Below are 55,632 nucleotides of genomic sequence, written 5' to 3' on the forward strand. Positions count from 1 at the left end.
TGCCGATGGCCACCAGCGTGAGCCCGATCACCGTGTCGGAGACGCCCAGCACGGTGGCGATGCGCACCGAGCTGTCGACCAACAGATCGGCGCCCAGCGGCAGGCCGACGAGGCCCAGCACGGTGAAGACCCCGATCTTCCACCAGGGCATCGACGGGTCGGCACCTTCGAGCTCTTCCGCGTCGTCGGCGCCGTAATCCTGGCTCGCGGTCGTGCGGCGGTGGCTGCGGGCGGTGCGGATCGCATCCCAGAGCACGCCCGAGAGGGCCGCCACGAGGACCAGCCCGTGCCACCAGCGGATCGGGCCGAAGAAGCAGGCGGCGATGAACAGCAGGGTGGCCGCGATCATGAAGACGAAGCTGCGGCGGGTGTCGTGATCCCTTGTGGCCAGCACCCGCATGAGCGCCGGAACGCCGAGCACCAGCAGCACGTTGGCGATGTTCGAGCCCACCACGTTGCCCAGCGCCAGCCCGCCGGCGTTGTCGCGCACCGCCTTGACCGAGATCAGCAGCTCGGGCGCGGAGGTGCCGAAGGCCACGATCGTCAGGGAGACGATCAGCGCCGGGATGCCCAGGCGCAGCGCGATGTTCACCGCGCCCCGCACCAGCGCGTCACCGGCAAGCAGCAGGATGACGAGCCCGAGGCCCGCGATCAGGAGATCAACGGTCATGGCTCAGCTCTTTCCGCAGGCACAATCGCCCGTCCCGATCCGGAAGGCGCCGCATTTGGGGCATTTCCTGGCGGTCTCGACCCGCTTGGCCGGGGGTTTGCGCCTGGTGACCTTCTTCTTGCCGAAGATGGCCAGCACGCCCATGGCGGCAAGAAAGAAGATGACGGCCTTCAGCAGCATCTAGAGCCCGAACCTCGCCCACATGGCCCGCTCTTCGGCGGCGCCGACGGCCCCGGTCACCGCTTCGGCGCCGAGGCGGCGCAGCAGGCTGCGGCGCGGGCCGTGCACGATGAAACGGGTCTTGTCGCCGAAGCGGGCCTTCATGGTGGGCACGAGGTGGCCGACTGCATCGGCCAGCCCGACCTCGACAGCCTGCGGGCCGACCCAGATGTCACCGGTGAACAGGTCTGCACCCTCGGCCAGCCGGGGGCCGCGGCGCGATTTAACCTGGTCGATGAAGTTGCCGTGGATGACCTTCTGGAGGGCCTTCAGCCTGGCCACGTCCTCGGGTTTCTCGGGGCGGAACGGGTCCATGAAGCTCTTGCTCTCGCCCGCGGTATGCACCCGCCGCTCGATGCCGTGCTTCTGGATGAACTCGGTCAGCCCGAAGCTCGCCGAGATCACACCGATGGAGCCGGTGATGGAGTTGGCGTCGACGATGATCTCGTCGGCCGCCGTGGCCAGCCAGTAGCCGCCCGAGGCCGCGACATCCTCGACGAAGGCAAAGACCGGAACGCCCTTTTCCTCCGACAGGCGGCGGATGCGGGCGGCGATCAGGGCGCTCTGGGTGGGCGACCCGCCGGGGCTGTTGATCTGGAGCGCCACCGCGGCAGGCTTACCCTTGCGAAAGGCGCGCTCGATCGGCGCGGCCATGGCGGCATCGTTCATGCCGCGCGCGCCCATGCCAATCGCGCCCTGAAGGCGGATCACCGACACCAGCGGCGGGCGCGGGGCAAAGGGAATGGGCAGGCGCATGGGGCTTCATGTAAGGGCGCGCAGATGCCGGAGCAAGGCCGGGTGACGAAACGTTCACATGTGCAGGGACGGCGCGGCCCCTAGCGGTCTTCGCGGGCAAAGAGCCGCCAGGTCTGCATCAAGGCCCGGTCGGCGCGGGACCGGATCTCGGCGCGGGACGGGGGCGGGGCGGCGTGGATGGCGCGGCGGATTTGGCTGTCGCCCAGCAGGAGCGCGAGATAGGTTTCGCAGATCGTCGCCGCGTCGCCGCCCTTCAGTGCGCGCTCGTCGAGCGCCTTCTGGCAGAGCGCCTCGATCATCGGTTGCACGCGGCTCCGGCCCGCCTCGGCGAGTGCGGCCCCGAGGCTCCCGGTCGGGTCGCCAGCGGCGGCGCGGGCCAGGGCCACGGCGCGGGGGGCGGTGAGGAGGTCGAGCAGCACGGGGCCGAGGCCATCGAGCGCCTCGAGCGGCGAGGCGTCCTCGGCCAGCGCCGCCTCCAGCCGCGCCACCAGCGCCTCGCCGTTGCGTGCGGCCATGGCGCGGAACAGGCCGAGCTTGTCGCCGTACCAGTTGTAGAGCGTCTCGTTGCTGGCCTTCGCCGCCTTGGCCACGGCCAGCATCGACATGCCTGCCGCGCCCTTCTGCTCCAGCAGCACATAGGCCGCCTCGATGATCTCGGCTTCCCGCTTCGCCCGGGTTTCGTCGCGCATCCGCCATCCCCTGTTGACAGCCTACCGTATACATGGTTACGGATTAGGCGCAAGCGTAACTTACTGTACGGATATCTCGATGACCCAAGCCTTCCGCCTCACCGCTCTTCTGGGGCTTCTGCTCAACGGAGCGCTCTTCGGTTTCTTTTATGCCTGGGTCTGTTCGACCATGTGGGGGCTCGACGCCGCAGCGCCGGAGGTTGCCATCCGGGCCATGCAGGCCATGAACGCCTCTGTCCGCAATGCGGTGTTCGCCCCAGCGTTCTTTGCCACCGGGCCGGTGCTGCTGGTCGCCGCCCTGCTGGCCTGGCGAAGCGGCCAGCGCGCCCTGGTCGCGGTGTTGCTGGCGCTGGCCGGTCTTGTGGTTCTTTGCGGCGGCACGGGTCTCACCATGGTGGTCAACGTGCCGATGAACGAGGCGCTGGCCCTCGTGACCGAGGCGCAGATCGAGAGCGGTGCAGCGGCGATCTGGGCCGAGTATTCCGCCCCCTGGCAGGTCTGGAACCAGATCCGCACCGCGCTCACCGGCCTCGGGCTCGCGCTCACCGGCGCGGCCCTGCTGGCGGCGCGGCAGGCCGGAGCCTAGGCCCCGGTGATCTCGGCCATCGCGGCGAGGAAGGCGGCCACCTCGCCCTCGGTGTTGTAGTGGCACATCGAGACCCGCAGGCAGCCGTCGTATCCGAGCGGGGTCAGCACGTTGCCCGAGTAGTGGTCGGCCTTGCGGGCATGGGTGCGGATGCCGCGCTCGCGCAGGGCCGAGACCAGCTCCTCCGCGCTCTGCCCCTCGACCACCAGCGAGACAAGCCCCTCCCGCGCCGGGTTGTCGGCCCCGCCGAGCACGGTGACGCCGGGCAGCTCGGTGAGCCCCTTCTGGTTGCCGGTGCCGCGCAGCATGGCTTCGGTCAAATCCCACTCATGGGCGTGGATCGCCCGCGCGGCCGCCTCGATTCTGGCCCGCTGGTCGCCGGTCTCGCCCAGGGCTTCGCCAAGCCACGTGAAATAGTCGATCACGTCGGAGAAGGCGGCATAGGCGCCGGTGTCGCGCGTGCCCATCTCCCAGGAGCCGCCGCCCTGAAGCGTGTCATGCGGGCAGGCGGCGAGCCGGTCGGAGAGCCAGGCCAGGCCGAAGCCGTGGCGCGAGAACATCTTGTAGGGCGAGACGACGTAGCCATCGACGCCCGCGGCCGCCACGTCGACATGGCCATGGGCAGCGTGCTGGATGCCGTCGACGATGATGGTGCACTCGGGCGAGACGGCGCGGATCGCCGCGGCAATCGCCGCCACGTCCATGCCCATGCCGGTGACCGGCGAGGCGTGGACGATGGTGGCCACCCGCACGTCGGGTGTCATTGCCGTTGCATAGGCCTCGGGGCCGACGGTGCCGCTGGCGTCGTCATGGAGCACCACGACATGCTCCAGCCCGGCGGCCTCGGCGCCCAGGGCCGCCGCCGAACGGCTGGCCGGGTGCTCCATCGTCGAGCTGATGACCTTGCCGCCTTTCCCGCGCCACGCGTTGCAGGCAGCGCGCGCCAGGCGGAACAGCAGCTCGGTGCCGCTCTCGCCCACGATCACCTGCCCGCCCCGGGCGTTGAGAAAGCAGGCTGCGTCAGCCTTGGCCTTGGCGATGACCGCAACGAGATGCGCCGAGGTCGGGTTGTCGCGGCCCTGGTTGTCGGGGATCGCGGCATAGGTGGCGGAGGTCTCGACCACGCTCTTCAGCGTCAGCGCGCCGCCCGCGTTCTCGAAAAAGATCCGCTCGCCGGTAAACGGGTCGGTCCCGACATGGGCGAACCGCGCCCGAACCTCTTCGATCAACTCAGCCTTGTTGCCCAGCATATGCGCCTCCTTGCCTGCCCCCGATCTATGCCCTGCGCCGGTGCGTCACAAGCGACACTTGCTTTTGATCAATCGTTTGATCAATACTCGAACATGGACAACACCCCGACTCGCGACGCCCTCCTCCATGCCGGCCTGCGGCTCTTCGGGGCACAGGGCTATGCCGCCGCCTCCACCCGCGCCATCGCGGCGCAGGCAGGCACCAACGTGGCCTCCATCGCCTATCACTTCGGCGGCAAGGCCGGGCTGCACGAGGCCTGCCTCGACGAGGTCGCCCGCCGGATGGGGCAGCTCTCGGAGCCGCCCGTCGCGGCGGCCGCCTCGCCGCAGACCGCGCGTGACGCGCTGGAGGCGCTGCTGCGCCGGGCGGTCTCCTTCATGTTCACCGCCGACGCCGCGGGCGAGATCGTGCCCTTCGTGCTGCGGGTGCTGACCGAGGGCGGCGCGGCCTCCGAGGTGCTCTATGACCGTCTGTTCCTGCCGCGCCACCGGATGCTCTGCCATCTCTGGTCGGTCGCTACTGGCCAGCCCGCCGAGAGCGAGGCCACCCGGCTGGCGGTGTTTTCCTTTATCGGGCAGATCGTCTATTTCCGCATCAACCGGGCCTTCGTGCTGCGCCGCATGGACTGGGGCGCCGCCGGGCCTTCAGAGGCGGAGGCAATAGCCGACACGCTGGCCGAGCATCTCCATGCCGCCCTCGAAAGGAGCCGGCCATGAGCTTCGTCTGCGCCATCCCCGTGGTCTCCGCCCTCTTTGCCAGCTGCGCCCCGCCGCTGCCCTTTGCCACCGGCTATGTCGAGGGCGAATACACGCTGGTGGCCCCCATCGCCTCGGCGCAGGTTCGCGGCGTTGCCGTGGCGCGCGGCGACCGCGTCATGCCCGGCGACCTGCTGGTCGAGATGGAAAGCCGCGATGCCGAGATCGCCCTGGCCCAGGCCGAGGCGGCGCTGGCACAGGCGCAAAACCAGCTTGCCAACCTGACCGAGGGCAAGCGCCCGGAAGAGATGAAGGTGCTCGAAGCCGCCTTTGCCTCGGCCCGCGCCCGCGAGGCCGAGGCCGAGCGCGAGGCGGGCCGCATGGCGCAACTGGCCGAGCGCGGCGCGGCCACCTCCGCCCAGCGCGACGATGCGGCGACGGCGGCAGAGGTCGCCCGCGCCGCCGTGGCCGAGGCCGAGGCCCAGCTCGCCGTCGCCCGCCTGCCCGCCCGTGCGCAAGAGATCGCCGCGGCGCAGGCGCAGGTCGAGGGGGCGAAGGCCGCCCGCGACCAGGCCGAGTGGGCGCTGTCGCAACGGCGCCTCACTGCGCCGGTCGCCGGCCAGATCACCGACATCATCCGCATCGCGGGTGAAAACGCCGGCCCCTCCGCCCCCGTGCTCTCGCTGCTGGGCGACGGCGCGGTGAAGCTCCGGCTCTACGTGCCCGAAACCTCGGTGTCGCAGATTGCCCCCGGCTCCCGGCTTACCGTCAATTGCGACGGCTGCGGCACGGGGCTGACCGCCACGGTCAACTACGTGGCCGACGGCCCCGAGTTCACGCCGCCGGTGATCTACTCGCTGGAGAACCGGCAGAAGCTCGTCTACCTCGTCGAGGCCCGGCCCGACGGCGAGGCACGGCTGAAGCCGGGCCAGATCGTTGATGTCGACCTGCCTGGCGAGGGCACCGAGTGAGCGCCGAGCCCGCCATATCGGTGAGGGGGCTGACCAAGCGCTTCGGCGACAAGACGGTGGTCAACGACGTGTCGCTCACCGTGGAGCGCGGCGAGATCGCGGGCTTTCTCGGCCCGAACGGCTCGGGCAAGACCACGACGATCCGGCTGATGTGCGGGCTGCTGACCCCCGACAGGGGCGAAGGCCGGGTGCTGGGGCACGACATTCTCACCGAGGGCCGCAAGATCAAGCTGAAGGTGGGGTACATGACCCAGCGGTTCAGCTTTTACGAAGACCTCACGATCGAGGAGAACCTGCGGTTCGTGGCCGGGCTCTATCGCCTGCCCCGCAAGCGGCAGGTGGTGGAGGACACGCTGAAGGACCTCGGGCTGCACTCGCGCCGCACCCAGCTGGCGGGCGCTCTTTCGGGCGGATGGAAGCAGCGGCTCGCGCTGGCCGCCTGCATCATGCACAAACCCGACCTTCTGCTGCTCGACGAGCCCACCGCCGGGGTGGACCCGAAGGCGCGGCGCGAGTTCTGGGACGAGATCCATGCGCTTGCCGCCAAGGGGCTGACGGTGCTGGTGAGCACGCATTACATGGACGAGGCCGAGCGCTGCCACCGGATCAACTACATTGCCTATGGCACCCTGGTGGCCCGCGGCACCGTGGAGGAGGTGGTGAGGGAGGCCGGTCTCACGACCCTGCATCTGACCGGCACCGCGATCCAGACGGCGGAGGCGGGGGCCGCTCTCAAGGGCGCGAAGGGCGTGGAGCAGGTGGCCCATTTCGGCGCCGACCTCCATGTTGTCGGGCGTGACGGCAAGGCGCTCAGCGCCTCCGCCGAGCGGGTGGCCCGCGAGACCGGCTGCACCCTGACCGCCTCCGAGACCTCGCTGGAGGATGTGTTCATCCGCCTGATGAGCGAGAGCACGGACAACATGGCATGATCACACGGGTCCTCTCCCTTGCGCGCCTCGGCACGCTGATCGCCAAGGAAGGCATCCAGATGCGGCGCGACAGGCTGACCTTCGGGATGATGCTTGGCGTGCCCCTGCTGCAGCTGGTGCTCTTCGGCTTCGCCATCAACACCGACCCCAAGGAGCTGCCCGCCGCCCTCGTCGCCCCCACCCAGGACCGCTACACCCGGGCGATGATCACAGCGCTTGAGCTGACCGACTATTACCGTTTCATCGCGCCCAATGCCTCGGCGGCGGAGGCCGAGCGGATGATCGCGCGGGGCGAGGTGTCTTTCGTGGTCACCGTGCCGTCGGACTTCGGGCGCCGGGTCGAGCGCGGCGATGCGCCGACGATCCTGATCGAGGCCGACGCCTCCGACCCCGCCGTTGCCTCGGGCGCCATCTCCACCCTGAGCCAGGTTGCCGCCGATGCGCTGCTGCGCGAAACCGGGCAGGAGGCCGAGGCCGCTGCACGCACCGCCAGCCAGCTGCAGGTGGTGGTTCACCGGCGCTACAACCCCGAGGGCATCACCCAGTACAACATCGTGCCCGGCCTGCTCGGCGTGATCCTGCAGCTCACCATGGTGATGATGACCTCGATGGCGCTGACCCGCGAAACCGAGCGCGGCACGATGGAGAACCTGCTCTCCATGCCCGCCACGCCGCTCGAGATCATGCTGGGCAAGATCGTGCCCTACCTCGTGGTCGGCGCGGTGCAGGTGGCGGTGGTGCTCATCGCCGCCCGCGCCATGTTTTCGATCCCCTTCGTCGGCGACCTCGGGCTGCTGCTCTTCGGGGTCTTCGTCTTTGTCCTGTCGCTGGTGATCCTGGGCTACCTCATCTCCACCGTCTCGCGGACCCAGATGCAGGCGATGCAGATGACCTTCTTCTTCTTCCTGCCGTCGCTGCTGATCTCGGGGTTCATGTTTCCCTACCGGGGGATGCCGCTCTGGGCGCAATACCTGGGCGAGATCTTTCCGCTGACGCATTTCTTGCGGCTCGTGCGCGGGGTGATGCTGAAGGGCGCCGGGCTGGCAGATGTGGCGGCGCCGCTCGCCGCGCTGGCGCTCTTCACCGGCGTGCTGACGCTCGCCACCCTCGTCCGGTTCCGCCGCACGCTGGACTGAGCCCGCGCCTCCGCCCGCGGGGTCCGGCGATCGCGCCGGTGGAACGCCCTGTCAGACGAACCCCGCCACCGCCCGCACCCGCGCCGCGTTGTCCGCGGCGAGCGAGCCATCCTCGTGCAGCAGGGAGTTCTCGAAGCCGACCCGCATCTTGCCGCCCGCTGCCCTCGCCGCGCGCAGGCAGGCGCTCTCGCCCTGCCCGAAGGCGCAGACCGCCCAATCCGCCGCCCGGCCGCCCAGCCAGCGCAGGAAGGGCTCCAGCATCGCGGGCTCCGAGACCTGTCCCGCCACGTATCGGCCCAGCACGAAGATCAGCTGCGTTTCCGGCTGCACGCCGCCCGGCAGCACGCGCTCGAGGTGCATGGCATCCTCCGGGTCGTAGAGGATGTGCTGCACCGCGATCCCCCGCGCCTCTGCCTCGGCGTAGAGCCGCGCCGCCAGCCCCTCGCCATCCCGGCAGATCTCCCGAACCGAGACCGAGACCATCTCGGCGCCCGAGTGCAGCGCCACATGGGCCTGGTGCGCCGGAAGGTAGCGCCCGCCCGCCTCTGTCGTCACCTGCACCGCCAGCCCCGGCAGCGCGCGCGCCAGTTCGGCCAGCGCCTCGCGGTAGGCGCCCGAGTCGAGCAGGTGCCCGCCCTCGTCGTCGCGCAGGTGCAGGTGCAGCCCGTCGGCGCCCGCCGCCATGCACTCGCGGGCGCAGCGCACCACCTCCCAGAGGGTCAGCGGAACGCGCGGGTGGTCGTCGTGGGTCTTGCTGGCGCCGTTGGGGGCCACCATCAGGCGGGGCAGGGGCATGGCCGGTCTCCTCCCGGCCAAAGTCCCGCCCGGCGGGCGCGAGGTCAAGCGCCGAGCGGCTCCCGGCGGATCAGATGAAAGCGCCCGTCCTCGGCCTCGCCGAACAGGCAGAGGCTTCCGATCCGGAACGGGCGCGGCAGCAGCCCGTCGAGCCGCGCGGCAAGCTCCGCCTCGGCGCGTGCGGCCTCCGGCTCTTCGAGCTTGCCGCTCAGGGTGAGATGAAAGCGGAACTCCTCCTGCACATAGGGGTAGCCCCAGCGCAGCAGCAGCGCGTCCTGCCGCGCGGTCAGCCCCGCGCCGCGCCGCCGCGCCAGCTCCTCCGCCCCGGCAGGGGCGCGAAACCCGTCGAGCTCTGCCACCACCCGCGCGGCAAGTTCCGCCAGCGGCCCGGCATCGCCCTCGGGCACCAGCGCGAGAAACCGCCCGATCCGCGCCAGCCGAAGCCCCGCCAGCACCACCGGCGCCGCGGTGGCGCAAAGCGCGCCCAGCGCCGCGGCCAGCGCCTCGGCACCCTGCCCCTCCACCAGCCGGAACGGCGGCTTGATGGTGCCATGAAACCCGTATTTGCGCGGCGCCGCGGTAAGCGCGGCCATGTCGAGCCCTGCCACCCGCGGCTGCGCCACCGCGCGGCCCGCCACCGCATCCCAGCCGAGCCAGGCCGCGCCGAATGCCGCCAGCGGGCCCTCGGGCGGGGCGTAATACACCGCGTATCGGCTGTAACCTGCCATCCGCCGAACCCTCGTTCACCCTTGCGACACCCATGTGACGCACGCCCGCAAACTGCGGCGAGATTTAGAGAAAGAGAAGGCCGAACGGCCACAGGAGGCAACCGAATGTTAACAACGCCGCAGCTAACCTGCCTCGCATCAGCTTGCCAAAAGGATGCAGGAGGACACCATGTCAACTCAGCCAATCCCCTTTCCGGCGCCCACGCTCGCAACGGCGACGGCGGTCTCCACCCGCCTGCGCGCGCTGGTGCTCGACGATGACGATATCGACCATCTCCGCCTCCAGCGGATCTGCGAGCGCGCCGGCCTCGACCTCGACATCACCGAGGCCTACACCATCGCCGAAATGCGCGAGAAGCTCGACACGCCGTTCGATGTTGCCTTCATCGACTACAACCTCGGCATGGAAACCGGGCTCGACGCGCTGAAGGTGCTGCTCGGCCACGAGGAACAGACCCAGGTGATCCCGATCATGCTCACCTCCGTCACCCGCCGCGCCATCGCCGTGGAGGCCATGCGCCGCGGCTGCGCCGACTACCTGGTGAAGGAGGAGCTCTCGGTCGACAACCTGCGCAAGTCGATGGTCTCCGCCTTCGAGCGCCGCATGTTCTATGCCTCCATCGCCGATGCCCGCGCCTTCCAGGCCCGGATGCGGCACATGATCCAGCAGTTTCTCACCTCCTGCGGGCCGGAGATGCGCGAAATCCTCTCCAACACCCTCGCCCACATCCGCAAGGTGCGGGCCGCCGAGGGCGGCACCTCGGGCGATGCCCATGTGACCCTGCTCGAGCGCGGCTGCAAGGATCTCGTGGTGTTTCTCGATGACCTGATGTCCATCGTCGAGCAGAGCAAGCTGGAGACCGCGCGCAACATCAAGCTCGTGAACAGCACGCATTGACCCGGAGCAGGCTGGCCCGATGACCCGCAATCCCCAGGCAGAGAGCCCATCGACCAAGGTGCTGTCGCGCCGACTCACGCTGATCGCCGTGGGGGTCGTGCTGACGGTGAGCCTGCTCTACGGCTCCTACCACGTGTTCACCATGCGGGCCGCCGCCCTGCAGGCCAGGGAGGCCGCGCTCCAGCAGCGGGCCAGCTTCTATGCCGGGCAGATCTCCTGGGTGTTCCGCGAAATGCAGGATCAGGCCGCCACCCTGGCACGCCACCCCCCCGTGGCCGGGATCATCCGCGCCAGCGCCGACCCGCATGCGATCGACCCCGCCGACGGCTCGTCGCTCGAGCAGTGGAAGGACCGGCTGGCCGTGATCATGGCCAACAAGATGGAGGTGCATCCGCATTTCACCAACATGCGGCTTATCACCGCCGCGGACGGCTGGCGCGAGTTCGTCCGCGTCGACCGGGGCGACGGGGGCCCGTTGCGCGTGGCGGAAGAGGCGCTTCAGATCAAGGGCGCCGAGCCCTACCTGGCCCGGCTCAAGGCCAGCCCCTCCACCCTGCCCTATTTCTCCGAGATCACCTACAACCGCGAACATGGCAAACCCGATGGCGGACCAGTCACGATCCGCTTCATCCAGCCGATCCGCGGCCCCGCCGGAGGCCTGTTCGGCGCGCTCGTCTTCAACGCCGATTACGAGTTGCTGCTGCAGACCGCACGGCCCGAAGTGCTGCGCAACCAGCGGGTCGCGGTGGTCAACAGCGCGGGCGACTACCTGATCTTCGAGCCGGAAGGCAGGACATCGCGCTTGCACCACAACACCGACCCGGGCTTCCGGCCCCTGCCCGAGGTGGAGGCCCTGGGCAACAGGCTGGGAGAGCACGCATTTGCCAACCTCGACGAGGAGATGGTTTATCTGTCCTCCGTGCCGATCCGCAACACGCTGCACTTCCCGGTGAAACTGGGCGTGATGACCTTCGGCAAGCGCGACGCGCTCGATGGCCCCATTGCGGGCGTCGTGCTCCGCCACGCCCTGCTCACCGTCGTTCTCGTGGGCTTCGCCGGGGCGATCACCCACCTGATGGCCGCAGAGGTGGGAGCCCGCTTCGAAAATCTGACCCATGCGGTGCACCAAAGCCACGCCCGCCTCGGCTGGACCCTGCGCAACATGGCCGACGGGCTCATCACCATCTCCGGCGAGGGCCGGATCGAGGAGATCAACCCGGCCGCCGAGGCGATGTTTGGCTACGCGGCGGAGGAGGTGGCAGGCCAACCCCTGACCATGCTGATGTTTCCCGATGATGCCGATGGCCACCAGGGCCACGTGGGGCGATCGCAGGTCGGCCCGCAGCGCACCAAGATGGCCGGCAACCGCGAGATCTACGGACGCCACAAGTCGGGCCGCCGCGTGCCGATCGAGATCTCGGTCAGCCGCGCCGAGCTGAACGGCGAGACCAAGTTCATCGGGATGGTCCGCGACATCACCGAGCGCCATGCCGCCGAGCGCCGCCTTTCGGAGCTGGTCACCCAGCTGCGGCGCTCCAACGAGGATCTCGACCAGTTCGCCTATGTCGCCAGCCACGACCTGAAGGCACCGCTCCGGGTGATCCAGAACGCCTCGCAATGGCTGGCCGAGGATCTCGACCCGCACCTGACCGACGACACCCGCGAGAGCCTCGCCCTTCTCCAGGGTCGGGCCCGCCGGATGGAGCGCCTGCTGAACGACCTGCTCGAGCACTCCCGCATCGGCCGCACCAACCAGCCCGACGAGGCCGTGACCGGCCCGGATTTCGTTGCCAGCCTCACGGACCTGCTGAACATCCCCGCCGGCATGCATTTCGAGACCGAGGGGTTTGACAGGGTCACCCTGCCGCTGATGCCGCTCCAGGTGGTGCTGCTCAATCTTGTCTCCAACGCGATCAAGCACCACGACCGGCCCGACGGCAGCGTCTTGCTCTCGCTTACCGAACGGTCGGAGGCCTGGCACTTTACCGTTGCCGACGACGGCCCCGGCATTGCGCCCGCGTTCCACGAGCGGGTGTTCAAGATCTTCCAGACCCTGCGCCCGCGGGACGAGGTCGAGGGTTCGGGCATGGGCCTCGCCATCGTGCGCAAGCATGTCGAGGTCGCCGGCGGCCGCATCGAGCTCATCTCGGACGGCACGCGGGGCACCGTCTTCCACCTCACCTGGCCGCGCCGCGCGGGCACCGCCGTTGAAGGCCTGGCCGCATGAACGCCCATGTGCCGACCCCCACCGCGCAGAACGTGCTGAACATCATCCTCATCGAGGATGACGACGGCGATGCAAAGGCAGTGCTGCGGGCGCTGTCCCAGTCCCGCATCGCCAACCCGGTGCACCGGATGCGCGACGGCATCGAGGCGCTGGCCTTCCTGCGCGGCGAGGGCGCCACCCGGCCGCCCGAGCATTACGTTGTCCTGCTCGACATCAACATGCCCCGGATGAACGGCCACGAGTTCATGGCCGAGCTGCGCAACGACCCCCGGCTCAACCGCGCCGTGGTCTTCATGCTCTCCACCTCCCGGGACGAGACCGACATCGCCCGCGCCTACGACAAGAACGTCGCGGGCTACGTGCTCAAGGGCAACGCGGGCATGGATTTTCTGAGGCTGATCAACGGCGTCGAGCATTTCTGGCGCATCGTCGTCCTGCCCGACATGACCCAGCCCGGACAGCCGCGCGGAGGATGACATGGCGCTGCGTGTCCTGGTGATCGACGATGACGCGGGCGACCGCAAGCTGGTGCGCCGGCTGATCGGCCAGCGCGACGGCGATACCGAGGTGCAGGAGGCCGCCAGCGGGGCCGAGGCCACCGCCTCCGACATGCCCGAGCCCGACATGATCTTTCTCGATTACCTGCTGCCCGACGGAAAGGGCGTGGAGTTCATCGCGCCGCTGGCGCAGCGCTGGCCCCGGGCCGCCATCTGCATGATGACCGGCCAGGGCGACGAGGAGATCGCCAAGGAGAGCATCCGGCGCGGCGCGATCGACTACCTGCCAAAGCGCAACATCTCTGCCCCCGCGCTCGGCCGGGTGATCGAAACCGGCTGCAAGCTGGCGCGGATGCGCTGGCAGATCGACGAGCAGCGCGACGACCTCTCGGTGTTCTCCGAGGTGCTGGTGCACGACCTGAAGGCCCCGATCCGCTCCATGCGCTTTCTGGTCGACAAGCTGAACGAGGATCTCGCCGAGGGCCGCGACACCGATGTGCAGCGCGACGTGCAGCTGATCGGCAAATCCGCCGACCGGCTGAACGACCTGGTCATCAGCCTCGCCGGCCATGTGCACTTCGACCGCGAGTGCGTGGCCGAGGAGATCACCGCCGCCGTGCTGATCGAAGATGCCAGCCAGTCGCTGCTGGCCGAGATCGAGCGGACCGGGGCGCGCATCTGCGCGCAGGGCGACGCGCGGCTCACCTGCCACGCGCCGCAGATCGTGCAGCTGTTGCAGAACCTGATCGGCAACGCGATCAAATACGCCGGGGCCAACCCGCCCCGGGTGACCATCCGCTGCACCGAGGAGGCCGAGGCGGTGCAGCTTTCGGTCGCGGACAGGGGAATCGGCGTGCCGCCCGAGTACCGGCAAACCATCTTCGAGCCGTTCAAGCGCCTGCCCGTCGCGGCGGCGATCCCCGGCACCGGCCTAGGCCTCGCCACTTGCCGCAAGATCGTCGAGCGGCACGGCGGGCGCATCTGGTGCGATGACTCGGTGACCGAGGGCACGATCATCCATGTTCGCCTGCCGCGCCGGACGCAGGGCCTCGCCCGCTCCGCCTGACCTGGCGCAACCCCCGTTGCAGCCCCGCGTCGATGCTCTACCATCCGGTCAGCCCGATCCCAGCCGCAGGAGCCCCCCGGTGACCAAGCACGACACCCCGACCGCCCCCCATGCCATCTATGGTGTTCACCGCTGGGGCCGCGGCCTTGTGGAGGTGATGGACAGTGGCGAGATCGGGCTGGTGAACCCGCTCGCCCCCGGCGCCAAGCCGGTGAGCCTGCCCGGCGTCATGACGGCGCTTTCGGAGCGCGGCATCCAGACCCCGGTGCTGCTGCGGATCACCCAGTTCCTCGAATACGGGCTCACCCGGGTGACCGGCAGCTTTGCCGAGGCGATCGAACGGGCGGGATACAAGGGCAGCTATCGCGGCGTGTTTCCGATCAAGGTGAACCAGCAGGAACAGGTGGTGCGGCGCCTGGTCGAATACGGCGCACCGATGGGCTACGGGCTGGAGGCGGGCTCCAAGCCCGAGCTGGTCATCGCGCTCGGCCAGCCGCTTGCCCGCAATGCGCTCATCGTCTGCAACGGCACCAAGGACGAGGAGTTCGTTCGCCTCGCCACGCTCTCGCGCCGCGCCGGGTTCAACACCTACATCGTGCTGGAGAGCCTGAACGAGGTGGAAATCGCGATCCGCGTCGCCAAGGAGCTCGGCATCGACCCGCTGCTCGGCGTGCGGATCAAGCTGACCAACCAGATCGGCGGGGCCTGGGCGGCAAGCTCGGGCGACCGCTCGGCCTTTGGCCTCAATTCCGAACAGCTGGTTACGGCTGTGGAAAAGCTGAAGGCCGCCGGCCTTCTTCATTGCCTCACGCTCCAGCACTCGCACCTCGGCTCCCAGATCCCCGACGTGAACGACGTGCGCCGTGCCGCCACCGAGGCTTGCCGCTACTTCACCGAGTTGCTGGCCGAAGGCGTGCCGCTCACCCACCTCGACCTCGGCGGCGGGCTCGGCATCGACTACACCGGCGAGGCCCGCGCCACGGAATCCTCGGTCAACTACTCGGTGGCCGAATACTCCTCGTCGATCGTGGAAACGGTAAAATACGCGATGGACGAGGCGGGGGCGCCGCATCCGACGCTGGTGACCGAGAGCGGCCGCGCCGTGGTGGCGCTTTCGGCCGCGCTCATCTTCGACGTGCTGGAAACCACCCGCTACGACGTGGAGAGCGCGCCCGAGCCGGAGCCGGGCGACCACCACCTCGTGTCGGACCTGGCGGGCATCGCGCGCTACCTCGAGCCGCGCAGGCTTCAGGAGTGCATCAACGACGCAAACTTCTATCGCACCGAGTTGCGGGCCATGTTCCGCCGCGGGGTGATCGGGCTGCGCGAGGTGGCGCGGGGCGAGCGGATCTACCTGTGGCTGATGTCGCGCATCCATGACCTTGCCGAGGCGCCCGGCGGGCCAACGGAAATTCTCGACCAGCTCGATACCACCGCCGACATTCTGCACTGCAATTTCTCGCTCTTCCAATCGCTCCCCGATGTCTGGGCGATCGACCAGCTGCACCCGCTGGTGCCGCTGCAACGGCTGAATGAGGCGCCAGACCGCCGCGCGATTCTGGCCGACATCACCTGCGACAGCGATGGCAAGATCGACCGCTTCATCCTCGACGGCGGCACTGCCTCCACCCTGCCCGTACATTCGGTGGCCGAAGGCGAGCGCTATCACTTCGGCACCTTCTTCGTCGGTGCCTACCAGGAGACCCTGGGCGATCTGCACAACCTCTTCGGCGATACCAATGTGGTCACCATCAGCCTGCGCGACGATGGCGGCTTCGACCTGGTGGAGGAGCTGGAGGGCGACACCATCAGCGAGGTGTTGAGCTACGTCGAATACACCCCGCGCGACATCTCGGACGCCTTCCGCAAGCGGGTGGATGCCGCGATCTCGGAGGGCGGGATCGACGCGAAGGAAGGCCGCGAGCTGATCGAGGCCTTCCGCAACAGCATGAACGGCTACACCTACTTCGAGTGAGGCTCAGGCAGATTTCTTCGGCCACTGCACGAAGATCGAGAGCAGCGCCAGCAGCCCCGAGCCCAGCATCAGCACCACCGATGTGGCGTTGAGCACCGGCGTGCTGCCCGCCTTCACCATGCGATCGTACATGGTGATGGTCAGCGGTGAGTCGGAGCCCACGAGGAACAGCGTGGTGTTGAAGTTCTCGAAGGAGACCAGGAAGGCCACCACGAAGGCCGAGAACATCGCCGGAAAGAGGAACGGCAGGGTTACGGTCAGCAGGGTGCGCGCCCGCGACGCGCCGAGGTTCAGTGCCGCCTCTTCGAGCGAGATGTCGAACTTCTCAAGCCGCGCGATGATGACCAGCGAGGTGATCGTGACGAGGAACGAGAACTGCCCCATCACCACCAGCGGGATGCCGGGGCGCAGCGAGGTGAGGAACACGCCGAACCACTGGTCGGCCAGCCCGGCGATGGTGGAGGCCAGCACCAGGATCGAGATGCCCAGGATCACCCCCGGTATCACCAGGGGCACCACCATCAGAACGTAGAGCGCGCTCTTGAACCTGAAGTCCTTGCGCACGAAGAGAAAGGCGTTGCAGGTGCCCACCGCCACCGAGAGCGCCGCCACGATGACGCCGATATAGAGCGAGTTGCCCATGCCCTGCAGCAGCCGGTCGTCGTGGAAGAGGCCCAGTTTCGGCTCGCTGGGCGAAAAGAACCAATCCCAGGTGAAGCCGTTCCACGGCAGCGACGGAAACATCGAATCGTTGAAGGCAAAGACCCCCGCCGCCACCAGTGGCGCGACGAGGTAGAGAAAGAAGGCCACCACGTAGCCCCGGTAGATCCACATCAGCCCGGCGGAACCCTGCATCGCGCTCACTCCTTGGCCACGGTGGTGGCCAGGCTTTGCCCGGTCAGCCGCAACCCGGCCCAGACCACGAAGGAGGTGAAGATCAGCAGGCTGACCCCGAAGGCCGAGCCGCTCTCCCAGTTATACCGGGTGATGAACTGGTTGTAGATCTGCTCGGTGAACCAGCTCGAGTTCTTGCCGCCCAGCAGGATCGGGGTGAGGTAGCTGCCCGCGGTCAGCATGAAGGTGATGATGCAGCCCGCCACGATGCCCGGCATGGCATAGGGCACGATGATCCGGCGAAACACGGTGAGCCGCGAGCCGCCGAGGTTGTAGCCCGCCTCCAGCAGCGCGTCGTCCATGCCCTGCAGGGTGCTCACCAGCGGCACGATCATGAACAGGATCACGGTGTAAACGAGGCCAATGATGACCGTCATGTCGTTGTAGAGCATCTCGACGGGTTGCGAGATGATCCCCCATTTCACCAGCGTCATCGAGATCACCCCGGTCTCGCGCAGGAGCACGATCCAGCCATAGGCGCGCACCAGGTCGGAGACCCAGAGCGGGATCAGGCACATCAGGAACAGGGCGGCGCGCGAGCGTTCGCGGGCGATCTTGGCGATGTACCAGGCGATCGGAAAGCCGATCACCAGCGCCAGCGCGGTGACCAGGATGCTCATCCAGGCGGTGCGCAGGAGCGTGTTGCGGTAGACCGGCTCGGTGATGAAGTCGATGTAGTTCTTGAAGCCGTACTCATACTGGTTGATCCCCACCTTCTCGCGGATCGACACGTAGCCGATGCCGAGTTGCGGCAGGATGATGAGAAGCGCGATCCAGAGCGCGAAGGGCGTGAACAGCAGGATCAGCGAAAGCTTGCCGGCATCGCGGCTCATTGGCCGGACCTCCGGCTGAAGATGCGGGCGCGCTCCGGGGTCCAGCTCACGTTGACCGCCTCGCCTTCGGTCGCGCCGGCGCGTTGCTCGGGGTCGGCCACCTCGATCAGCTGCCCGTCCGAGCGCACCAGGATGCGGCTGGAGGCCCCGTTGAAGAGCAGGCTGTCGACCGTGCCGGAGAGCGTGCAGCCCTCGGCCCCCGCGCCGAGCTTCAGCGCCTCGGGCCGCAGGAACACCTCCACCGCATCGCCGCTCTTGGCAGAGTCGGAGACGGTGCCCACCACCTCGCCGCCGCCTTTCAGGATCACCCGGCCTTGGCCGCCCTTCACCTCGCCCAGCTTGCCCTCGAGCACCGTCGCATCGCCGACGAAACCGGCCACAAAGCCCGAGGCGGGCGCGTCATAGAGCGCCTTGGGCGCCCCGATCTGCTCGAAGCGGCCGGCGTTCATGACGGCGACGTTGTCGGACATCACCAGCGCCTCCGACTGGTCGTGGGTGATGTAGAGAAAGGTGGTTTCGAACTGGTGCTGCAACTGCTTCAGCTCGATCTTCATGTGCTCGCGGAGCTTCAGGTCGAGCGCGCCGAGCGGCTCGTCCAGCAGCAGCACATCGGGCTCCAGCACCATGCAGCGGGCGATGGCGATGCGCTGCTTCTGGCCGCCGGAGAGCTGGTCGATCTTCTTGTCCTCGTTGCCCGGCAGGCCCACCCGCTCCAGCACGCGGGCCACCTTGGGGCCGATCTCGTGCCGGGGCTCCCTGCGGCAGCGCAGCCCATAGGCGATGTTCTCGCCCACCGTCATCATCGGAAACAGCGCGAGGTGCTGGAACACCATCTTCACGTTGCGCTTGTTGGGCGGCAATTTCACCACGCTCTCGCCCTTGATCTTGATGTCGCCCTCGCTTGGGCTTTCGAAGCCCGCGATCATCCGCATCAGCGTGGTCTTGCCGCAGCCCGATGGCCCGAGGATCGAGAAGAAGGAGCCAGAAGGGATGTCGAGCGACACGTCGGAAACGGCGGTGAATGTGCCGAACCGCTTGGTGACGTTCTGGCAGCTCAGGTCATGCATGGGCGGGTCTTTCTTCTTGGTCTTCCGCTGCGGTGGCGCCGGGCGGCGCCGACCCGCGGGGTGGCGCTGCTACGGTGGAGCGGGGCACTTCATGGTGCAATAGTCATCTTCCCTCCGAGGGGAGCGCTGACGTCACCGAAGCGCCGCCCCGGGGGGCGGGTCGGCGCTGCCCGGCGCCTTCGGCGCGCATCGGGCATGGGACACGCTCGACCCGGTCGAAAAAGGGCCGGAGCGCGAACGCCCCGGCCCGTTCATGCTCAGTTGGCAGCCTTGATGCGCTCCAGCGCCAGGCCTTCCATGTCCTCGATCCCCGGCGGGATGTTGGCGAAGAACTTGAGGTTATCGAGATCCGACTGGTCGAAGGCCACCGAGATCGCCTCGCGCTTGTCGTCGGGCATCAGCTCGATGCCGTTCGGCACCGCGGCGATGGCGCCGGTGGAGGCCGACATCATCTTGGTGATCTCGGGCCGCAGCACGAAGTTGATCCACTTGTAGGCCGCATCGTCGGCCTCGCCGCCGCGCGGGATGGTGAAGGTGTCGATCCAGGCCAAGGCACCGGTTTCCGGCGGCACGAACTGGATGTCCTTGTTCTCGCCGTAGAGCTTGAAGGCGGTCGAATCCCAGCTTTCCGAGGCCACCACCTCGCCCGAGAGCATCAGCGCGGAGAGGTCGTCGCCGCCGGTCCAGTAGGTCTTGATGACCGACTTGCACTCGATCAGCTTCTCGGTCACCTCGTCGAGCATCTGCTGATAGGCCGCCGGATCGGAATAGAGCGCGAAGGGATCCTTGCCCATGCCGAATGCGGTGGCGAGCAGGATGGTGCGGCGCAGGCGCATCGAGGTGCGGCCCTGGTATTGCGCGTCGCAGAGGTCGTTCCAGCTCTTCACGTCAGGCGCCTCGGCCACGTTCACCATCATGCCGGTGGTGCCCCACTGGTGCGGCACCGAGTAGACCTCGCCCTCGATGGTGGTGTTGGCCTTCACGCCTTCGAGCAGGTTCGGGGTCATCTTGTCGGTGTCGATCTTCGACAGGTCGAGCGGCTTGTAGATGTTGTACTCGACCTGCGCGGCATAGACCCGGTCATGGCTCGGCTGGGCCAGGTCAAAGCCGGTGCCGCCGGTGGCGCGCAGCTTGGCGATCATCTCTTCATTGTTCGAGAGCGTCACCTCGACGTCGATGTCGGGATACTCGGCCTCGAAGGCGGCGATCACGTCTTCGGGGGCGTAGCCGCCCCATGTCAGCAGGCGCAGGGTCTCTGCGCTGGCGGTGCCCCCGGCCAGAACCATCGCGGTTCCGGCGAGCAGGGCGCGGAAGGTGGGTTTCATGTCATGTCCTCCGGTTGGGATCGTTGTTGGGTCGTCTGCCCGTCTGACGCGGGCCTTTGGTGAGTGAAGCCCAGAATGGTTTGGTCCGAAAGGTCCATTTCGCGCATCCTGGCAAACCGATACATTGCCGTTACAAACCAAGGCGGTCGAGCATCCGGTAGGTTGCAACCGCCGCGGGCAGAAACCACGGGTCGCCCGAGTAGAGCGGCCGTGACGGGAAGGCGGGCCGCATCATCGCGGTCTCTCCGGCCGGGTCCCCCAGCACCCTGAGCCCTGCCTTCATCCCGAGGTAGGAGGCCATACCGATCCCCGAACCGCAATAGCCCATGGCATGATGCACCCGCCCGCGTGCGCCGGTATGGGCCAGCTTGTCGAAGGTGAAGGCCACGAATCCCATCCAGCTGTGGGTGATCGCCACGCTCTCCAGCTCGGGGAAGAGCCGCACCATCTCGGCCCGCAGCCGCCGCGCCGCCGTGGTCGCGCCCGCCTCGCCCGCCGCCGCGCGCCCGCCGAAGAGCACGCGCCTGCGATCCGGCGAGGCGCGGTAGTAGTAGATCACCCGGCGGCTGTCGCAATGCATCCGGTCCTGCGGAAACAGCCGGTCGATCACCTCCCGGGGCAGCTCCTCCGTGGCGATGATGTAGCTGCCGATCGGAATGACCCGCTCGCGGTGCCAGGGCGCGGCTTCGGGCGTGTAGCCGTTGGTGCCGAGCACGACATCCCGCGCCATGATCGCCCCGTGCGGCGTGCACAACAGAACCCCGTCCTCGCCCTCGTCCATGGTTTCAACCGGGCTCTCTGGCAGCACGACGACCCCGGCCTGAAGCGCGGCCCGCAAGAGCCCGGCATGGTACTTGCCGGGGTCCAGCGCGCCGTAGTTCCGGTGCACGATGCCGCCGTGATACCAGTCGCTGCCGATCTCCTCGCGCTGCCTGTCCCTGGGCACGGCGATGATATCGTGGCCATCGGCCTGCTGGCGCATCTCGACCCAGGCCCGCGCGGTGGCGGCCCCATCGAACCGGCCGCACAGGCGGTAGTCGCAGTCGATCTGCTCGGAAGTGATGAAATCGCCCAGAAAGGCGAGCGAGGCGGGCCCCTCGGCGCGGATCGCGGCGGCCACCTCGGCCCCGTGTTTCGCCGTCAGCGCGCGCAGGCCGGGCTTGATCGAGTAGCTGAGCTGCCCGCCGTTGCGGGTGGAGCAGCCCTGGCCGATGCGGCCCTTTTCCAGCACCACCACCGAGCGCCCCTTGCGGGCGATCTGCAGGGCGGCATGCAGCCCGGTGTAGCCCGACCCGATCACCACCGCGTCCGCCCGGGCCGGCAGGTCGCCCCGCTCGATCCGGGAGAGTGGCGTGGCATCCCACCAGTAGGGCGTTGTCTTCAGCTCCATGTTCCGATCCTGCATCCGCCCCGTGCCCCGTTCAATCGGCTTCGCTCACCGCGTGGCTGGCCGCCTCGAGCCACTCCGGCGCGATCTCCACGCCCCAGCCCGGCGCCTCCGTCACCTCGACCTTGCCGCCCTCCACCCTGTAGGGATTGTTGCGGTAGAGCCCGTATTGCCAGGGGTAGTAGTCGGCCTCCTCGATGGAGAGCTCCAGGTAGGGCCCGGCATTGGGAATCGCGCGCAGCAGGTGCATGGTGAAGAGCGTCACCAGCCCGAGGTTGGCGGCGTGGGGCGTGACCGGCAGACCCGCCGCCTCCGCCATGCGGGCGATCCGCAGGGTGCGCCCGATCCCGCCGGCGTAGAGAATGTCGGGCTGGGCCACGTTCACCGCCCTCAGCTCGAACATCCGCCGCCAGGTGGGCAGCCAGCAATCCTGCTCGCCGCCGGTCACGTCGATGTCGAGCGCCGCCGTCACCTCCGCCGTCTGCTCCAGCTCCCAATAGGGGCAGGGCTCCTCGTAATGCACGATCCCATTGTCTTGCAGAATCTTGCCGTAGTGAATTGCCCGGTCGGGAGAGTAGCTGGAGTTGGCATCCACCAGCAGCGCGGCGCCCTCGCCCACGGCGCGGGCAATCGTCGGGATGATCTCCTCGGTGCGCCCCTCCCATTCGTCCCTGTTGCGGCCCACTTCGGCGCCGATGCGGAACTTGAAGGCATCGAAGCCGAACTCGCCCCTGAGCCGCCTGAACCGCTCGGCCTCCTCGGCCGGGGTGATGTCGCGCTTCATGGAGGAGGCATAGGCCCGGACAGTGCCGGCAGTTCCGCCCAGCAACTCGGCCACGGGCTTGCCCGCCACCTTGCCGCGCAAGTCCCACAGCGCGGTTTCCACCCCGCCGATCGCGCGGCACATGTAGGAGCCGGGGAACTTGTGCTCCTTCTCCCAGGCCCGGTCAAAAAGGTCGTCCTGGGCTGAAACAGGGTCGAATTCAACGCCGAGCACATGGGGCGCCACCTGGCGGTGCAGCACCTGGGCCGTGATGTCGCTCTGGTAGGTCGAAACCTGCCCCCAGCCCTCGTTGCCGGCCTCGTCGGTGACACGGACAAAACCGATCTCCGGAATTGAAAAGGTCTCGATCCGCGTCAGTCTCATTGTATTCGGCTCCCTTTGCATGGCGATAAGACTTGCCAAGCGGTCTGGCGATAAGGTCCACTCTTCACTGGCTGGCAGACCATTATGGAGCCGTGATGACAAAATACGCAGGCGGCGTGCTCATTCCCGGCCTCGCCGTGGACCGGTCCGATGCGGCCTCTCTCTCGATGCAGCTCGCCACCCGCCTGCGCGACATGATCCTCTCGGGTGAGCTGGCGCCCGGCACGCGGCTGCCGGCAACCCGCGTTCTGGCCCGCGATCACGGGGTGAGTCGCACCACCGCCGTCACCGTCTACGAGCAGTTGGCCTCCGAGGGCATGGTCACCAGCCACGTGGGCGCGGGCACCTATGTGTCGCAGGAGGTTCGCCCGCACGCCCCGGCCACGCCCCAGCCGCAGAGTCTGCCCCGCGTGGCGGGGGGGCATTCGGCGCAGTTCTTCCCCCGGCTCGAGCACCCGAGGAGCCCGCGGCCCTTCGTTACCGGCATGCCCGCCTTCGATGCCTTCCCGATGGCGCAATGGGCGCGGATGCAGGCGAAATACTGGCGCAGCCCCCGCGCCAGCATCATGAGCTACCCCGAGGCCGCCGGCCTGCCCGCGCTGCGCGAGGCCATCTGTCGCCACCTCCGCGCCAACCGGGGCCTGACCTGCGCGCCCGGTGAGGTGTTCGTCTTTGCCGGGGCGCAGGATGCCTTCCTGCAGATCGCCCAGATCCTGCTGGAGCCGGGAGATCCTGTCTGGATCGAGAACCCCGGCGCCATCGGTGCCCGCAACGCCTTTCTGGCCCGGGGCGCGCGGCTGGTGCCGGTGCCGGTCGACGCCCAGGGGCTCGACGTGGCCGCGGGCCGCGCCGCCGAGCCGCAGTTTCGGGCCGCCTTCACCACGCCCGCGCACCAGCACCCGCTGGGCATGCCCATGTCGCGCGACCGCCGGTTCGAGCTGCTCGAGGAGGCCGAGCGTGCCGGGGCCTGGGTGATCGAGGATGACTACGTGGGCGAGTTCCACTACGGCCGCGCGCCGCTGCCACCGCTGAAGGCACTCGATGCCGGGGGCCGGGTGATCTATGTCGGCACCTTCTCCAAGGCGCTGTTTCCGGCGATCCGGCTGGGCTATGCCGTTGTCCCGCCCGGCCTGACGGAGGTGTTTACCCGCACCCTGGAGGCCGCCGCGCACGGCGTGTCGCACTCGGTGCAGGCGGTGGTGGCGAGCTTCATCGAGGAGGGCCGGTTTTCGGCCCATATCCGCCGGATGAGAGACCTTTACCGCGACCGCCGCGATGCGCTGATGGAGGCGGCCGAGAGGCATCTGGCGGGCCTGCTCGCCGTGCAGCCCACCGAGACCGGCTTTCACACCGTGGGCCTCTTTCCCGAGCGGAGCTGCGAGAAGGCCGCCGCCGAGGCCGCCCGGGCCGAAGCCCTGGCCACCACGCCCCTCTCCCGCTTCGCGCTGGCGCCGATTGCCCGGCAGGGGCTGACCCTCGGCTTCTCGGCCGTGCCGCGCATCGAGCTGCAGCGCGGGGTCGAGCGCCTCGCCCGTGCGCTCAGAGCCGGGCCGCGATGAGGTCGCTGGCCTTTTCGCCGATCATCAGCGCCGGCGCGTTCAGGTTGCCCGAGGTGATCTGCGGAATCACCGAGGCATCGGCCACGGTCAGCCCCTCGATCCCGCGCAGGCGCAGGTCGGGAGTAACCACAGCGCTCTCCTCCGGCCCCATCGCGCAGGTGCCGCAGGGGTGGAAGATCGAGCCCGTTCCGGCCCGAACGTACTCTGTCAGCGCCTCGCGCTCGGTCACCGCGGGGCCCGGCTTCAGCTCGGCCCGGGTGATCCCGGCCAGGGGCGCCTGCGCCGCGATCTGCCGCATGATCGGGATGGAGGCCAGCATCTCGTCCATGTCTTCGGGCGCGCTGAAGTAGTTGGGCCGGATCAGCGGGGCCTCTGCCGGGTCGGCGGAGCCGATGTGCAGCTCGCCCCGGCTCTTGGGGTGGCAGTTGGAAATGCCGATCATGAACCCTTCAAAGGCATCGGGCTTCATGAGCCGCCGCTTGCCCGGCACCGCCTTGGTGTAGCTCATCGGCGAGAAGTAGAGTTGCAGGTTGGGCCTGTCGCGCCCGGCGTCGGAGCGGATGAACCCGCCCGCCTGGTTGACGCTGAGCGAGAGCGGCCCGCTTCGGGTCATGACGTAGTGGAGACCGGCCCCCATCCGGCCCCCCCAGCGCCCCAGCGTGGCGTTCAGCGTGGGCACCGTGGCCTCGTAGACAAGCTCGAAACCGATGTGGTCCTGAAGGTTCTGCCCCACCATGGGAGAGGCGTGAACAGTCTCTATTCCAAGCGAACTCAGCCTCTCCGGGTCGCCGAACCCCGACAGCTGGAGGATCTGCGGCGAGCCGATGGCGCCCGCCGAGAGCACCACCTGCCGCGTTGCCCGCACCCGGTAGCGCGAGTCTCCGCGGGTGAACTCCACCCCGGTGCACCGCCGCCCGTCGAAGGTGAGCCGGGTCACGTGGGCGCCGGTCTCCAGCCGCAGCGCCCGCCGGCGCAGCGCCGGTCGCAGGTAGCCCGCCGCCGCCGAGCAGCGGAAGCCGCCGCGCGTGGTGATCTGGTAAAACCCCACGCCCTCCTGCGTCGCCCCGTTGAAATCGGGGTTCACCGCATGGCCGGCCGCCTGTGCCGCGGTGACAAAGCTGTGCGAGAGCGGGTGCAGCTCGGCGGAGGTTTCCTTGACTCCGATCGGGCCGCCAGTGGCACGCCAGGCGTCGGCGCCTGCCACGTTGTCCTCGAGCCGCTTGAAGTAGGGCAGCACATCCTCGTAGCCCCAGCCGTCGCAGCCCGCGGCCGCCCAGCGGTCGTAGTCCTCGGCCTGCCCCCGGATGAAGACCATCGCGTTGATCGAGCTCGACCCGCCGATCACCTTGCCGCGGGGCCAATAGGCCTTGCGCCCGCCCAGGCCCTCTTCGGGCTCGGTGTAATAGCGCCAGTTCAGGCGCGGGTGATAGAAGGCGCCGCCGTAGCCGATGGGCATGCGCACCCAAGGGCTCAGGTCGCGCCCGCCGGCCTCCAGCACGCAGACCCGCAGGCCAGCGCGCTCGGCCAGCCGTGCCGCCACCACGCAGCCCGACGAGCCCGCGCCCGCCACCACCACGTCACAGTCGATCGTTTCCACCTGGTCATCCCTCCGGGCCTCTCAGCCCGCGACCCTAGCGCCCCACCGGTCTGCCGTCACGGGGCCATTCCGCGCAATCCGGCAGTCCAATCGGCGCCGCGCTACTCGGCCACGCAATCGGCAAAGTAATGCGTCAGCCCGTCCTCGCCCTTCTCGGCCACCAGCCCGTGAATATCGTTCTCGAAGCCGGGGCACTCGCGCGAGAAGGCGCGGTTGAACTGGAGGAACTTCACGATGCTGTCGTTGAACACCTCGCCGGGGATCAGCAGCGGAATACCGGGCGGATAGGGGGTGACGAGGCTGGTCGTGATCCGCCCCTCGAGGTCGTCGATCGCCACCCGTTCGGTCTTGCGGCGCGCGATATGCGAGAAGGCCTCGGTCGGCGTCATCGCCGGGTGATGCCCGGAGAGGTAGATCTCGGTCGAGAGCCGCGCCACGTCGTACTTGGCATAGAGCGCGTGGACGTGCTGGCTGAGGTCGTTCAGCCCCATCTTCTCGTAGCGCGGCTGGGCGGCGCAGAACTCGGGCATGACCCGCCACAGCGGCTGGTTGCGGTCGTAATCGTCCTTGAACTGCTGGAGCGCGGCCAGAAGCGTGTTCCACCGTCCCTTGGTGATGCCGATGGTGAACATGATGAAGAAGGAGTAGAGTCCGGTCTTCTCGACCACCACGCCGTGCTCGGCGAGATATTTCGACACGATCGACGCGGGGATGCCGGTGTCGGCGAAGAAGCCGTCGATGTTGAGGCCCGGCGTGATGATGGTGGCCTTGATCGGGTCGAGCATGTTGAAGTCGCGGGCCATGTCGCCGAAGCCGTGCCACGCATCCTCGCCCGAGCTTTCGACACCCTCGCTGTCGGTCTTCTTCAGCTCCCAACTGCGCGCCCGGCCGATGCCCTCCTCGGCCAGCTCCTCGGGGCCCCAGACCTGGAACCACCAGTCGTTGCCGTATTCCTCGTCGACCTTGCGCATCGCGCGGCGGAAATCGAGCGCCTCCTCGAGGCTCTCCTCCACCAGCGCGGTGCCGCCCGGCGGCTCCATCATTGCCGCCGCCACGTCGCAGGAGGCGATGATCGAATACTGCGGCGAGGTCGAGGTGTGCATCAGGTAGCTCTCGTTGAAGAGATGCCTGTCGAGCTTGGTATCCTCAGCGTCCTGCACCAGCACGTGGCTGGCCTGGCTGATGCCCGCGAGCAGCTTGTGCACCGACTGGGTCGAATAGGTCACGGAGTGGCGGGTGCGGTCCCGCTTCTTTCCCATCGCGTGGTAGGTGCCGTAGAACGGGTGAAAGGCGGCATGGGGCAGCCAGGCCTCGTCGAAGTGCAGGTTGTCGACATAGCCGTCCAGCAGGCCCTTCACCACTTCGGTGTTGTAGAGCACCCCGTCGTAGGTGGACTGGGTCAGCGTCATGATCCGCGGCTTCACCTCGTCGGCGTCGTAATCGGCCAGCAGCGGGTTGGCCCGGATCTTGGCCTTGATCGCCTCCGGCTCGAACTCCGACTTCTGGATCGGCCCGATGATGCCCCAGTGGTTGCGCGTGGGCTTCAGGAAGACCGGGATCGCCCCGGTCATGATGATCGAATGCAGGATCGACTTGTGGCAGTTGCGGTCCACCACCACCACGTCGCCCGGCGCAACCGTGTGGTGCCAGACCATCTTGTTGGAGGTCGAGGTGCCGTTGGTCACGAAGAAGCAGTGATCGGCGTTGAAGATCCGCGCCGCGTTCTTCTCCGACTCGCCGATGGCGCCGTTGTGATCGAGCAACTGGCCCAGCTCCTCCACCGAGTTGCAGACATCGGCGCGCAGCATGTTCTCGCCGTAGAACTGGTGATACATCTGCCCGATCGGCGATTTCAGAAAGGCCACGCCGCCGGAATGGCCGGGGCAGTGCCAGGAGTAGGAGCCGTCCTCTGCATAGTCGAGCAGCGCCTTGAAGAACGGCGGCTGGATATACTCGAGGTAGCTGCGGGCCTCGCGGATCACATGCTTGGCCACGAACTCGGGCGTATCCTCGAACATGTGGATGAAGCCGTGCAGCTCGCGCAGGATGTCGTTGGGCAGGTGCCGCGAGGTCTTGGTTTCGCCGTAGACGTAGATCGGCACGTCGGCGTTCTTCCAGCGCACCTCCTCGATGAAGTTGCGCAGGTTCAGCACCGCGGGGTCGAGGTCCGGCCCGGGGCTGAACTCCTCGTCGTCGATCGAGAGCACGAAGGCCGAGGCCCGGCTTTGCTGCTGGGCGAACTGCGACAGGTCGCCGTAGCTGGTCACCCCCAGCACCTCGAAGCCCTCGGCCTCGATGGCCTGGGCCAGCGCGCGGATCCCCAGCCCCGAGGTGTTCTCCGAGCGGAAATCTTCGTCAATGATGACAATGGGAAAGCGGAATCGCATGGTGGTCTGCCCTCGAGGTCGCACTGGCCCCCCTTGTTTCGACCGCGCCTCGCACAGTCAAGCGCCTGCGGTCAAACGTGATGCGCCGGGGCCCGCGCGGAGCGGCCAATCGCCACCCGCCTGCCCGGTGCATCCCGATGTTCTGGAGTTTCAGTGGTGAGCCGTGCAGGATTCGAACCTGCGACCCACTGATTAAAAGTCAGTTGCTCTACCAACTGAGCTAACGGCCCACTTGAGGCCCGCTCTCTAGGGAATCCCCCAAGGGGGGTCAAGCGGGAATCTTTCACCCCGGACTGGAAAGCTCACCAGACGCGCTGTATATGCCCGCCCATGCTGCGACAAACGCCCCCCAACGGCCTGCCGTTCATGAAAATGCACGGGCTTGGCAATGACTTCGTGGTGCTCGACCACCGCGAGGGCGGGGTTGCCGTGACTCCGGAGCTGGCCACCCGCATCGCCGACCGGCACCGGGGCGTGGGCTTCGACCAGCTCGCCGTGATCGAGGCGGCGGGCAATGCCGATGCACGGCTCACCTTCTACAACGCCGATGGCTCGCTTTCGGCGGCCTGCGGCAACGCCACCCGCTGCATCGCCCGCTACCTGATGGAGGAGAGCGGCACCCAGGGCCTCACCCTGCTCACCGACCGCGGCGCCCTGCCCTGCGTCGATGCGGGCGAGGGCCTCACCTCCGTCAACATGGGCGCCCCCCTGACCGGCTGGCAGGAGATCCCGCTCGCCCGCGAGGCCGACACGCTGCACCTGCCGCTCGAGGGCGACCCGGTGGGCACCTCCATGGGCAACCCGCATTGCACCTTCTTCGTCGAGGATGCCGAGGCCATCGACCTGGCCACCCTTGGCCCCGCCACCGAGCACGACCCGCTCTTCCCCGAGCGCACCAACGTGCAGTTCGCCCACCTCATCGGGCCGGACCACCTGCGGATGCGGGTGTGGGAGCGCGGCACCGGCATCACCTTGGCCTCCGGCTCCTCCTCCTGCGCCGTGGCCACTGCCGCCCACCGGCGCGGCCTGACCGGGCGCAAGGTCACCATCGAGCTCGACGGCGGCCCCATTCTCGTCGACTGGCGCGAGGATGGCGTCTGGATGACCGGGCCGACCGCCCATGTCTTCACCGGCACCTGGCATGGCTGAAGCCCCGATCTTCTCCACCCACGGCTGCCGCCTCAACGCCTACGAGACCGAGGCGATGCGCGAGCTGGCCGAGAGCGCGGGCCTCCAGGGCGCGGTGATCGTGAACACCTGCGCCGTCACCGCCGAGGCCGTGCGCAAGGCCCGGCAGGACATCCGCAAGCTGCGGCGCGACAACCCGGGCGCCAAGCTCATCGTCACCGGCTGCGCCGCCCAGACCGCGCCCGAGAGTTTTGCCGAGATGCCCGAGGTCGACCATGTGATCGGCAACACCGAGAAGATGCAGCCCCAAACCTGGGCCAGCCTCGCCCCCGATTTCATCGGCGAGACCGAGCGGGTCCAGGTGAATGACATCATGTCGGTCACCGAGACCGCCGGCCACCTGATCGACGGCTTCGGCCGCCACCGCGCCTATGTGCAGGTGCAAAACGGCTGCGACCACCGCTGCACCTTCTGCATCATCCCCTTCGGCCGGGGCAACTCGCGCTCCGTGCCTGCGGGCGTCGTCGTCGAGCAGATCAAGCGGCTGGTGGACAAGGGCTTCAACGAGGTGGTGCTCACCGGGGTCGATCTCACCTCCTGGGGCGCCGACCTGCCCGCGCAGCCGCGCCTCGGCGACCTGGTCATGCGCATCCTCAAGCTGGTGCCAGACCTGCCGCGCCTGCGCATTTCCTCGATCGATTCGATCGAGGTGGACGACAACCTCATGCAGGCCATCGCCACCGAGCCCCGGCTGATGCCCCACCTGCACCTCTCGCTGCAGCACGGCGCCGACCTGATCCTGAAGCGGATGAAGCGCCGCCACCTGCGCGATGATGCCATCCGCTTCACCGAAGAGGCGCTGAAGCTGCGCCCCGAGATGACCTTCGGCGCCGATATCATCGCGGGCTTCCCGACCGAGACAGAGGCCCATTTCGAGGATTCGCTGAAGCTGGTGGAAGATTGCCGGCTCACCTGGCTTCACGTCTTTCCCTACTCGCCCCGCCCCGGCACCCCGGCGGCCAGGATGCCCGCCGTGCCCGGCCCCGCGATAAAGGCCCGCGCCGCCCGCCTGCGCGCCGCCGGAGAGGCCGCCGTGGCGCGCCACCTCGCCGCGCAGCAGGGCCGCAGCCTGACCGTGCTCACCGAGAGCCCCCGCATGGGCCGCACCGAGCAGTTCGCCGAGGTGCACTTTGCCTCCCACCAGCCCGAGGGTGCCCTCGTCACCACCACCATTACCGGCACCAGCGGCGCCCACCTCACCGCCGCCTGATCCGAGACGCAGATGCACCCCAACCCGATCTACCGCGACGCCCCCACCGCCCAGAGCCTCGCCTTTGCCGCCGAGCGCGGCTTCGGCACGCTGTGCGCCAACGGCGAGGCCCTCCCGCTCACGGCCCACGTTCCCTTTGCGCTCGATGAGGCCACCGGCGAGGCCACGCTGCACCTGATGCGCTCCAACCCGCTCGCCCGCGCCTGCACGGCGCCGCTGCCCGCCCGGCTCTCGGTCATGGGCCCCGACAGCTACATCTCGCCGGACTGGTACGAGATGGACCACCAGGTGCCGACCTGGAACTACGTCGCCGTCCAGCTCGACGGCACGCTCCACCCGATGCCCGACGACGCGCTGAGGGGCGTGCTCGACACGCTCTCCGAGACTTTCGAGCAACGCCTGCTGCCCAAGGCCCCCTGGACCGCCGACAAGATGCCGCCCGACACTCTTGCGCGGCTGATGCGCATGATCGTGCCCTTCCGCTTCACCGTGGAAAAGGTCGAGAGCACCTGGAAGCTGTCGCAGAACAAGCCCGCCGAAAACCGCCAGGCGGCGGCGCGGCAGGTCAAGGGCTATGGCATCGGGCAGGAGGTGGCCCTGCTGGCCGCCCTTATGCTCGGCGCCGAGTAGGCTGGCCGCGCCCGCAGGCCCAATTTCACCACGGTTCGCTTGCCAGTCGCGGATTCTTCCGTCAACGTGACTCGTCCGATACCACAGCCGGTTGCCCGCAATGCCTTATATCCTTCACCACAGCCCCGCCTCGCCCTTTGTCCGCATGGTCATGGTGGTGGCGCATGAGGCCGGTCTCGCCGACGAGATCGACTGCGTCGAAGCCGTGGGCACCCCGCTGGACCCCGGCACCATGCCGGTGGCGCAAAACCCGCTCGGCAAGATCCCCACGCTGGAGCGGCCCGATGGCCCGGCGATGTTCGACAGCCGGGTGATCTGCCGTTTTCTGGATTCTCAATCCGGCGGAAGCCTCTATCCCGAGAGCCGTCTCTGGGAGGTGCTGACGCTCGAGGCCCTCGCCCACGGGTTCACAGAGGCGATCCTCGCCATGACCTACGAAGCCCGGCTGCGTCCGCCCGAGAAGCAGAGCGCCGAGATCGTCGAGGCGCAATGGAGCAAGGCCCACCGGGCCGCCGCACAGGCGAATTCGCGCTGGATGAGCCACCTGTCCGGCCCGCTGGACGCGGCCCAGATCGCGCTGGCCTGCGGCCTCGGCTACGCCGACTTCCGCCACCCGCATCGTGACTGGCGCAGCGGCAACGATGCGCTCGCCGAGTGGTACGCCCGCTTCAGCGAGCGCCCCTCGATGCAGGCGACCCGTCCGCCCGAGGCCTGAGGTCGAGCCCGGCCGGAGCCGGGCCGCAACCACCCCGGCGCGTCAGAAGCTGTAGGTCAGGCCCACGTTGATCGCGTTGGTGATGATGTCGCTTTCCCACTCGCCGCCCCCTTCGAGGTCGCCCTTGTTGGACGAGTAGGTGCCGTTCAGCTCGCCGAACACCGACCAGGTGTCGTTGATCGCGTAGCTGGCGCCGAGGATCCAGCGCGCCGCCGGTCCGGTGATCTGGTATTCGAAGGTTTCCGGCCCGCCGGAGTCATCCTGAAACTCGATATGCGGAATCGCCACGCCGAGGCCGCCGCCCACGTAGGGGGTAATCCTGCCACCAGCCCACTGGCCGGGCCAGCGATACATCAGGTTGGCGGTCAGGATGTTGATCCCGTCCGACATCTCCAGCGTTTCCAGCCCGTTGTCGGCCAGAGTCTCGTCGGAGGCATAGACCTTGGCATGGGTGAATTCGGCGCCCCAGCCCCAGTTCTCGTTGCGCCACACCATCGCCCGCACGCCGTAGTAGGGCGGCATCTCGAAGCTTCGGCCCTCCCATTCGGAGAGGAAGGAGAAGTCGGTGGTGCCGTCGTTGCCCTCGAACCGGCTGTGCGGCGAGGTCTGGTATCCGGTGTAGAAACTCAGCGTCACCTCGGCCACGGCGGGGCGGGCGGCAGGCAGCAGGGCGGCGAGGGCAAGGCCCAGCGCGGCGGCGAAACGGGAGAAAGAGGGCATCGGCATGGAAAGCATCGCTTCGGGGTCCTGGGTGAGGGTCCTTGGTGTGTTCCGGCCCACCTAGCACGGGACGGCGCGATTTACAGCAGTTGGCGGCGTCGCAGCCTGCGCGGCGGCCGCTCTGTGCCATTTTTTCGGCAGTCGCGCGATTTTTGCGTCACTTGGCCGCAACTGCGCGGGATTGTCCGCTGGACTGGCGCGGTAGGGCCAGCTAATAACCGCGCGAAATGGCAGGGCTTCACGGCTTTGTCATGCCGCGTCTTGGCCCGCCACGCGCCGGGCCGGTGAGAAGGAGAACAACCCGTGTCGGACACTCACGAGCCCGAAGGTACACGCCGGGATTTCATCTATTATGCTACTGCCGGGGCGAGTGCCGTGGCCGCCGGCGGTGCCGGTTGGGGCCTGGTCAACCAGATGAACCCCTCGGCCGACGTGCGGGCGCTCAGCTCGATTCGCGTTGACATCTCGGGGGTCGAGCAAGGCACCCAGCTGACCGTCAAATGGCTCGGCAAGCCGGTGTTCATTCGCCGCCGCACCCAGGAAGAGATCGACGAGGCCCGCGCGGTCGCCGTCGCCGACCTGGTCGATCCGGTGGACCGCAACGCCAACAAGCCCGGCCTGCCCGCGACCGACGAGAACCGCTCGCTCGACGAGAGCGGCGAGTGGCTGGTGATGATGGGTGTCTGCACCCACCTCGGCTGCGTGCCGCTCGGCGACGGCGCCGGCGAGTTCGGCGGCTGGTTCTGCCCCTGCCACGGCTCGCACTACGACACGTCCGGCCGCATCCGCAAAGGCCCGGCCCCGGAGAACCTGCCGGTTCCGGTCGCGTCCTTCGTCGACGAAACTACAATCCAGCTCGGTTAAGGGAGACGCGCGAACATGTCTGGCATCCCGCACGACCATTACGAGCCCAAGACGGGCTTCGAGAAATGGCTCCACTCCCGCCTGCCCATCGTCGGGCTGGCCTACGACACCCTGATGATCCCCACCCCCAAGAACCTGAACTGGTGGTGGATCTGGGGCATCGTCCTCACCTTCTGCCTCGTGCTGATGATCGCCACCGGCGTGGTGCTCGTGATGCATTACACGCCCCACGTCGATAAGGCCTTCGCCTCGATCGAGCACATCATGCGCAACGTGAACGGCGGCTACTTCATCCGCTACACCCACATGAACGGCGCCTCGCTGTTCTTCTTTGCGGTCTACATCCACATTTTCCGTGGCCTGTTCTACGGCTCCTACAAGGCGCCGCGCGAGGTCACCTGGATCGTCGGCATGCTGATCTACCTCGCCATGATGGGCACCGCCTTCATGGGCTACGTCCTGCCCTGGGGCCAGATGTCGTTCTGGGGCGCCACGGTGATCACCGGCCTGTTCGGCGCGATCCCCTTCATCGGCCCCGACATCCAGACCTGGCTGCTTGGCGGACCGGCCGTGGACAACGCCACGCTCAACCGCTTCTTCTCGCTGCACTACCTGCTGCCGATGGTCATCGCGGCGCTGGTGGCGGTCCACATCTGGGCCTTCCACACCACCGGCAACAACAACCCCACCGGGGTCGCCGTGCGGACCGCGACGAAGGAAGAGGCCGAGAAGGACACGCTGCCGTTCTGGCCCTACTTCGTGATCAAGGATCTCTTCGCGCTCGCGGTGATCCTCGCGGTGTTCTTTGCCGTCGTGGCCTTCATGCCCAACTACCTGGGTCACCCCGACAACTACATCGAGGCCAACCCGCTCTCGACGCCGGCACACATCGTGCCCGAATGGTACTTCCTGCCGTTCTACGCGATCCTGCGCGCCTTCACCTCCGACGTCTGGGTGGTGATGTTCGCCAACTGGATCAGCTTCGGCATCATCGACGCCAAGTTCTTCGGCGTGCTGGCGATGTTCGGCGCGATCGCGGTGATGGCCCTGGCGCCCTGGCTCGACACCTCGTCTGTCCGCTCCGGCCGCTACCGCCCGATGTTCAAGTGGTGGTTCCTGCTGCTGGTGATCGACTTCGTGGTGCTGATGTGGCTGGGCGCCATGCCCGCCGAAGAGCCCTACTCCAGCTTCTCGCTGATCGCGTCGGCCTACTGGTTCGCCTATTTCCTGGTGATCCTGCCGCTGCTCGGGGTGATCGAAAAGCCGCTGCCGCGGCCCGCGACCATCGAAGACGACTTCAACGCCCATTACGGCGGCGCTCACACGCCGGCGGAATGAGGAGGAGAGACCCAATGCGCAAGTTCGCCATCGCCCTCGCGGCAGCCAGCCTCGCCGCCCTTCCCCTCGCCGCCCAGGAGGCAGCGACCGAGGAAGAGCAGCCCCAGGCTGTAGAAACCGAAACCCCGGCAGAGACCGCGCCCGAGGCCGCCCCGGCCGAGGAGGCCCCTGCCGAGGAAGCCACCACCGAGGAGGCGCCTGCGGAAGAGGCTCCTGCCGAGGAGGCAGCCCCCGAGGAAGCACCGGCCGAGGAGGCCGCGGAGGAAGCCGCACCCGAAGAGGCACCCGCCGAGGAAGCCGCAGCCGAAGAGGCTGCCGTTGAAGAAGAGCACGCCGAAGGTGCGGCCGACGCCCATGGCGCGGACGACGGCCACGACGCCGGCGCTCACGCTGCAGGTCACACCGAGGACTACGCCTTCTCCTTCGAAGGTCCCTTCGGCAAATACGACCAGAACCAGCTCCAGCGTGGCCTCAAGATCTACACCGAGATCTGCTCGGCCTGTCACGGCCTGCGCTACGTGTCGTTCCGCTCGATGGCCGAAGAGGGTGGCCTTGGCTACTCCGAGGACCAGGTTCGCGCCTATGCCTCCGAGTTCGCCGTGCTCGACGAAGACAACAACCGCCAGTTCTACGACGCGGAGGCCGGCGAGTTCCGCGCGCCCCTGCCGTCCGACAACTTCCCGGCCAACATGACCGCCAACGCGCCCGACCTCAGCCTGATGGCCAAGGCCCGCGCCGGCTTCCACGGCCCCTATGGCACCGGCATGGCCCAGCTCTTCAAGGGCATGGGCGGCGCCGAGTACATCGCTTCGCTGATGACCGGCTACACCGGCAAGGAGAAGGAAGAATACGGCGCAGTCTTCTACGAGAACACCGCCTTCCCCGGCGGCTGGATCTCGATGGCCCCGCCGCTGGCCGGTGGCGATGTCGAGTATGACGACGGCCACAGCAACGACCTGCATCACGAGGCGATGGACATCGCCGCCTTCCTGATGTGGACCGCCGAGCCCAAGATGATGCAGCGCAAGGAGACCGGCTTCCTGATCGTCGGCTTCCTCGTGTTCCTCTCGGTGCTGCTCTACCTGACCAACAAGCGCCTCTGGGCCCCGCACAAGGCGAAGGCCAAGAAGCTCAACGCCAAGGCCTGAGTCTCGGCGAACCAAAGTGACGAAAGGCGCGGACCACGGTTCGCGCCTTTTTCGTTTCCAGGGATGGCTCATCCGCCCGTTGAGGCGTCTTCGCAGCTGCGGTGAGAGGCCGGGGGCCGCGAAGAGCTACCCGAGATAGTCCCGCAGCCCGTCAGGCGGATCGTCAAGCAGCGGTCCGGTGGCCACCGGCGCCGCTGCGCGACCCTCCGCCACCACCACGGTCTGCCCCGCGAAGGCTCGCGCATCCTGCGGGTCATGGGTGACCATCAGCACCGTCGCGCCCGATTCATCGGCGATCTCGCCCACCAGCGCCAGCATCTCGCGTTTCAGCGCCGGTCCGAGCGCCGCGAAGGGCTCATCCAGCAGCAGCACCGGCCGCTGCCGCAGGAGCACCCGCGCCAGCGCCACGCGGCTCCGCTGCCCGCCGCTCAGCTCGCCCGGCAGCCGCATGCCCATGCCGGGCAGCCCCACGCGCGCCAGCGCCGCCTCCACGCGCGCCTTGTCTCCCGCGTCGAGCCGCAGGTCGGGCCGCAGCCCGAGCCCCACGTTGCGCGCCACGCTGAGGTGCCCGAAGAGGTTTTCTTCCTGAAACAGCACGCTCACCGGCCGTGCTCCCGGCGCCAGTCCGGTGATGTCGCGCCCCTCCCAGGTGATCCGTCCCTCCGCCGGGTCGATGAACCCGGCAATCCCCATCAACAGGGTCGACTTGCCCGCGCCCGAGGGCCCGATCACCGCCAGCCGTGCACCCGGCTCCACCGCCCAGTCCGCCGCCAGCGCGAACGTGCCCTGCGTCAGGCGAACGCCATCAAGCGCCAGCATCGGCCCGCCCTCCCCGGTCGAAGATCCAGAACAGTGCCAGCGAGAGCGCGAGCAGAAGGAGGGCCGCGCCTGCCGCCTGATCGAGCCGGTAGGAGGCCATCAGGCGGTAGAGCTGCAAGGGCAGCGTGGCCGTGTCGCCATCGGCGAAGAGCGTGATCACCCCGAGGTCTCCCATCGAGAGCGCCGCCGCCAGCCCGAGCGCAAAGCCGATGGGCCGCCGCAGCGTGGGCAGCGTCACCAGCCGGAACCGCGCCCAGCCGCGCATCCCCAGGCTCTCCGCCAGCCGCCCCTTGCCCGCCCGCATCTCGCGCGCGGCGGGCACGAGGGCCGCCAGCGCGAAGGGCAGCGCCAGCACCGCGTTCACCAGTGCCGTCACCACCAGGGCAATCTCGTCGGGCCGCACCCAGCGGTAGCTGAGGATGAAGAGCCCCGTGCCGATCACCAGTGGCGAGGCCGCGATGGGCAGCACGCCCAGGAGCTGCACCCAGAGCCCGCGCCGCGCCGCCAGGGCCATCGGCAGCGCCAGAGCGAGGCAAAGCGCCGCCGAGGCCAGCGCCACCGCCACCGACCGCGCCGCAGCCGCCCAGACCGCACCGGGCATCTCCACGAGCCCGCCCATGCCCCGCAGCGCCACCGCAGAGAGCGGCGCGAGCAGGAACAGCCCGGCCAGCGACACGCACAGCCCGTCCTGCACCCTGAGCCAGCAGCCGCCGTCCCAGCGGCGCACCACGCCGCCGAGGCCGCCCGCAAACACCGCAGGCCGCGCCAGCCCCCAGGCCAGCGCCGCCGCCACGCCCGCGAGCGCAAACTGGACCAGCCCCAGCACCGAGGCCGCGCCGAGATCGAAGTCGAACCGGAAGGCCTGGTAGATCGCCAGCTCGACCGTTGTCGCACCGGGGCCTCCGCCCAGCGCCAGTGCCACCGCGAAGCTGGTCAGGCAGAGCGCGAAGATCAGCAGCCACGCGCCCGGCACCACGCCGCGCAGCATCGGCCATTCGAGGCTGCGCTGGATCGCGCCCGATCCCATGCCGAGCGAGGCCGCCAGCCGAAACCGCTCTGCCGGGATCGAGAGCCAGCCCTGAAGGATCAGGCGCACCGCCAGGGGCAGGTTGAAGAACACATGCGCAAGGATCACGCCATGGGCGCCGAAGAGGCTCACCTCGGGCAGTCCGAGGGCGCCCAGCGTGCCGTTCACCACGCCCGAGCGCCCGAACACGGCGACCAGCCCCAGCACCGCCACGATGGTCGGCAGGATGAAGGGCGCACCCATGAGGGTGATGACAAGGCCGCGCCCGGCAAACCGCCGCCGCGCCAGCGCGCGGGCCACCGGGATTGCCAGGACCACGCTCACCGTGGCCGAAACCACCGCCTGCCAGACCGTGAACCACAGCGCATCCCGCGCCGCCGGGCCGACGCCCGCAAGGCCTTCGGCCCGCCAGGCCACCGCCGCAAGCGTGCCCAGCGTCAGCGCCACGATGAGCGCCGCCGCCAGGCCCGCGAGGGCGCGGGTTACTGGCTCAGGCCCTGTCGCCACGTCTCGATCGCATCGGCCTTCAGGGCCTCGGCCTTTCCGGCCTCGACGTAGATGACCTTGTCCGGCACCGGCAGATCACGAAACACCTGCGGCAGCTTCTCCTCGGCCAGCCTGGCCGGAAAGCTCCAGTTGCCCTCCGGGATCGCCTGCTGGAAGCCTTCGCTCAGGATGAAATCCATGAACCCTTGCGCCAGTTCCGGCTGATCGGTCCCGGCAAGCCGCGCGGCCAGCTCGACGTAAAGGTAGTTTCCCTCCTCGAAGATTGCCGCCTTCTTGCTCTCGTCGCTCTCGGCCATGATGTGATAGGCGGGCGAGGTGGTGAAACTCAGCACCATGTCGGCCTCGCCCTCGGTGAAGAGCCCGTAGGCCTCGCTCCAGCCCTTTGTCACCGTCAGGATCTTCGGAGCGAGCCGGGCCCAGGCCTCGCCGGCCTTGTCGCCGTAGAGTGCCTCGACCCACATCACCAGCGCCAGCCCCGCCGCCGAGGCGCGCGGGTCCTGGATCACGATGCGGGTGTCGTCGGGCAGCGCCAGCAGCGCCTCGAAGCTCTCGGGCGGGGTCGCGGTGCGCGCGTCGTAGATGAAGGCGAGGTGGCTCCAGTCGAAGGGCAGAAAGGTGTCGTCCGTCCACGAAACGGGCATGGTCAGAGACGAAACATCCTGCCCGTGCGGCGCAAAGAGGCCACTCTCGGCGGCCCGCGCGATCTCGTCCTGGCTCAGGCCGATGGCCACGTCTGCCTCGGTGCGCTCGCCCTCCAGCAGGATGCGCGGCAGCACGTCGCCGGTGACGAACTCCAGCGCGCAGCCACATTCGGCCTCCCAGGCCGTCTTGATCGCGGGGCCGGGGCCCCACTCGCTGGCAAAGTAGTCGGGCGCATAGACCGTCAGGGTTTCTGCCGTTGCCACCTGCGCGACAAGGGCAAGTCCCGCGGCGATGAGGGGGGTCTTCATGGGTATCCTCCATTGCATGCGGGCGGAGCGGGCAATCGAGGAGACTCGAAACCTTCCCTCCGCCGGTTCTAGCCGGTTCAGGTTCAACGGGTTCGCGGCGCATCAAGCCGCATCTCAGCCCCCAATTCAGGGGCACCCCGAGGTGAGGCGCAGCATAGAGCGGCGCGCGGCCTTGGCAAGCAGGTCACACATGCCGCGCCGCAGCATCGCGGGCCTTTCCTTTCAGCCGGCCGCTCCTAGGATATTCGGCAATCCAAAGGAGGCCCCATGCTTCGCGCCATCGCTCTAGCCCTGCTGCTCCCCCTTCCCGCCCTCGCTCAGGAGGCAGGCGGCTTTCGCTCGGTCGGTCTGACGCTGGACGGCGGCGGGCACCCGGCGGGCGACTATTTCGGCATCCTGGCCGAAACCCGGGCGGTCTATCCCCTCGGCTGGGCCGAACTCGGGGTGGACCTGACCCTGTCATCCGCCGAGGCCGACTCGAGGGACCTTAGGACCGCAGGCGCGCTGCTCCACCTCACCGCCCGCCCCGCCGGCTGGGTGGCCGTGGGCCCCTATGTCTGGCTGGGCAGCCAGAGCGAGGGCAGAATGGCCACCGCCCTCGGCGTCGAGGCCGCCGTCCGCTCTCCCTCGGGCTGGGGCGGCGAACTGTGGTTCGGTGAAACCTGGGGCGGCGTCCTGGGCGAGGAGGGCTATGCCACCAACAAGGGCCTGCGCGTCAGCTACGACGGCGCGGGCGCCCTCTCCGGCTATGCCGAGCTGATGAAGGACACGGTGAACCTGAGTGCCGGGGACGAGGACTACTACCGCCTCGCCTTCGGCGTCGAGGCTCCCGTCACCGTGATCGGGGACCGCGAGATGACGGTCTCCCTCGCCACCGGCCAGCACCACTTCGACCTTCTGGACGAGCGCGAGAACTGGGTTTCGGTCGGGATCAGCATCCCGCTGGCGCCGGCCGGCCCCCGCAAGCCCGACTTTTCCTCGCGCCGGGGCGTGACCCATTATTTGCCAATGCCCTGAGGCGGTAACCACGGGGTTTCCCTGGGCCCCGCCGTTCCGTTTCTCCTTGGCACCGCGCCCCTGCTTGGGTAACTCCTTGCCCGCAAAGGAGCCCCGTCCATGAGCCTCAACACCTTCGGCCACCTCTTCCGCGTCACCACCTGGGGCGAGAGCCACGGCCCGGCGCTCGGCTGTACGGTCGATGGCTGCCCGCCCGGCGTGCCGGTCACGGCCGAGGAGCTCCAGCACTGGCTCGACAAGCGCAAGCCGGGGCAGAACAAGTACACCACCCAGCGCCGCGAGGCCGACGAGGTCGAGATCCTCTCGGGCGTCTTCGAGGGCGTCACCACCGGCACGCCGGTGCAGCTGATGATCCGCAACACCGACCAGCGCTCCAAGGATTATGGCGACATCGCCGAAAAGTTCCGCCCCGGCCACGCCGATATCACCTACTGGCAGAAATACGGCATCAGGGACTATCGCGGCGGCGGGCGCTCCTCGGCGCGCGAAACCGCGGCCCGCGTGGCCGCCGGCGGGCTGGCGCGCAACGCGCTGGCCCGGCTGGTGCCCGGCCTCTCGATCAAGGGCTTCATGGTGAGCATGGGCGAGCGCGCCGCCGACCCCGCGCGCTACGACATGGCCGAGATCGACCGCAACCCCTTCTGGACACCCGATGCCCGCGCCGCCGCGGACTGGGCCGGCTATCTCGACGACCTGCGCAAGAGCGGCAACTCCGTGGGCGCGGTGATCGAGGTGGTGGCCACGGGCGCGCCTGCCGGCCTCGGTGCCCCGGTCTACGGCAAGCTCGACACCGACCTGGCCGCCGCGATGATGAGCATCAACGCGGTCAAGGGCGTGGAGATCGGAGACGGCTTTGCCGCCGCCCGCCTCACCGGCGAGCAGAACGCCGACGAGATCGCCATGAGCCAGGGCGGGCCGGTCTACTCTTCCAACCACGCGGGCGGCATCCTCGGCGGCATTTCCACCGGGCAGGACATTGTCGTGCGCTTTGCCGTCAAGCCGACCAGCTCGATCCTGAAACCCCGCAAGACCATCACCAAGTCGGGCGAAGAGACCGAGATCATCACCAAGGGCCGCCACGATCCCTGCGTCGGCATCCGCGCGGTGCCGGTGGGCGAGGCGATGATGGCCTGCGTGCTGCTCGATCACATCCTGCTGCATCGCGGGCAGGTGGGTGAAGGGCTGCCCGGAAAGATCGGCTGACGGCTTCACAGGCTGTGTCAAAGCATGCAATCTGTCCGGCATTAACCAACCGGGACTTTGAGAATGACCGACTTTTCCTTTGGCACATCCATGACCGTGATGCGCCGCACCGCCCCCTTCATCCTCTTCCGCATGGTCGTCTACTTCGGGATCGCCGTGGCCTATGTGGTGGTCACCGGCACCGGCGCGGGCATCGGCTGGACGGTGGGGCTTGCCGGCACCGATGACTTCCAGGCCTCCAGTACCGTCTGGGGCGGCGCAATCGGCCTCGGCGCCACCGCCGCCGTGCTCTACTTTCTGCGCGAATACATCCTCTACATGGTGAAGGCCGGGCACATCGCCGTGATGGTGGAGTATCTCGAGGGCAAGGACCTGCCCGAGGGGCGCAGCCAGATCGCCCATGCGCAGGCCGTCGTGAAGGAGCGCTTTGGAGCCGCCAACACGCTCTTCGCGCTGGATCAGATCGTCAAGGGCGTGCTCAAGGTGGTGGTGGGCATCATCCAGGGCATCGCCAACTTTCTGCCCATCCCCGGCCTCGACGGCGCGGTAAAGCTCATCCGCGCCTTCCTCAAAACCGCCGTCGGCCTGCTCGACGAGGTGATCCTCGGCCATCTCATCCGCACCCGCGCCGAGAATCCCTGGTCCGGTGGCCGCGATGCGCTGGTGCTCTACGCCCAGAACGCCAAGCCGATGCTGATGAACGCTGCCTGGATCGCGCTGGCCTCCTGGATCCTCTCCTTCGTGGTCTTCCTCCTCATGCTCGCCCCGGCGGCGCTGGTGGTCTGGCTCATCCCCGGCAGCTGGTCGGCGGGCGGCTTCATCTTTGCCATCATCTTCGCCTGGGCGGTGAAGGCGGCGCTGATCGAGCCCTTCGCCATCGCCTGCCTGCTCCAGGCCTACTTCAAGGTCACCGACGGGCAAACACCAAACCCCGAGTGGACGGCCAAGCTCGACGGGGCCTCGAAGAAGTTCAAGGAGATGGGCCAGAAGGCCGCCAGTTGGGCGACCGGCGGCCGTGTCGGCGGCGCGCGCCCGGAGGCGCCCGCTCCCTGACACCGCCCCTGCCACGGCTCCTGACACAACCCTGTCAGGGGCCGTTTGCTATGGTGCCTCCAGAAACACGAGGAGACACCCATGATCACCTTCTACCACGCCCCCAACTCCCGCAGCGGCACAGTGGCCATCGCCATCGAAGAAATGGGGCTTTCAGGTGAAATAGAGACGAAGATCGTCTCTGTTCCACGGCAAGACGGCTCCGGCGGCCCCGACGCCGCCAACCCGCACCCCGAAAAGAAGGTGCCGGCGCTGGAGGTGGACGGAACGCTCGTCACCGAACGCGCCGCCATCCTGGCGCTGCTCTCCGAGCTCTTTCCCGAGGCGCCCACCGCCATCCCGCCGGGACACCCCGACCGGGGGCCCTTTCTGATGTGGCTGGCCTATTATGCCGGCGTCGTGGAGCCGCTGATCATGGGCATGGTCTGCGAGGTGAGCGACTCGCCGATCTGGATCACCACCTACCGCGACATGGCGGCCATGGCCGAGCGGATGGAATCGGCGCTGGCGGACCGGGACTATCTGCTCGAAAGCGGCTTTTCTGCCGCCGATCTCATCATGGCCTCGCCCTACATGTGGAAGCGCGACTGGCTGCCCAAGGTGCCGGTGATCGAGGCCTGGTTCGAGCGCGTCAAGGGCCGCCCCGCGGTGCAGGCCGTGGCCATGCGCGACAACCCGTAGGGGCTCAGGCCGCTGCCTTCTTCTGCTTGGCCAATTGCACCAGCAGGATGCCCACGGCAATCACCGCCACGCCGACGATGTCGAGCGGGCCGATGTGCTCGTCGAGGAAGATCCAGGCCACCAGCACCCCGAAGAACGGGTTGAGAAAGTGGAAGGTGGCGGCCTTCACCGCCCCGATCCGCCCCACCAGCTTGAACCAGATCCAGGTTGCCAGCAGGCCCGGCACGAAGACGGTGTAGAGAAAGGCCAGCGTCAGCGCGGTACCGGGCGTGTATTCCCACGTCTCGAACAATGCCGCAGGGATCACGAGGCAGGCCGCGCCGATGAGCATCTGGTAGCCCACCACCACCATCAGGTTGCCGCCGTCTCCGCTCGCGCCCCGCAGCGCCAGGGTGGCCACCGCCAACGCCAGGGCCGCCACGGTGCAGAGCGCCACGCCGGGCAGGCTCACGCCCGCCTCCAGCCGCGCGCCCATGATGAGCAATACGCCGCCGAACCCCATCACCAGCCCCAGCACGCCGATGCGCGGCAACCGGTCGCCCAGCGCCACCCAGCCGATCAGCCCCACCAGCAGCGGCATCGAGGAGGCGATGATCGCCGCCAGCCCGGCCTCCACCCATTGCATCGCAATGAAGTTCAGGCCGAGATAGAGCGCATTCTGGCAGATCCCGAAGATCACCGTCGCGCGCCACTGGTTGCGGGTGAGGTTGAAGCTCTGGCCCAGCGCGCGCGCGATCAGCAGCGCGATGCAGCCCGCCAGGAAGAACCGGATGGAAGACACCGCCAGCGGTGGCGCCGCCGTCACGATGATCCGCGCCGAAGTAAAGGCCGACGACCAGATGAAGGCAAAGGTCAGCCCCATGAAGATTGCGCGAATGTCCATGCCTGCTCCCTGCCTTTCCCGCACCGGCTACCAAGCAGCCAGGCAAATGAAAAGGCCGCCCGGATGGGGCGGCCTTGAAAGCCTTGGCAGCTCTTGCGGAAGGGCTCAGCCGTTCACGCTGTCTTTCAGGGCCTTGGCGATGGTCATCTTCACCACCTTGTCGGCCTCTTTCTTGATCTGGTCGCCGGTGGCGGGGTTGCGCACCATGCGCTCGGGGCGCTCACGGCAGTAGATCTTGCCAACGCCGGGCAGGGTCACGGCGCCGCCGGCCGAAACTTCCTTGGTGATGATCGCGGTGATCGCATCCAGAGCCGCGCCGGCCGACTTCTTGTCGCTGCCGAGTTCGTCGGCGATCGCGGCAACCAGGGCGGTCTTGGTCATCGGTTTGCTTGCCATGTATCTGTCTCCTCGTGAGTGACCCAAGTCTGGGTCTTATGTTAGGCAAATCTACGCCATCTTGCGGCGTCCCACAACGTTTAGTGGGCTTCGAGCCAATAAATCAAGGCGTTTTCTGCGTTTTTCAGCCCTACAGGAAGGCCGTTTCGTCAAAACTGCGCAATTTCCGGCTGTGGAGGCGTTCCAGAGGCATGGTGCGCAGGTGTTCCATGGCCCGTATCCCGATCAGCAGGTGGTTCGCAACCTGAGATTTATAGAACTCCGAGGCCATGCCGGGCAGTTTCAGCTCGCCGTGCAGCGGCTTGTCGCTGACGCAGAGCAGCGTGCCGTAGGGCACCCGGAAGCGAAAGCCGTTGGCGGCGATGGTCGCGCTCTCCATGTCGAGCGCGATGGCGCGGCTCTGGCTCAGGCGCTGCACCGGGCCGGACTGGTCGCGCAGCTCCCAGTTGCGGTTGTCGATGGTCGCCACCGTGCCGGTCCGCATGATCCGCTTCAACTCGAAACCCTCGAGCATGGTCACATCGGCCACCGCCTTCTCGAGCGCGATCTGGATCTCTGCCAGCGGCGGGATCGGCACCCAGACGGGCAGATCGTCATCCAGCACGTGGTCCTCGCGCAGGTAGGCATGGGCCAGCACGAAATCTCCGAGGCTCTGGCTGTTCCTGAGCCCCGCGCAATGCCCCACCATCAGCCAGGCATGCGGCCGGAGCACGGCGATGTGGTCGGTCGCCGTCTTGGCGTTCGAGGGCCCCACCCCGATGTTGACCAGGGTGATCCCCGCACCGTTCTCGGCCTTCAGGTGGTAGGTCGGCATCTGCGGCATCTTCGAGGGCTGCGGCAGCGGCGCCTCCGGGTCGGTGATCTCCACGTTCCCGGTGCTGACAAAGCTGGTGTAGCCGCTCTTCGGATCGGCCAGCACATGCCGCGCGTAGGCCTCGAACTCCTCGACGTAGAACTGGTAGTTGGTGAAGAGCACGTGGTTCTGAAAATGCTCCGCCGCCGTTGCGGTGTAGTGGCTGAGCCGGGCCAGCGAATAGTCGATCCGCTGGGCGCTGAAGGGGGCGAGCGCGTGGCTGCCGTCCTCGTGGACATAGCCGAAATCATCCACGATGGCGTCATTCGTGGTGCTGAGGTCCGGCACGTCGAACACGTCGCGCAGCGGATAGGTCAGCGCCCCGTCCTGCGGCACCGTCACATGGGCATCGTTGGCCACCGCAAAATGCACCGGGATCGGCGTGGCCGACGGCCCGATCAGCACCGGCTGCCCGTGGTTGCGAATGAGTAGCCCGAGTTGCTGCTTGAGATACGCCCGAAACAGGTCCGGCCGGGTGACGGTGGTGCTGTAGGTGCCCGGACCGGCAACATGGCCAAAGCTCAGCCGGCTGTCGGTCTTGGCGTGGCTGGTGGTGGTCAGCCGGATCTCGGGATAGAAGGCCCGGTACCGCACCGTCGGCGCCTCGCCTGTCACCGCCTCGCTGAAGTGCTTCGAGAGAAACCGGGTCGAAGACCGGTACAGCTCCTCGAGCCGCTCCACCGCCTTGCCCGGATCGTCAAACAGCTCGGCCCGCTGCCCCTCCGGCGTTACAACCGGCGTGATCTGCCCGTTCGCGTTCACGTCGTCCCCTCCTCGAACAGCTCGGTCAGCTCGAACTTTGTCACGTCGACAAGCCCGAGGTCCGAAATCCTGAGTTCGGGTATCACGACCAGCGCGAGGAGAGAATGCTGCATGTAGGCATTGTTCAGCGTGCAGCCGCAGGCCTCCATCGCCTGCACCATGGCAGCGGCCTTCTGCGCCACCTCGCTCGCCGGGCTGTCGCTCATCAGCCCCGCGATGGGCAACTCCACCAGAGCCAGCTCCTCGCCGTCGCGCCAGACGGTCACGCCGCCGCCCACCTCGCCGAGCCGGTTGGCGGCCCGCGCCATCATCTCCCGGTCGGTGCCGACAACGATCATGTGGTGACTGTCATGCGCGACCGTCGAGGCCATCGCCATGCGCCCCTCGTAGCCAAAGCCTTTCACGAAGCCATTGGTCACGCCGCCGGTGCCCCGGTGCCGCTCCACCAGCGCGATCTGGCAGGTGCCATCCGCGCCCTCGGCCACGCCATCCACCACTGGCAGGTCCTCCACCAGCGCCTTGGTCGGCGCCTGGTTCTCGACCACACCGATCACGCGGGCGCGGACGGTGTTCTTGCCCTCCGGAGCCGTGATCACAAAATCCGCCGCCGCCAGCTCCTTGCCCAGGTTCACCGTCTTCCGCGCATGCTCCGGCCAGTCGAGATGCGGAAAATCGACACTGACCTTGCCATTTTCGGCTACCAGCACACCCTTGGCCCAGACCTTCTCGATCGGCAGGGCCTTCAGGTCGGAGGTCAGGATCACATCCGCCCGCCGCCCCGGCGCGATGGAGCCCAGCTCCCGCTCCAGCCCGAAATGCGTGGCCGTGTTCACCGTCGCCATCTGCAGGGCAATCAGCGGCTCGCAGCCGCACGCGATTGCATGGCGCACCACCCGGTTCATGTGCCCGTCCTGCACCAGAGTGCCCGAGTGGCAATCATCCGTGCAGAGAATGAAGTTGCGCGGGTCCAGCCCCTTTTCGGTCACCGCCGTGATCTGGCTCTCCACGTCATACCAGGCGCTCCCAAGCCGCATCATCGAGCGCATCCCCTGGCGCACCCGCATGATCGCATCGGCCTCGCCTGTGCCCTCGTGGTCATCCGCCGGCCCGCCGGCGACATAGGCATGGAACGCAGGGCCAAGATCGGGCGAGGCATAGTGCCCGCCCACCGTCTTGCCCGCCCGCTGGGTCGCGGCGATCTCGGCCAGCATCTTCGGATCGCCCGCCGACACGCCGGGAAAGTTCATCATCTCGCCCAGCCCGATGATCCCCGGCCAGGCCATCGCCTCGGCCACGTCCTCGGGGCTGATCTCGAAGCCCGTGGTCTCCAGTCCGGGCGCGGACGGCGCGCAGCTCGGCATCTGGGTAAAGATCGAAACAGGTTGCAACAGGGCCTCGTCGTGCATCAGCCGCACGCCCTCGAGCCCCAACACATTGGCGATCTCGTGCGGATCGGTGAACATCACCGTGGTGCCATGGGGCGTGACCGCACGGGCAAACTCCGCCGGGGTCAGCATCCCGCTCTCGATGTGCATGTGCCCGTCGCAGAGGCCCGGCACCAGATAGCGCCCCTCGGCCTCCACCACCTCTGTGTCCGCGCCGATGCAATGCGAGGCATCCGGGCCCACATAGGCAAACCGCCCGCCCTTCACCGCCACCTGCCAGCCGTCCAGCACCTCGCGGCTCTGCACGTTCACCAGCTTGCCGCCGCGGATCACCAAATCCGCCGGTTGGCGCCCTGCGGCCACGGCCACCAGCTCCGGTGCCGCCTCCGCCCATGTTTTGAAATCAGCCGTCATGGCGCAATTGTCCATGGCCCGCGCGCCTGCGCAACCCCCGCCGGAACCGCCGTGGCGGCAGCCGCGTTTTCCGCCCATGAACGCCGCGCCCGCCTCCCTCGTCTACTACCCAGACAGCCGCCCCGGCATCGCCCGGCGCCGCTGCGGCCGCGGCTTCACCTACACCGCGCCAGATGGCACAACGATCGACTGCAAGCGCGAGCGCGCCCGGCTGAAGGCCCTGGCCGTGCCGCCCGCCTACGAGCAGGTCTGGATCAGCCCCCGCGCGAACGGCCATCTGCAGGCCACCGGGCTCGATGCCCGGGCGCGCAAGCAATACCGCTACCACCCGGATTGGACAGCCTACCGCGCCGCCACCAAATACGCCGAACTGCCCGCCTTCGGAGAAGCCTTGCCTGCCATCCGCCGCCGCGTGGCGCGCGACCTCACCCTCGACGCAGGCGAGGAGCCCTTTGCCCTCGCAGCGGTCATTGCCATGATCGACAGGCTGTCACTCCGGGTCGGAAACAGTGACTATGCCACCGAAAACGGCACCTACGGCGCCACCACCCTCCGCTCGCGTCACCTGCGGCTGAAGGACGGCGACCTGCACTTGGGCTATACCTCGAAGGGCGGCAAGAAGGTGCGCCGCAAGATCGGCAACAAGCGCCTTCAGCAGACCTTGCAAGCACTCGATGACCTCCCGGGCGCCGAACTGGTGACCTGGGTGGACGAGGAGGGCGAGGCCCGCACCGTCAGTTCGTCGCGGGTCAATGCCTGGCTCGCCGAGATCACCGGCACGCCGGGCATCACCGCCAAGACCTTTCGCACCTGGTCCGGCTCGGTCGCAGCCCTCGCTGCCGCGAGTTCGGCCGAAAGAGTGACGATCAAGGCCATGTCCGAGGCCGCCGCCGAGCGCCTTGGCAACACGCCCACCATCGCCCGCACGAGCTATATCCACCCCGCCGTCCTGGCCCTCGCCGAGGACCCCTCCGCGCTGCCCGAAAAAGCGCCCGACCGCCCCGGCCTGCGCCTCCCCGAGCGCCGCCTGCTCCGGCTCATTGCCCGCTGGAAGCCCTAGGCCAACACCCGCTCTGCGCCGCGGCAGGCACTTGACCCGCCCGCCCACCGGTCTATGCAGGACTCCATGCAGAAGGGTCTCTTTTCCAGCCTGCCAAGCATCAGCAACTGGCCTGATCGCACCGATCTCTCGGCGGCGAGCGGCTGGGCCGCGCGCAACGGGCTGGGCGAACCAGGAGATTTTCTGGCGTTGCTCAAGGCCGATGGAGACACGATTCTGGTGGCAGACGGCTCCGGCGCGGGCCCCGATGCCATCGGCACCGAGCCGCCCTATGGCATGGGCACCGCGCTTGCCGCCGCGCTGGGCCAGACCGACGCCCGCTGCCTCATCTTTGCCCGTCCGCCGCAGTCGGTGGCCCTGGCCGCGCTCGCCGAGAGCCTGCTTCCGCCGATCTGCACCGACTCCGCGCTCTTTCACCACCACCATGTGGTGGACCCCGACTTTGGCGGCCGCCCTCCGGAGGAGGAAGGCCCGCGTCTCTCCGCCCTGCTGGTCGCACCCGGCACCCGCGCCGCCGTGATCGGCAATCATGGCGTGCTGACCCTCGGCCCGCGCGTCTCCCACGCGCTATTGCATCTGCATCGCTTCGAGCGGGCCGCCGGCACCTACCTGCGCGCCCTGGCCACCGGCCATGCCCTGCGGATCCTGCCCGACGAACTCGCCACCAGCCAGCCCGCGCCGGACCCGGAGGCCTTCTTCGCGGCCGTCAAGGCGGTGACCGGTGACTGACGCCCCCGGCAGGACCCTGCTCTCCCTCGGTCACGGCTACTCGGCCCGGGCGCTCGCCGCGCATATCGCCCCGCAGGGCTGGCACATCATCGGCACCACCCGCAGCGCCGACAAGCTCCAGGCGGAACATGCCGAGATGCACCTCTGGCCCGGCACCGACCTTGCCCCCCTCGCCGCCCGCGCCTCCCACGTGCTGCTCAACGCCGGCCCCGGAGAGGAGGGCGACCCGTTTCTCCCCGAAATCGGCTCCATTCTTGCCCAAACACGCCCAGAATGGATCGGCTATCTCTCCACCACCGGCGTTTATGGCGACCATTCCGGCGCCTGGGTCGATGAAGACACCGCGCTTGCCCCTTCCACCCGCCGGGGCGAGATGCGTGTGCAGGCCGAAGCCGCCTGGCAGGGCCTCGCCGTCACCCACGGCCTGCCGCTGCACATCTTCCGCCTCGCCGGCATCTATGGCCCCGGGCGCGGCCCCTTTGCCAAGGTCCGGTCTGGTACCGCGCGGCGGATCATCAAGCCCGGCCAGGTGTTCTCGCGCATCCATGTCGATGACATCGCCCAGGGCCTCGCCGCCTCCATGGCCCGGCCCTCGCCCGGCACCATCTACAACCTCTGCGACGACGACCCGGCGCCGCCGCAGGATGTGATCGCCCACGCCGCCGAACTGCTCGGACTTCCCGTGCCGCCTGCGATTCCCTTCGACGAAGCGGAACTCAGCCCCATGGCCCGCAGTTTCTATGCTGAGAGCAAGCGGGTGAGTAATGAGCGGATCAAGCGAGACCTTGGAGTACGCCTCCTCTACCCGACCTACCGGGAAGGGCTCGCCGCACTCCTCCGCGCCGAGTAGCGCCGACGCATCCATCCGCAGCCTCGGCGACATGCTGGATGCGCTCGACACCCTCACCGAGGCCGAAACAGTCTCAGTGTCCGACGTGCTGGACGAGATCGGCATCCGCGCCTTCGCCCCGCTCATCCTCGTCCCTGCCCTGATCCTCGTCACCCCGCTCTCCGGCATCCCCGGTCTGCCGACCATCGGCGCCGCGCTGATGCTGCTGGTGACGGTGCAAAAGCTCTTCGGCCGCAAGCAGCTCTGGCTGCCCGGATGGATCACCCGCCGCAGCGTGGAGGCCGGCAAGCTGGCAAATGCCGTGGACTGGCTCCGCAAGCCCTGCCGCTGGTTCGACCGTCACTCGCGCAAGCGCCTGCACCCGCTGGTCTCTCGCCCGGCCAATCTGGTCACCGCGCTCGTGATCTCGCTGATCTGCCTGATGCTGCCGCCGCTCGAGCTCTTGCCGATGGTCACCTCGCTCTTCGCCGTGGCCATCAGCCTCTTCGCCATCGGACTGCTGGCACGCGACGGGCTCTTCACCCTGCTGGGCTACCTCTGGCTCGCCCTCACCGGCGGGATGGTCGCCTGGCTCACGCTCTGAAACAGGCTCTGTTCAGGCCCGTTTGCCGATCTGCGCCACGTCGAGCACGCTCAGCACCTTGGCCTCGATATCCTCGGCATTCAGCGCCGCGACCGACCACATGTCCCGCGGGCTGGCCTGGTCGATGAAGATGTCGGGCAGCACCATGGAGCGAAACTTCAGCCCGTGGTCGAAGACGCCTTCCTCGGCATAAAGCTGCGCGACATGGCTGCCGAAGCCGCCCACGGCGCCCTCTTCGATGGTGATCACGGCCTCATGCTCCGCCGCCAGCCGCAGGCAGAGGTCACGGTCCAGCGGCTTGGCAAATCGGGCATCGGCAATCGTCGGGGTGATGCCCTTGGCCGACAGCGCCTCGCTCGCCGCCACCACCTCCGAGAGCCGCGCCCCGAACGACAGCAGCGCCACGCGCTTGCCCTCCTGAATGATCCGGCCCTTGCCGATCTCGAGCGGAATGCCGCGTTCCGGCATGTCCACGCCCGTCCCCTCGCCGCGCGGATAGCGGAAGGCGATGGGCCCGTCGTCATGCGCGGCGGCGGTGGCCACCATGTGCCGCAACTCGGCCTCGTCGGCGGCGGCCATCACCACCATGCCGGGCAGATTGGCCATGAAGGCCACGTCGAAGGCGCCCGCGTGGGTCGCCCCGTCGGCCCCCACCAGCCCGGCCCGGTCGATGGCAAAGCGCACCGGCAGGCGCTGGATCGCCACGTCATGCACCACCTGGTCGTAGCCACGTTGCAGGAAGGTGGAGTAGATCGCGCAAAACGGTTTCAGCCCGCCCGCCGCCTGGCCCGCCGCAAAGGTCACCGCGTGCTGCTCGGCAATGCCCACATCGAACACCCGGCCCGGAAAACGCTTGCCCACCAGGTCCAGCCCGGTGCCATCGGGCATCGCGGCAGTGACGGCGGTGATGAGCGGGTCGCGCTCGGCTTCCTGGATCAGGCTCTCGGCAAAGACCTTCGTGTAGCTCGGCGCATTGCTCGGGGCCTTCTTCTGCACCCCGGTCACTACGTCGAACCTGGCCACGCCATGCCCCTTGTCGGCGGCTGTCTCGGCGGGCGCATAGCCCTTGCCCTTTTTTGTGATCACATGAATCAGCACCGGCCCGTCGGCCCGCGCCTTGACCGTGCGCAGCACTGGCAGAAGCTGGTCGAGGTCGTGGCCGTCGATCGGGCCGACGTAGGAAAAGCCGAGCTCCTCGAACATCGTTCCGCCCACGGTGACGCTCTTGAAGAGCTCCTTCGCCCGCCGGGCGCCCTCCTGGAACGGCTCGGGCAGCAGGCTGACCGCCCCCTTGGCCGCCGCCTTGAACTCCTGAAACGGCGCACCGGCATAGAGCCGGCTGAGATAGGCACTCATCGCGCCGGTCGGCGGGGCGATGCTCATCTCGTTGTCGTTCAGCACCACGAAGAGCCGTTTCTTCAGGTGGCCCGCGTTGTTCATCGCCTCATAGGCCATGCCCGCGCTCATCGCGCCATCGCCGATCACGGCAATCGCATCGCCCAGCGGCGGGTCGGCGGGCGCGCCGAGGTCGCGCGCCACGGCAAAGCCCAGCGCGGCGCTGATCGAGGTGGAGGAATGCGCGGCCCCGAAGGGGTCGAAGGGGCTCTCCGACCGCTTGGTAAAGCCGCTCAGCCCGTCCTTCTGCCGCAGGGTGCGCATACGGTCGCGCCGCCCGGTGACGATCTTGTGGGGGTAGCACTGGTGGCTGACATCCCAGATCAGCCGGTCGCGCGGCGTGTCGAACACCGCGTGCAGCGCCACCGTCAGCTCCACCACGCCCAGGCCCGCGCCCAGGTGGCCGCCAGTCTGGCTCACCGCGTCGATGGTCTCGGCCCTGAGTTCGCCCGCCACCTGCCGCAGCTCGGCATCGCTCATCCGGCGCAGGGCGGACGGGTCACTCACCCGGTCCAAGAGGGGCGTGGCAGGGCTCTGGCTCATTCTGGCCTCCTAACTCCGGCGGGCAATAACGAAACGCGCGAGCTCCCGCAACGTTTCGGCCTCCTGCCCGTAGGGCTCCAGCGCCGCGATGGCCTCCTCGACGAGATCGGCGGCACGTTTCCGCGCGGGCTCCAGCCCGAGGAGCGACACGAAGGTCGCCTTGCCTCGTGCGGCATCCTTGCCGACGGCCTTGCCAACGGCTTCGGCACTGCCTTCTACATCCAATATGTCATCAAAGATTTGAAATGCCCGTCCAACAGCATCGCCATAATGTCGCAGCCCTGCGGTGTCCTGCCCGGCCATGCGCGGCCCCGCGAGCGCCGACCAGGTGATGAGCGCCCCGGTCTTTCCGGCCTGAAGCGCCTCGATCTGGGGCAGGGTCAGCGGGGCCTCGGCGGTTTCGGCGGCAATGTCGGCGGCCTGCCCGCCGACCATGCCACTCACACCCGCAGCCTCCGACAGGCTCTGCACCAGCGCAACCCGGGCCTCGGCCGGCAGGTCGGCCTCGGCGATGAGCTGAAACGCGAGAGACTGGAGCGCATCGCCCGCCAGCACCGCCGTCGCCTCGTCCCACTTGCGGTGCACCGTGGGCTGGCCTCGCCGCAGGTCGTCGTCATCCATGCAGGGCAGGTCGTCGTGGATCAGCGAGTAGGCATGCAGCGCCTCGATCGCGCCCGCCACCGGCCCGGCCTTGGCCGCCACCCCGTGCAGCCGCGCCGACTCGACCACCAGCAGCGCCCGCAGCCCTTTTCCGCCCGCGCAGGCATAGCGCATCGCCTCGGCCACGGTGCCGCCCTCGGGCAAGGCGCCGGCAATCGCCGCGCCGGCCAGATTGCGCGCCTCGGCCAAAGCCAGGGGCAGTCCTTGCGTCACGTCGAGGTGCCCTCAGTCCGCGTCCATCGGCTGGGTGCCAACGGCATTGCCCTCGGCGTCGGTGGTGATCTTGGCCACCTTCTCCTCGGCGGCCTTCAGCAGCGCGTCGCACCTGGCCCGAAGCTCCGAGCCGCGCTGGTAGAGGGCAATCGAATCCTCCAGCGGCACCTCGCCGCCTTCCAGACGGCTCACCACCGCCTCCAGCTCCCGGATCGCCTCTTCGAAGCTCATCTCCGCCACCGGCTTGTCGCTCATCCTTCGCCCCGCTTCATCAGCACCTTCACATGCGCCGCCGTGCTCGCGGCCAGCGCCTCCAGATCATATCCGCCCTCGAGGGTCGAGACCACCCGGCCCCCGGCATGGGCCTCGGCAATATCGCAGAGCCGCTCGGTCGCCCATGCAAAATCCGCTTCCACAAGGTTCATCTGCGCCAGCGGATCCGCCCGGTGGGCATCGAACCCGGCGGAAATCAGCAGAAGCTCGGGCGCAAAATCGTCGAGCGCGGGCAACACCTCGGCCTCCATCACCCGCCGAAACCCGGCAGACCCGGTCTCGGGCGGCAGCGGCACGTTGATCACGTTGGCGTCGGCCCCGGTTTCGTGCTGTGCCCCGGTGCCGGGGTAGAGCGGTGACTGATGGGTGGAGATGAAGAGACAGCGCGTCTCGTCCCAGAGCAGATCCTGCGTGCCGTTGCCGTGATGCACATCGAAGTCCATCACCGCCACCCGGCGCAGCCCCAGCACATCGAGCGCGTGTTTGGCAGCAATAGAGACGTTTCCGAACAGGCAGAAGCCCATCGCGGTGCTTCTCTCGGCATGGTGCCCCGGCGGGCGCGCGGCGACAAAGGCGTTTTGCGCCGCGCCACTCATCACCCGCTGCACCGCCGCCACGCAGCCCCCCGCGCCCCGGAGCGCAGCCTGCAACGAGCCGGCCATCACATGGGTATCGGCGTCGATAGAGGCCCAGCTATCGCCGGCCGAAGCGACCGCCCGTTCCACGGCGGCCACATGCGCCTCGGGGTGCACCCGGAGCAACTCGGCGCGATCGGCCAGCGGGCAGTCGTGCCAGTCGAGCGCGGCAAAATCAGGGCCTTCGAGCACCTCGAGGATCGCCTCCAGCCGGGCCACCCGCTCGGGGTGGCCGGGAGGCGTGACATGCTTGAGGCAGTCGTCATGGGTAAAGAGCGCGGTGGTCATGCCCGCACCCTGCCGCGCCGCGCCCGCGCCCGCAAGCTACTCGGGAACCTTGAAGGTGAGCGAGGCCCAGAGCGAGTGCCAGACCGGCCCGGCCTCGGCGTCGTCATTGCCGGTGGAACGGATCACGACCGAATCGACCAGGTATTCGTGCCCCGGCTTTACCGGAAACACCGCACGCCCTGTCTCGTCGGTTCGCATGAGCGACACCGCAACCTCTCCGTCCGGCGCCTTTTCGAAGATCTCCACCTGCGCGTCGGCCCGCGCCGCGCCGTCGTAGATCACATCCACCACCATGCCCCCGCCCAGATCGTCGACATAGGGGTTGGTGACCGCCACGATCTCGATGTCGAGGCCCA

Annotated in this window: 54 protein-coding genes, 1 tRNA gene and 1 riboswitch (2 of these 56 only partly in view); of the genes, 26 read left to right on the forward strand and 29 right to left on the reverse strand. The window is 68.2% G+C overall.

All coding sequences use genetic code 11. The annotated features are described in order from the left end of the window. From BUR94_RS16210 to BUR94_RS16220, 4 genes are all read right to left on the reverse strand, one after another. Positions 1-670, reverse strand: the 5' portion of a protein-coding gene (locus BUR94_RS16210; protein ID WP_074257208.1) for a calcium/sodium antiporter. Its footprint begins 296 nt before the window's first position; the window shows 670 of its 966 coding nt (coding positions 1-670); the start codon lies at positions 668-670; its stop codon lies beyond the left edge, outside the window. 3 nt (positions 671-673) lie between these two features. Beyond that, complete coding sequence (locus tag BUR94_RS20780; RefSeq protein WP_175570483.1) at positions 674-850, reverse strand: hypothetical protein; 177 nt, start codon at positions 848-850, stop codon at positions 674-676. Then, the gene (locus BUR94_RS16215) at positions 851-1,645 is read right to left on the reverse strand and encodes a S49 family peptidase (protein ID WP_074257209.1); all 795 of its coding nucleotides are present in this window, start codon (positions 1,643-1,645) and stop codon (positions 851-853) included. 80 nt (positions 1,646-1,725) lie between these two features. Next, on the reverse strand, positions 1,726-2,334 hold the full coding sequence (locus BUR94_RS16220; RefSeq protein WP_074257210.1) for a TetR/AcrR family transcriptional regulator: 609 nt from the start codon (positions 2,332-2,334) through the stop codon (positions 1,726-1,728). 79 nt (positions 2,335-2,413) lie between these two features. Between BUR94_RS16220 and BUR94_RS16225 the strand changes: the two genes are divergently transcribed. After that, complete coding sequence (locus tag BUR94_RS16225; RefSeq protein WP_074257211.1) at positions 2,414-2,920, forward strand: anthrone oxygenase family protein; 507 nt, start codon at positions 2,414-2,416, stop codon at positions 2,918-2,920. On the opposite strand, the gene BUR94_RS16230 is transcribed toward BUR94_RS16225, so the two are convergent. Beyond that, the gene (locus tag BUR94_RS16230) at positions 2,917-4,170 is read right to left on the reverse strand and encodes an aminotransferase class V-fold PLP-dependent enzyme (RefSeq protein WP_074257212.1); all 1,254 of its coding nucleotides are present in this window, start codon (positions 4,168-4,170) and stop codon (positions 2,917-2,919) included. The genes BUR94_RS16225 and BUR94_RS16230 overlap by 4 nt on opposite strands. Positions 4,171-4,263: 93 nt before the next feature. Between BUR94_RS16230 and BUR94_RS16235 the strand changes: the two genes are divergently transcribed. Genes BUR94_RS16235 through BUR94_RS16250 form a run of 4 tightly spaced genes read left to right on the forward strand, consistent with a single transcriptional unit; the run spans position 4,264 to position 7,902 of the window. Next, entirely contained in the window at positions 4,264-4,887 is a 624-nt protein-coding gene (locus tag BUR94_RS16235; RefSeq protein ID WP_074257213.1) for a CerR family C-terminal domain-containing protein, read from the forward strand. After that, positions 4,884-5,837: an HlyD family secretion protein gene (locus BUR94_RS16240; protein WP_074257214.1), complete on the forward strand. Its 954-nt coding sequence runs from the start codon at positions 4,884-4,886 to the stop codon at positions 5,835-5,837. The genes BUR94_RS16235 and BUR94_RS16240 overlap by 4 nt, the downstream gene beginning before the upstream one ends. After that, positions 5,834-6,766, forward strand: a complete 933-nt coding sequence (locus BUR94_RS16245; protein WP_074257215.1) for an ABC transporter ATP-binding protein — start codon at positions 5,834-5,836, stop codon at positions 6,764-6,766. Before BUR94_RS16240 ends, BUR94_RS16245 begins: the two co-directional genes overlap by 4 nt. Further along, complete coding sequence (locus BUR94_RS16250) at positions 6,766-7,902, forward strand: ABC transporter permease (RefSeq protein ID WP_217694079.1); 1,137 nt, start codon at positions 6,766-6,768, stop codon at positions 7,900-7,902. The genes BUR94_RS16245 and BUR94_RS16250 overlap by 1 nt, the downstream gene beginning before the upstream one ends. Positions 7,903-7,953: 51 nt before the next feature. On the opposite strand, the gene BUR94_RS16255 is transcribed toward BUR94_RS16250, so the two are convergent. Both BUR94_RS16255 and BUR94_RS16260 read right to left on the reverse strand, forming a co-directional pair. Beyond that, positions 7,954-8,697, reverse strand: coding sequence for a 3-keto-5-aminohexanoate cleavage protein (locus BUR94_RS16255; protein ID WP_074257217.1), 744 nt, complete (start codon positions 8,695-8,697; stop codon positions 7,954-7,956). Positions 8,698-8,741: 44 nt separating this feature from the next. Next, a complete protein-coding gene (locus BUR94_RS16260; protein ID WP_074257218.1) occupies positions 8,742-9,425 on the reverse strand; it encodes a DUF1045 domain-containing protein in 684 nt (227 codons plus the stop codon). A 169-nt stretch (positions 9,426-9,594) separates the two neighbouring features. On the opposite strand from BUR94_RS16260, the gene BUR94_RS16265 reads away from it, so the two are divergent. The 5 genes from BUR94_RS16265 to speA all read left to right on the forward strand — a co-directional run bounded on the left by BUR94_RS16265 (position 9,595) and on the right by speA (position 16,088). After that, complete coding sequence (locus BUR94_RS16265; protein WP_084193069.1) at positions 9,595-10,323, forward strand: response regulator; 729 nt, start codon at positions 9,595-9,597, stop codon at positions 10,321-10,323. Between the two features lie 19 nt (positions 10,324-10,342). Continuing rightward, on the forward strand, positions 10,343-12,550 hold the full coding sequence (locus tag BUR94_RS16270) for a sensor histidine kinase (RefSeq protein ID WP_074257219.1): 2,208 nt from the start codon (positions 10,343-10,345) through the stop codon (positions 12,548-12,550). Next, entirely contained in the window at positions 12,547-13,026 is a 480-nt protein-coding gene (locus BUR94_RS16275; RefSeq protein ID WP_074257220.1) for a response regulator, read from the forward strand. The genes BUR94_RS16270 and BUR94_RS16275 overlap by 4 nt, the downstream gene beginning before the upstream one ends. Before the next feature lies 1 nt (position 13,027). Next, positions 13,028-14,113, forward strand: coding sequence for a sensor histidine kinase (locus BUR94_RS16280; RefSeq protein WP_074257221.1), 1,086 nt, complete (start codon positions 13,028-13,030; stop codon positions 14,111-14,113). A gap of 79 nt (positions 14,114-14,192) precedes the next feature. After that, positions 14,193-16,088 carry a biosynthetic arginine decarboxylase gene (gene speA / locus BUR94_RS16285; RefSeq protein ID WP_074257222.1) on the forward strand — a complete coding sequence of 632 codons (1,896 nt, stop codon included), beginning with the start codon at positions 14,193-14,195 and terminating at the stop codon, positions 16,086-16,088. Between the two features lie 3 nt (positions 16,089-16,091). Here speA and BUR94_RS16290 read toward each other — a convergent pair whose 3' ends face one another. The 6 genes from BUR94_RS16290 to BUR94_RS16315 form a co-directional block, all read right to left on the reverse strand. Continuing rightward, on the reverse strand, positions 16,092-16,943 hold the full coding sequence (locus BUR94_RS16290) for an ABC transporter permease (RefSeq protein ID WP_074257223.1): 852 nt from the start codon (positions 16,941-16,943) through the stop codon (positions 16,092-16,094). 5 nt (positions 16,944-16,948) lie between these two features. Next, positions 16,949-17,815 carry an ABC transporter permease gene (locus tag BUR94_RS16295; protein WP_074257224.1) on the reverse strand — a complete coding sequence of 289 codons (867 nt, stop codon included), beginning with the start codon at positions 17,813-17,815 and terminating at the stop codon, positions 16,949-16,951. Continuing rightward, positions 17,812-18,882 carry an ABC transporter ATP-binding protein gene (locus BUR94_RS16300; RefSeq protein WP_074257225.1) on the reverse strand — a complete coding sequence of 357 codons (1,071 nt, stop codon included), beginning with the start codon at positions 18,880-18,882 and terminating at the stop codon, positions 17,812-17,814. The genes BUR94_RS16295 and BUR94_RS16300 overlap by 4 nt, the downstream gene beginning before the upstream one ends. Before the next feature lie 257 nt (positions 18,883-19,139). Beyond that, positions 19,140-20,207, reverse strand: coding sequence for an extracellular solute-binding protein (locus tag BUR94_RS16305; RefSeq protein ID WP_074257226.1), 1,068 nt, complete (start codon positions 20,205-20,207; stop codon positions 19,140-19,142). A gap of 130 nt (positions 20,208-20,337) precedes the next feature. Beyond that, a complete protein-coding gene (locus BUR94_RS16310; protein ID WP_084193071.1) occupies positions 20,338-21,597 on the reverse strand; it encodes an NAD(P)/FAD-dependent oxidoreductase in 1,260 nt (419 codons plus the stop codon). A gap of 31 nt (positions 21,598-21,628) precedes the next feature. Further along, positions 21,629-22,741: a mandelate racemase/muconate lactonizing enzyme family protein gene (locus BUR94_RS16315; RefSeq protein WP_074257228.1), complete on the reverse strand. Its 1,113-nt coding sequence runs from the start codon at positions 22,739-22,741 to the stop codon at positions 21,629-21,631. A 95-nt stretch (positions 22,742-22,836) separates the two neighbouring features. On the opposite strand from BUR94_RS16315, the gene pdxR reads away from it, so the two are divergent. Continuing rightward, on the forward strand, positions 22,837-24,300 hold the full coding sequence (gene pdxR / locus BUR94_RS16320) for a MocR-like pyridoxine biosynthesis transcription factor PdxR (RefSeq protein WP_074257229.1): 1,464 nt from the start codon (positions 22,837-22,839) through the stop codon (positions 24,298-24,300). Here the strand turns inward: pdxR and BUR94_RS16325 are convergent. The 3 genes from BUR94_RS16325 to BUR94_RS16335 form a co-directional block, all read right to left on the reverse strand. Next, positions 24,281-25,897 carry a GMC family oxidoreductase gene (locus BUR94_RS16325; protein WP_074257230.1) on the reverse strand — a complete coding sequence of 539 codons (1,617 nt, stop codon included), beginning with the start codon at positions 25,895-25,897 and terminating at the stop codon, positions 24,281-24,283. The two genes, pdxR and BUR94_RS16325, sit on opposite strands and share 20 nt — an antisense overlap. Before the next feature lie 101 nt (positions 25,898-25,998). Next, positions 25,999-28,284: an arginine/lysine/ornithine decarboxylase gene (locus tag BUR94_RS16330; protein WP_074257231.1), complete on the reverse strand. Its 2,286-nt coding sequence runs from the start codon at positions 28,282-28,284 to the stop codon at positions 25,999-26,001. Between the two features lie 154 nt (positions 28,285-28,438). Further along, positions 28,439-28,514: transfer RNA gene (locus BUR94_RS16335), tRNA-Lys, on the reverse strand. A 100-nt stretch (positions 28,515-28,614) separates the two neighbouring features. Between BUR94_RS16335 and dapF the strand changes: the two genes are divergently transcribed. The 4 genes from dapF (at position 28,615) to BUR94_RS16355 (ending at position 32,027) form a co-directional block, all read left to right on the forward strand. Beyond that, positions 28,615-29,433, forward strand: a complete 819-nt coding sequence (dapF, locus tag BUR94_RS16340) for a diaminopimelate epimerase (RefSeq protein WP_074257232.1) — start codon at positions 28,615-28,617, stop codon at positions 29,431-29,433. Further along, positions 29,426-30,682, forward strand: coding sequence for a tRNA (N(6)-L-threonylcarbamoyladenosine(37)-C(2))-methylthiotransferase MtaB (mtaB, locus tag BUR94_RS16345; protein WP_074257233.1), 1,257 nt, complete (start codon positions 29,426-29,428; stop codon positions 30,680-30,682). Before dapF ends, mtaB begins: the two co-directional genes overlap by 8 nt. 12 nt (positions 30,683-30,694) lie before the next feature. Further along, positions 30,695-31,312, forward strand: a complete 618-nt coding sequence (locus BUR94_RS16350) for an FMN-binding negative transcriptional regulator (protein ID WP_074257234.1) — start codon at positions 30,695-30,697, stop codon at positions 31,310-31,312. A 100-nt stretch (positions 31,313-31,412) separates the two neighbouring features. Continuing rightward, positions 31,413-32,027 carry a glutathione S-transferase gene (locus tag BUR94_RS16355; RefSeq protein WP_074257235.1) on the forward strand — a complete coding sequence of 205 codons (615 nt, stop codon included), beginning with the start codon at positions 31,413-31,415 and terminating at the stop codon, positions 32,025-32,027. A 42-nt stretch (positions 32,028-32,069) separates the two neighbouring features. Here the strand turns inward: BUR94_RS16355 and BUR94_RS16360 are convergent, their stop codons facing one another. Next, complete coding sequence (locus BUR94_RS16360; protein WP_074257773.1) at positions 32,070-32,747, reverse strand: outer membrane protein; 678 nt, start codon at positions 32,745-32,747, stop codon at positions 32,070-32,072. A gap of 303 nt (positions 32,748-33,050) precedes the next feature. Between BUR94_RS16360 and petA the strand changes: the two genes are divergently transcribed. From petA to BUR94_RS16375, 3 genes are read left to right on the forward strand one after another with little or no spacing between them, the layout of a single operon-like run. Further along, the gene (petA, locus tag BUR94_RS16365; RefSeq protein WP_074257236.1) at positions 33,051-33,611 is read left to right on the forward strand and encodes a ubiquinol-cytochrome c reductase iron-sulfur subunit; all 561 of its coding nucleotides are present in this window, start codon (positions 33,051-33,053) and stop codon (positions 33,609-33,611) included. Positions 33,612-33,626: 15 nt separating this feature from the next. Then, the gene (petB, locus tag BUR94_RS16370; RefSeq protein WP_074257237.1) at positions 33,627-34,949 is read left to right on the forward strand and encodes a cytochrome b; all 1,323 of its coding nucleotides are present in this window, start codon (positions 33,627-33,629) and stop codon (positions 34,947-34,949) included. A 14-nt stretch (positions 34,950-34,963) separates the two neighbouring features. Then, the gene (locus BUR94_RS16375; RefSeq protein ID WP_084193073.1) at positions 34,964-36,097 is read left to right on the forward strand and encodes a cytochrome c1; all 1,134 of its coding nucleotides are present in this window, start codon (positions 34,964-34,966) and stop codon (positions 36,095-36,097) included. Positions 36,098-36,223: 126 nt separating this feature from the next. Here the strand turns inward: BUR94_RS16375 and thiQ are convergent, their stop codons facing one another. The 3 genes from thiQ to BUR94_RS16390 are packed head-to-tail and all read right to left on the reverse strand — an operon-like array spanning position 36,224 to position 39,400. Next, positions 36,224-36,916 (reverse strand): thiamine ABC transporter ATP-binding protein, encoded by a 693-nt coding sequence (gene thiQ / locus BUR94_RS16380; RefSeq protein WP_074257238.1) that lies wholly within the window; start codon positions 36,914-36,916, stop codon positions 36,224-36,226. Then, on the reverse strand, positions 36,903-38,450 hold the full coding sequence (locus BUR94_RS16385) for an ABC transporter permease family protein (protein ID WP_074257239.1): 1,548 nt from the start codon (positions 38,448-38,450) through the stop codon (positions 36,903-36,905). Before BUR94_RS16385 ends, thiQ begins: the two co-directional genes overlap by 14 nt. Beyond that, positions 38,426-39,400, reverse strand: a complete 975-nt coding sequence (locus BUR94_RS16390; RefSeq protein WP_074257240.1) for a thiamine ABC transporter substrate-binding protein — start codon at positions 39,398-39,400, stop codon at positions 38,426-38,428. Before BUR94_RS16390 ends, BUR94_RS16385 begins: the two co-directional genes overlap by 25 nt. A 37-nt stretch (positions 39,401-39,437) precedes the next feature. After that, a riboswitch (TPP riboswitch) is annotated at positions 39,438-39,550 on the reverse strand. Positions 39,551-39,667: 117 nt separating this feature from the next. Between BUR94_RS16390 and BUR94_RS16395 the strand changes: the two genes are divergently transcribed. From BUR94_RS16395 to BUR94_RS16410, 4 genes are all read left to right on the forward strand, one after another. Then, positions 39,668-40,417, forward strand: coding sequence for a hypothetical protein (locus BUR94_RS16395; protein WP_074257241.1), 750 nt, complete (start codon positions 39,668-39,670; stop codon positions 40,415-40,417). Between the two features lie 99 nt (positions 40,418-40,516). Then, complete coding sequence (gene aroC / locus BUR94_RS16400) at positions 40,517-41,620, forward strand: chorismate synthase (RefSeq protein ID WP_074257242.1); 1,104 nt, start codon at positions 40,517-40,519, stop codon at positions 41,618-41,620. A gap of 63 nt (positions 41,621-41,683) precedes the next feature. Then, entirely contained in the window at positions 41,684-42,673 is a 990-nt protein-coding gene (locus BUR94_RS16405; protein ID WP_074257243.1) for a hypothetical protein, read from the forward strand. 81 nt (positions 42,674-42,754) lie between these two features. Then, on the forward strand, positions 42,755-43,354 hold the full coding sequence (locus tag BUR94_RS16410) for a glutathione S-transferase family protein (protein WP_074257244.1): 600 nt from the start codon (positions 42,755-42,757) through the stop codon (positions 43,352-43,354). Positions 43,355-43,358: 4 nt separating this feature from the next. Here the strand turns inward: BUR94_RS16410 and BUR94_RS16415 are convergent, their stop codons facing one another. From BUR94_RS16415 to ade, 4 genes are all read right to left on the reverse strand, one after another. After that, positions 43,359-44,237 carry a DMT family transporter gene (locus tag BUR94_RS16415; RefSeq protein ID WP_074257245.1) on the reverse strand — a complete coding sequence of 293 codons (879 nt, stop codon included), beginning with the start codon at positions 44,235-44,237 and terminating at the stop codon, positions 43,359-43,361. A gap of 105 nt (positions 44,238-44,342) precedes the next feature. Beyond that, positions 44,343-44,633, reverse strand: a complete 291-nt coding sequence (locus BUR94_RS16420) for an HU family DNA-binding protein (RefSeq protein ID WP_074257246.1) — start codon at positions 44,631-44,633, stop codon at positions 44,343-44,345. Positions 44,634-44,763: 130 nt separating this feature from the next. Further along, complete coding sequence (locus BUR94_RS16425; RefSeq protein ID WP_074257247.1) at positions 44,764-46,248, reverse strand: AMP nucleosidase; 1,485 nt, start codon at positions 46,246-46,248, stop codon at positions 44,764-44,766. Continuing rightward, positions 46,245-48,047, reverse strand: a complete 1,803-nt coding sequence (gene ade / locus BUR94_RS16430; RefSeq protein WP_074257248.1) for an adenine deaminase — start codon at positions 48,045-48,047, stop codon at positions 46,245-46,247. The genes BUR94_RS16425 and ade overlap by 4 nt, the downstream gene beginning before the upstream one ends. Before the next feature lie 76 nt (positions 48,048-48,123). On the opposite strand from ade, the gene BUR94_RS16435 reads away from it, so the two are divergent. From BUR94_RS16435 to BUR94_RS16450, 4 genes are all read left to right on the forward strand, one after another. Next, positions 48,124-49,107 carry a DNA topoisomerase IB gene (locus BUR94_RS16435; protein ID WP_074257249.1) on the forward strand — a complete coding sequence of 328 codons (984 nt, stop codon included), beginning with the start codon at positions 48,124-48,126 and terminating at the stop codon, positions 49,105-49,107. A 66-nt stretch (positions 49,108-49,173) separates the two neighbouring features. Beyond that, positions 49,174-49,836 (forward strand): class II aldolase/adducin family protein, encoded by a 663-nt coding sequence (locus BUR94_RS16440; protein WP_074257250.1) that lies wholly within the window; start codon positions 49,174-49,176, stop codon positions 49,834-49,836. Then, positions 49,829-50,686, forward strand: a complete 858-nt coding sequence (locus BUR94_RS16445) for an SDR family oxidoreductase (RefSeq protein WP_074257251.1) — start codon at positions 49,829-49,831, stop codon at positions 50,684-50,686. The genes BUR94_RS16440 and BUR94_RS16445 overlap by 8 nt, the downstream gene beginning before the upstream one ends. Positions 50,687-50,717: 31 nt before the next feature. Continuing rightward, a complete protein-coding gene (locus BUR94_RS16450; RefSeq protein ID WP_074257252.1) occupies positions 50,718-51,269 on the forward strand; it encodes an exopolysaccharide biosynthesis protein in 552 nt (183 codons plus the stop codon). Between the two features lie 12 nt (positions 51,270-51,281). On the opposite strand, the gene dxs is transcribed toward BUR94_RS16450, so the two are convergent. The 5 genes in view from dxs to BUR94_RS16475 are tightly spaced (at most 36 nt apart) and all read right to left on the reverse strand, a layout consistent with a single transcriptional unit that may run on beyond the window. After that, entirely contained in the window at positions 51,282-53,207 is a 1,926-nt protein-coding gene (gene dxs, locus BUR94_RS16455; protein ID WP_074257253.1) for a 1-deoxy-D-xylulose-5-phosphate synthase, read from the reverse strand. Positions 53,208-53,216: 9 nt separating this feature from the next. After that, positions 53,217-54,080 carry a polyprenyl synthetase family protein gene (locus tag BUR94_RS16460; protein WP_425445240.1) on the reverse strand — a complete coding sequence of 288 codons (864 nt, stop codon included), beginning with the start codon at positions 54,078-54,080 and terminating at the stop codon, positions 53,217-53,219. A 12-nt stretch (positions 54,081-54,092) separates the two neighbouring features. Continuing rightward, positions 54,093-54,335 (reverse strand): exodeoxyribonuclease VII small subunit, encoded by a 243-nt coding sequence (locus BUR94_RS16465; RefSeq protein ID WP_074257254.1) that lies wholly within the window; start codon positions 54,333-54,335, stop codon positions 54,093-54,095. Beyond that, entirely contained in the window at positions 54,332-55,276 is a 945-nt protein-coding gene (locus BUR94_RS16470; protein ID WP_074257255.1) for a histone deacetylase family protein, read from the reverse strand. Before BUR94_RS16470 ends, BUR94_RS16465 begins: the two co-directional genes overlap by 4 nt. Positions 55,277-55,312: 36 nt before the next feature. Continuing rightward, positions 55,313-55,632, reverse strand: partial view of a DUF4198 domain-containing protein gene (locus BUR94_RS16475; protein WP_074257256.1) — the final stretch only. Its footprint extends 481 nt past the window's final position; 320 of the gene's 801 nt are visible here — the last part of the coding sequence; the start codon falls outside the window, past its right edge; its stop codon occupies positions 55,313-55,315.

Origin of the sequence: Vannielia litorea (assembly GCF_900142295.1) — a bacterium.
GTDB classification, from domain to species: domain Bacteria; phylum Pseudomonadota; class Alphaproteobacteria; order Rhodobacterales; family Rhodobacteraceae; genus Vannielia; species Vannielia litorea.

Bases quoted from the DNA above. Each gene is read 5' to 3' on its own strand.
- BUR94_RS20780 (WP_175570483.1), bottom strand. From the start codon at position 850: ATGCTGCTGAAGGCCGTCATCTTCTTTCTTGCCGCCATGGGCGTGCTG.
- BUR94_RS16215 (WP_074257209.1), bottom strand. From the start codon at position 1,645: ATGCGCCTGCCCATTCCCTTTGCCCCGCGCCCGCCGCTGGTGTCGGTG.
- BUR94_RS16220 (WP_074257210.1), bottom strand. From the start codon at position 2,334: ATGCGCGACGAAACCCGGGCGAAGCGGGAAGCCGAGATCATCGAGGCG.
- BUR94_RS16225 (WP_074257211.1), top strand. From the start codon at position 2,414: ATGACCCAAGCCTTCCGCCTCACCGCTCTTCTGGGGCTTCTGCTCAAC.
- BUR94_RS16230 (WP_074257212.1), bottom strand. From the start codon at position 4,170: ATGCTGGGCAACAAGGCTGAGTTGATCGAAGAGGTTCGGGCGCGGTTC.
- BUR94_RS16235 (WP_074257213.1), top strand. From the start codon at position 4,264: ATGGACAACACCCCGACTCGCGACGCCCTCCTCCATGCCGGCCTGCGG.
- BUR94_RS16240 (WP_074257214.1), top strand. From the start codon at position 4,884: ATGAGCTTCGTCTGCGCCATCCCCGTGGTCTCCGCCCTCTTTGCCAGC.
- BUR94_RS16255 (WP_074257217.1), bottom strand. From the start codon at position 8,697: ATGCCCCTGCCCCGCCTGATGGTGGCCCCCAACGGCGCCAGCAAGACC.
- BUR94_RS16260 (WP_074257218.1), bottom strand. From the start codon at position 9,425: ATGGCAGGTTACAGCCGATACGCGGTGTATTACGCCCCGCCCGAGGGC.
- BUR94_RS16265 (WP_084193069.1), top strand. From the start codon at position 9,595: ATGTCAACTCAGCCAATCCCCTTTCCGGCGCCCACGCTCGCAACGGCG.
- BUR94_RS16270 (WP_074257219.1), top strand. From the start codon at position 10,343: ATGACCCGCAATCCCCAGGCAGAGAGCCCATCGACCAAGGTGCTGTCG.
- BUR94_RS16275 (WP_074257220.1), top strand. From the start codon at position 12,547: ATGAACGCCCATGTGCCGACCCCCACCGCGCAGAACGTGCTGAACATC.
- BUR94_RS16280 (WP_074257221.1), top strand. From the start codon at position 13,028: ATGGCGCTGCGTGTCCTGGTGATCGACGATGACGCGGGCGACCGCAAG.
- BUR94_RS16290 (WP_074257223.1), bottom strand. From the start codon at position 16,943: ATGCAGGGTTCCGCCGGGCTGATGTGGATCTACCGGGGCTACGTGGTG.
- BUR94_RS16295 (WP_074257224.1), bottom strand. From the start codon at position 17,815: ATGAGCCGCGATGCCGGCAAGCTTTCGCTGATCCTGCTGTTCACGCCC.
- BUR94_RS16300 (WP_074257225.1), bottom strand. From the start codon at position 18,882: ATGCATGACCTGAGCTGCCAGAACGTCACCAAGCGGTTCGGCACATTC.
- BUR94_RS16305 (WP_074257226.1), bottom strand. From the start codon at position 20,207: ATGAAACCCACCTTCCGCGCCCTGCTCGCCGGAACCGCGATGGTTCTG.
- BUR94_RS16310 (WP_084193071.1), bottom strand. From the start codon at position 21,597: ATGGAGCTGAAGACAACGCCCTACTGGTGGGATGCCACGCCACTCTCC.
- BUR94_RS16315 (WP_074257228.1), bottom strand. From the start codon at position 22,741: ATGAGACTGACGCGGATCGAGACCTTTTCAATTCCGGAGATCGGTTTT.
- pdxR (WP_074257229.1), top strand. From the start codon at position 22,837: ATGACAAAATACGCAGGCGGCGTGCTCATTCCCGGCCTCGCCGTGGAC.
- BUR94_RS16330 (WP_074257231.1), bottom strand. From the start codon at position 28,284: ATGCGATTCCGCTTTCCCATTGTCATCATTGACGAAGATTTCCGCTCG.
- dapF (WP_074257232.1), top strand. From the start codon at position 28,615: ATGCTGCGACAAACGCCCCCCAACGGCCTGCCGTTCATGAAAATGCAC.
- mtaB (WP_074257233.1), top strand. From the start codon at position 29,426: ATGGCTGAAGCCCCGATCTTCTCCACCCACGGCTGCCGCCTCAACGCC.
- BUR94_RS16350 (WP_074257234.1), top strand. From the start codon at position 30,695: ATGCACCCCAACCCGATCTACCGCGACGCCCCCACCGCCCAGAGCCTC.
- BUR94_RS16355 (WP_074257235.1), top strand. From the start codon at position 31,413: ATGCCTTATATCCTTCACCACAGCCCCGCCTCGCCCTTTGTCCGCATG.
- BUR94_RS16360 (WP_074257773.1), bottom strand. From the start codon at position 32,747: ATGCCCTCTTTCTCCCGTTTCGCCGCCGCGCTGGGCCTTGCCCTCGCC.
- petB (WP_074257237.1), top strand. From the start codon at position 33,627: ATGTCTGGCATCCCGCACGACCATTACGAGCCCAAGACGGGCTTCGAG.
- BUR94_RS16375 (WP_084193073.1), top strand. From the start codon at position 34,964: ATGCGCAAGTTCGCCATCGCCCTCGCGGCAGCCAGCCTCGCCGCCCTT.
- thiQ (WP_074257238.1), bottom strand. From the start codon at position 36,916: ATGCTGGCGCTTGATGGCGTTCGCCTGACGCAGGGCACGTTCGCGCTG.
- BUR94_RS16390 (WP_074257240.1), bottom strand. From the start codon at position 39,400: ATGAAGACCCCCCTCATCGCCGCGGGACTTGCCCTTGTCGCGCAGGTG.
- BUR94_RS16395 (WP_074257241.1), top strand. From the start codon at position 39,668: ATGCTTCGCGCCATCGCTCTAGCCCTGCTGCTCCCCCTTCCCGCCCTC.
- aroC (WP_074257242.1), top strand. From the start codon at position 40,517: ATGAGCCTCAACACCTTCGGCCACCTCTTCCGCGTCACCACCTGGGGC.
- BUR94_RS16405 (WP_074257243.1), top strand. From the start codon at position 41,684: ATGACCGACTTTTCCTTTGGCACATCCATGACCGTGATGCGCCGCACC.
- BUR94_RS16410 (WP_074257244.1), top strand. From the start codon at position 42,755: ATGATCACCTTCTACCACGCCCCCAACTCCCGCAGCGGCACAGTGGCC.
- BUR94_RS16415 (WP_074257245.1), bottom strand. From the start codon at position 44,237: ATGGACATTCGCGCAATCTTCATGGGGCTGACCTTTGCCTTCATCTGG.
- BUR94_RS16420 (WP_074257246.1), bottom strand. From the start codon at position 44,633: ATGGCAAGCAAACCGATGACCAAGACCGCCCTGGTTGCCGCGATCGCC.
- ade (WP_074257248.1), bottom strand. From the start codon at position 48,047: ATGACGGCTGATTTCAAAACATGGGCGGAGGCGGCACCGGAGCTGGTG.
- BUR94_RS16435 (WP_074257249.1), top strand. From the start codon at position 48,124: ATGAACGCCGCGCCCGCCTCCCTCGTCTACTACCCAGACAGCCGCCCC.
- BUR94_RS16440 (WP_074257250.1), top strand. From the start codon at position 49,174: ATGCAGAAGGGTCTCTTTTCCAGCCTGCCAAGCATCAGCAACTGGCCT.
- BUR94_RS16450 (WP_074257252.1), top strand. From the start codon at position 50,718: ATGCTGGATGCGCTCGACACCCTCACCGAGGCCGAAACAGTCTCAGTG.
- dxs (WP_074257253.1), bottom strand. From the start codon at position 53,207: ATGAGCCAGAGCCCTGCCACGCCCCTCTTGGACCGGGTGAGTGACCCG.
- BUR94_RS16465 (WP_074257254.1), bottom strand. From the start codon at position 54,335: ATGAGCGACAAGCCGGTGGCGGAGATGAGCTTCGAAGAGGCGATCCGG.
- BUR94_RS16470 (WP_074257255.1), bottom strand. From the start codon at position 55,276: ATGACCACCGCGCTCTTTACCCATGACGACTGCCTCAAGCATGTCACG.